This is a genomic window from Gordonia sp. NPDC003585 (genome assembly GCF_040610755.1).
GTDB lineage: Bacteria > Actinomycetota > Actinomycetes > Mycobacteriales > Mycobacteriaceae > Gordonia.
Genome location: NZ_JBEXMX010000028.1, coordinates 1 through 57,671 on the forward strand (window position 1 = coordinate 1; position 57,671 = coordinate 57,671).

The following is a 57,671-nucleotide window of genomic DNA, read 5'->3' on the forward strand; positions in this document are numbered from 1 at the left end:
GCCGGGCGTCCCGACGACGGGATCGCCTTCGGGGCGCTGCGCTGGAATCTGGCGGACTCGCCGTTGGCGCGGTTGCCGCTGCCGCCGATCGTGTTCAACTATCTCGGGGCGGGTGCGGCGTCGCGCCCCAGACCGCACACCGCTTCGGCAGCCGCGAATGCCGAGGACGTCGCCTACGCGCCGGTCGCCGACGCGCCACGCCTGCCTGGGTCGGTCCGCGGCGCGATGAACGCACCGGCGCTGACCGTGAACATCAACACCATCGGGAACATCAACACCGTCGGCGCCGGGACATCAGCAGCGGGCCGACGATTCGACATCGACCTCGCCGCGGCGCCGGCGGTGCTCGACACCGCGGCGCTGTCCGCCCTGGGCACCGAGATCGGCGATGTACTCGCGGAGGTGGCCGAGCACGTCCAAGCCGTCGGCGATCCGGGCCCGAGCCCGTCGGATATTCCGGGAACCGAGTTGTCGCAGAACGAGATCGACGCGGTGATCGCGCGATACCCGGGTGCGGGGCTGTGGGCTCTCTCGCCCCTGCAGCAGGGGTTGTTCTTCCAGACCGAGCTGATCGGACGACTCGCACCCGGCGCGGCCGCGCCCGACACGGCCACATCCGACGACGAGGTGATCGACCCGTATGTGATGCAGGCGGTGATCGAGCTCTCGGGTGACCTCGATGCGGAACGGATGCATGCCGCCGCCGCGGCGCTGGTGTCCGCGCACGGCGCGTTGCGCTCCGGCTTTCTGCGTACCGACGAGGGACACGGCCTCGCCGTCGTCGTTCCCGAGGCCGAACCAGGCTGGCGTACCGCGGATCTCGCCGATCTCCCGGTCGATCAGGCGCAGCGTCGTGCCGACGGGATCGCCGCGGCGGAGCAGCGCACGAGTTTCGATCTGTCCGCGCCGCCGCTGGTTCGATTCGTACTGGTCACGCTGCCCGGGGCCCGATATCGACTGGTGGTGACCAACCATCACCTCATCGCCGATGGATGGTCGTCACCGCTGCTGCTCGCGGGCCTCTTTGCGGCCTACCACGACAACGGACGACTTCCGGTTCCCGACCGTGACTACGGCGACTATCTGACGTGGGTGGCCGACCGCGACGTCGAGGCCGGCATCGCGGCGTGGCGCACTGTTCTCGCCGATGTCACGGGACCGACGCTGGTCGGGCGCGGTGAGATGCCGACGGCCGGGCAACCCGCGCTTGAGATCAGCCATCTCCTGGGGCCGACGACCGCGGTGGCCCTGGAGCGGTTCGTGCGGGAACACGAACTGACCGTGCCGACCATCATCCAATTCGCCTGGGGTGTGGTGCTTTCCCGCCTCACCGGCAGTGCAACCGTGGTGTTCGGTGAGACGGTGTCGGGACGACCCGCAGAGATAACCGGGGTCGAGCAGATGGTCGGCCTGTTCATCAACACCGTCCCGGTGGCACTCACTCTCGATGACGACGGCACCGTCCTCACGGCCGTCGCCGGCCTGGCCGCCGTCAAGACCGCCGTGCTCGATCACCAGCACCTGACGTTGCCCGCCATCGCATCGAGTGTCGGCCAACAGGAACTCTTCGACACGCTGACCGTGTACGAGTCCTATCCGGTCGATGCCGACGCGGTGTCCGGTACGGGAGCGGCCATCGGAGTCGACATCGCCGGAGTGCAGTTCTCGGACGCCACCCACTACCCGTTGACCCTGGTCGCCGCACCGGTTCGTTCGCCCGGTGATCCGTCGGCGGGCGAGGACGTCTCGCTGAATCTGAAGTACCTGCCGGCCGCCTTCGACGCGACGGTGGCCCGATCGATCCTCGAGACCGTCGCAGCCGTGCTGACCGCGGTCGTCGACGGTTCTGCCGGCACGGTCGGCGAACTCCCACCCGGCGGTGGGCGCGACGTCGGTGACCTGACCCCGGTGGGCCGGGAACCCGGGCACGCCCCGGTGCTGCTGCGTGAGATCTTCGCCGACTCGGCAACGAGATTCGGCGACGCGGTCGCTGTCGTCGCCGAAGGGTCGTCGCTGACCTATCGCGCACTCGACGCGGCGTCGAATCGACTGGCGCGGTACCTTCTCGACCGCGGAGTGGGGCCAGAGGTCCTTGTCGCCCTGGCATTGCCGCGGTCGATCGATCTCCTGACCGCGATCTGGGCGGTCGCCAAGACCGGCGCCGGTTACGTACCCATCGATCCGGAGTACCCCGCACAACGCGTCGCGCATATGATCGAGGACTCCGGGGCGAGCATCGGACTGACCCGGAGGTCGGCGGGCGAACTCCCCGATCGCGGATGGCAGTGGCTGCGTGTCGATTCGCCAGAGTTCCTCGACGAGGTCCGCGGCCACTCCGATACGGCCTTGTCCGCAACCGAACTGCCGACCACCCTGGTCGAGAACACCGCCTACATCATCTACACCTCCGGATCCACCGGGCGGCCCAAGGGTGTGGTTGTGTCCCACCGTGGCCTGCGCAACTTCGGGATCGAGGAAATGCGCCGTGCCGACCTGCAGGCCGGCTCCGGTGCGCACGTGCTGGGATTCGCGTCGCCGAGTTTCGATGCCTCCGTGCTCGAGTACCTGCTGGCCACCCTGTCCGGTGGACGACTCGTGTATCGGTCGTCGACGGCCGTCGGCGGAACCGAACTCGCCGAGTTGATCACGCGCGAGGCCATCACACACGGCTTCCTCACGCCCTCTGTGCTCGCGTCGCTGGAACCGGGCGCGTGGCCCTCGCTGAAGACCCTCTACGTCGGCGGTGAGGCGGTACCGGAGGTACTTCGCGATCAGTGGGTGGCCGCCGGACATCGCCTGCAGAACCTGTACGGCCCCACCGAGACCACCATCGGCATCACCATCAGCGGCCCGATGGTCCTCGGCGAGAAGATGACGACCGGCGGTCCGATCGACGGTGTCGACCTGCTCGTCCTCGACGACCGGCTGCGCCCGGTACCGTGGGGCTTCCGCGGCGAACTCTACGTCGCCGGACGCGGACTGTCGCGCGGCTACCTCGACCGGCCCGGTCTGACCGCCGATCGTTTCGTCGCGAATCCTTTTGGTGCACCCGGTGATCGGATGTACCGGACCGGCGACGTCGTGCGCTGGGTGCCGGCCGGTGACGGCCGTCCGGTGGTCTCCTACGCCGGCCGCAACGACGACCAGATCAAGATGCGTGGTCTGCGCATCGAGCTCGGCGAGATCGAAGCGGCGCTGGCCGACGACGTCGGTGTGGCAGCCGCAGTCGTGGTCGGACTCGACGCGGACGGCGAACTCGTGCCCACCGGTGTCGGGGTGGTCAGCGCATTGGCCGCATACGTGGTCCCGGTGGGCTACGGGCACACGACGGACGATTTCGACGCCGCCGCCATGGCGGAACGACTCGCAACACGACTGCCGGGACACATGGTTCCCGCGAGCATCACCGCCATTGCCGAACTTCCGCTGACTCCGGTCGGCAAGCTCGATCGCGCTGCTCTGCCCGCACCGGCACCCATGCATACGGACGCCTACGTCGCTCCGTCCTCCGCCGCGGAGGAAACAGCCGCGGCGGTGTTCGCCGAGGTCCTCGGTGTCGACCGGGTCGGCGTCACCGAGTCCTTCTTCCTACTCGGCGGCACCTCGCTGTCGGCGACGCGGGCGGTGGCCCGGTTGTCGTCGGCGCTGGACACCGAGGTCAGCGTCCGCGACCTGTTCGACGCGCCGACAGTGCGGTCGCTGGTTGCGCGGATCGGTGAATCCGACTCTGCCGCAGTGCCTCCGGTGGTGCCGGTACGGCCACGGCCGACCCCGATACCGCTGACCTTCGCCCAGCAGCGCATGTGGTTCATCAACCGCTTCGATCCCGATTCGCCCGCCTACAACCTGCCGCTCGCGTTGCGCCTGGTCGGGCCCGTCGATTCCGACGCACTGCGCGCCGCCGTGGGCGACGTGATGGCTCGGCACGAGGTGCTGCGCACCGTCTTCCCCGAGGTGAACGGTGTGCCGCAGCAGCAGGTCACCGCGGTAGAGGCGGCGCGCGCCGCACTGAACTGGGCCGTCGTCGACAGCGCGGAAGCTCTTTACGCTGCCGCCACCGCGGGCTTCGACGTCACCGCGGACCTGCCCATCCGGGTCCGGTTGTGGTCCCCGGACGCCGATTCGACGGTGGTGCTGGTGGCCCTGCACCACATTGCCGCAGACGGAGAGTCGTTGCGTCCCTTGGTCGGTGACCTGATCGCGGCCTACCGCGCCCGGGTCGCCGGTGGGCAACCAGACTTTCCCGACCTGCCCGTTCAGGTCGCGGACTACGCACTGTGGCAGCAACAGCACCTGGGCTCGATCGACGCGGTGAACTCGACGGTCGCCGGTCAATTGGATTACTGGCGTGGACAACTCGCCGGCCTGCCCGACATCGTCGAGGTGCCGACCGACCGCCCACGCCCTCCGGTCGCGTCCGGCGCCGGGGCCGACCTCGGATTCACGATCCCCGCCGACATCACCACCGCCGTCGCGGAATTGGCGCGGGCGCGCGCCATGACACCGTTCATGATCGCTCACGCCGCGCTGGCCGCCGCACTGGCCACCGTGTCGGGGGAGAGCGACATCGCTATCGGCACACCCATCGCCGGGCGTGGACGGGCCGAGATCGACGATCTGATCGGCATGTTCGTCAACACCCTGGTGCTGCGTACCGACGTTGCGGGCGACGAACGGTTCGCGACCCTGCTCGACACGGTGCGCACCACCGATCTCGACGCCTTCGCTCACGCCGATGTACCCTTCGAATCGGTTGTGGAGGCGCTGAATCCGCCCCGGACCGAGGCCGCCGCACCGCTCACCCAGATCCTGCTGTCCTTCGGTGAGGTGTCGGACACCGCGGCCGTCGCCGCACTCGACGACGCCGGCGTGGTGGTGGAATCCTACGATGTGGGCGTCTCGGTGTCCCGCGTCGATCTTGCGGTCACCCTCGATGCCGCCGACCTCTCCACGGATGTGCGGGGCCGGATCACCTACGCGACCGATCTGTACGAACCGGAGACCATCGGCCGATTCGCCGACCTCTACGTCCGGATGCTCGGCGCGCTGGTCCGTCACCCGGACATGGCGATCGGCTCCGTCGAGGTCCTCGACCCGGTCGCGCGCGCCGAACTCGTACCGGCCACCACCGGCCCGGGAGCGGGGGCGGGCACGATCGCCGGCTCGATGAGCACGGTCGCCGGCATTCGGGGCGATGCCATCGCGATCGAATCGGGCGAGCGTCGCATCACCTATCGCGAACTCGACCAACGAGCATCGCAGTTGGCACGGTTCCTGATGTCGCAGGGCGCCGGACCGGACACCTTGGTGGCGATCGGCATGCCGCGCAGCATCGAGGAGGTCACCGCGATGATCGCGGTGATCAAGTCCGGGGCCGGATACGTCCCGGTCGATCCCGCCTATCCGCAGGACCGCATCGTGCACATCGTGACCGATTCGCGGGCGCTGATCGGTCTCACCACCTCCGCCGCCCCCGACCTACCCGCGGCGGGTGCGATGAGGTGGCTGACGATCGACGACCCGGACACCGAGAACCTCTGGCAGGCATTCGCTTCCGGCCCCATCCAGAACGCCGAACGGGTGCGGCCCATCCTGGGCAAGGACATCGCCTACGTCATCTACACCTCGGGCACCACGGGCCTGCCCAAGGGCGTCGCCGTGACCCATCGCGGTGTGCGCAACTACGGCGTGGCGGCCTTCGCGCGGGCCGGCGCCGACGAGCACAGTCGCGTATTGCACTTCGCCTCACCGAGTTTCGACGCGTCTGTGCTGGAACTGCTGCTCGGCCTCCTCGGCGGCGGCACCGTGGTGATCCGCCCGGAGGAGATGATCGGCGGGCCGGAGCTGCGGGAGTTCCTGCTGCGCTCACGACTCACGCACGTCTTCCTGACCCCGAGTGTCCTGGCCACCATGGACCCGGTGCCCGCCGGGACATGGCGCGCGTTGCTGACCGGCGGCGAGGCGCTCTCGGCGTCGCTGCGCGACGAATGGGCCTCGCGCGTACCGATGTTCAACGGATACGGGCCGACCGAGGCGTCGGTGGCGGTGACGATCAGCGAACCCCTGAAGGTCGGAGAACCGGTGCGGCTCGGCACGCCGCTGCCGGGAGTCCAACTGCTGGTGCTCAACGCGCGGCTCAACCCGGTGGCCGTCGGTGCCGTCGGTGAACTGTATGCGGCGGGCCCGGCGCTGGCCCGCGGATACGTGCGTCGGATGGCGCTGACCTCCGAACGGTTCGTCGCCAACCCGTTCGGTTCGCCGGGCGAGCGAATGTACCGCACCGGGGACCTGGTGCGCTGGCGGTCCACCGAGTCCGACGGATACGTCCTCGAATACGCCGGGCGTGCCGACGACCAGGTGAAGCTTCGTGGTCTGCGTATCGAGCTGGGGGAGATCGAATCGGCGCTCGGCGGCATCGACGGGGTCGATGCCGCGGTGGTCGTCGGCGTCGGCGGTTCGGTCGCGACGTCGCTGGCCGCCTACTACTCGGGTGCAAGCGAGATCGACACCGCGGATCTGCGGGCCGCGCTGCGCCGCACGATGCCCGACTACATGGTGCCGGCGAGCTTCACCCATCTGCAGCGACTGCCGCTGCTGCCGTCGGGGAAGGTGAACAAGCGGGCGTTGCCCGCACCGGTCCTCGTCGCCGACGGTCCGCGCGCCGAACCCGTGGGTGAGATGGAAGCCGTTGTCGCCGAGGTCTTCTCGAACGAGCTGTCGGTACCTGCGGTGGATGTCACCACATCGTACTTCGAACTGGGTGGCAGTTCGTTGTCGGCGACCAAGGTCGCCGCACAGTTGCGCGACCGCCTCCGACGACAGCTGTCGGTCCGCGACATCTTCGACGCGCCGTCGGTCCGCGAACTCGCCGCGCTGCTCGACGACGCTGCCGCGGTGTCGAGTTCGCCGCTGACCGCTCGGCCGCGGCCGGCTCGGATCCCGCTGTCGGCGACCCAGCGTCGCATGTGGTTCCTGAACCAGTTCGACGTGTCGTCGAGTGCCTACAACATCCCGCTGCCGGTGCGGCTTCGTGGTGAGGTCGACCTCGACATCCTGCGCATGGCAGTGGGCGATGTCGTCGCCCGTCACGAGGTGCTGCGCACCCGCTACCCGTCCGACGACTCCGGTCCCTACCAGGACATCCTCGACGCCGACGATGCGCGGGCACAGCTCGATTGGGTCCAGGTTGGCTCACGTCAGGCCCTTCTCGACGCGGCGACCGGCGGGTTCGACGTGGCATCCGAGCTCCCGCTACGGGTCCGGGTACACGCGGCCGACGATGTGCAGGCAGGCGTGGACGATCACCTCGACGTGCTCATCGTGCTGCACCACATCGCCTTCGACGGCCAATCGACCGGGGTTTTCCTACGCGATCTCCTCACCGCCTACGCAGCTCGTGTCGCCGACCCCGACCGCAGCGGGCCGGTGCTGCCGGAATTGGACGTGCAGTACGCGGATTACGCGTTGTGGCAGCTGACCGAGCTGGGCGACGTCACCGACCCGCACAGCGAACTCGGGCGGCAACTCGCCTACTGGACAGACCATCTCGCCGGGCTTCCGGCCGTGACCGATCTGCCGATGGACCGACCGCGTCCTGCCGTCCTCGATCCGGCGGCGGGCCGTTTGCGGATCACGGTGGACCCCGAACTCGTCACCGGCCTGCGGGAGGTGGTGACACGTGAAGGTGCGACCGCCTTCATGGGATGGCATGCGGCACTGGCGGTGACCGTCGCCCGACTCGCGGCGACCACCGATGTGGTGATCGGTGCTCCCATCGCCGGCCGCGACGACGTCGCCCTCGCCGATCTCGTCGGGATGTTCGTCAACACCCTGATCCTGCGGACCGAGATCGACCCGGGTATGCCCGTCGCCGAGCTGCTCGCCGGGATACGCTCGATCGACGTCGATGCGTTCGCCCACGCCGACGTCCACTTCGAGCAGCTCGTGGAAAGGCTTGCGCCGCAGCGATCGACCGCACACGCACCGCTGTTCCAGATCGCGCTGACACATACCGTCGGCGACCTCGACACGGGCGGCCCCATCGACCTCGCGGCCGCCGGTGTGGTGGTGGAGCCGGTGGACCTCGATGTCGCGGAGGAGAAGGTCGACCTCACCGTCAGCGTGCACGAGGGTGAGACGGTCGACGTCGAATTCTCCTACGCGACGGCACTGTTCGACGAGCCGACGATCCGGCGCCTCGCCGACGTGTGGTTGCGGGTGATCGTCGCGATGGTCACCGACCCGGCGATCGCGGTGGGCGACATCGACATCGTCGGCTCCGCCGGTCCGGCAACGGTGCGCCCGAGCGATGAGCGCCGCGTCACCGCCCGCGGCGGTACGTCGGAAGCCGGCACCCTGGTCTCGATCCTGGCCGAACGCGACCTCGACCCCACCCATCCGGCGCTCATCTGCGCCGGCGACACCATCGACTACGCGGAGTTCGAAGCCCGCACCAATCGGGTTGCCCGCGCACTGATCGCGCGCGGCGTCTCGCCCGACGACGTGGTCGCGGTCGGGCTCGAACGCTCCATCGTCTCGGTGGTTGCGGTGTGGGGCGTCATCAAGTCCGGCGCCGCCTACCTCCCGATCGACCCGGCCTACCCCGACGACCGCATCGCCTACATGCTTTCCGATTCCGGTGCGCGAGTCGGGATCACCGATGCCGGTACGCGAGAACGGCTGGGCGACTCGGGTTGTGAGTGGCTCGCCCTCGACGATCTGCTCGATGCCGAGCACGACGGCGCGCAACTGCGAGCGGAGGAGCGTCGTGGGTCGGTCCGACTCGCCAACCTCGCCTACCTGATCTACACGTCGGGCTCCACCGGCCGGCCCAAGGCGGTGGGTGTGGCCAACGCGGGCATCGCCGATCTCGTGGCTGCTCACCGCGCGGTCACCGGCGCGCGCGACGACGATCCGGACACCCGCATCCTGCACGTCGCGTCACCGAGTTTCGACGCCGCGTTCTTCGAGATGATCTGGGCCATCGCGGCCGGGCACACCCTGGTCATCGCACCGCAATCCGATTATGCGGGCGACGCTCTGGCGGAGATCCTCGAACGCGACGAGGTGACCGACCTCGTCATCACACCGTCGGTGCTGGCCACTGTCGATCCCGACCGCGCGCCTGCGGTGCGGACGCTGGCCACCGCCGGTGAGGCCTGCCCGCCCGAACTGGTGTCCCGATGGGTTGCCCGCGGTCGCCGGCTCTTCAACTTCTACGGGCCGTCGGAGACCACGGTCTGGGCGACGCGGGCGCGGATGCTGCCCGACAAGCCGATCTCCATCGGACGGCCGATCGGCGGCTTTGCCGCGTACGTGCTCGACGCCCGTTTGCACGAGGTGCCCCACGGTGTGGTCGGCGAACTCTACCTCGCCGCGGACGGCCTGGCGCGTGGCTACCTCGGCAAGCCCGGGCTGACCGCGACGAGCTTCGTGGCCAATCCGTTCGGGGCCGACGGGTCCCGGTTGTACGCGACGGGTGACCTCGTCCGCCGTACCGCGGCCGGCGATCTGGAGTTCGCCGGCCGGTCCGATCATCAGGTCAAGATCAACGGTCAGCGTGTGGAACTCGGCGAGATCGAGGCCGTCCTCGCCGAGCAGCCCGGCGTCACCCAAGCGGTGGTGCTCGGTGACGAGGGTGCGGGTGGACGTACCCGCCTGATCGCTTATCTCGTTGTCCCTCACGGTGATGTGGATACCGGCGAGGTGAGTGCCGCCGCCTCGACACGGCTCGCCGCGCACATGGTGCCCGCAGCGCTGATCACGATCGCCGAACTGCCGCTGACACCGTCGGGCAAGCTCGACCGCGACGCACTGCCCGCACCGGATGGCGAGGTGGAGGCAGAGTTCGTCGCGCCCGACACCGAAACCGAACGCCAACTCGCCGAGATCGTCGCCGGACTCCTCGGCGCTGAACAGGTCAGCGTCACCGAGTCGTTCTTCGCGCTCGGCGGCGACTCGATCATGTCGATCCAGCTGTCGTCGGCGGCCAAGACGATCGGTCTGACCCTCTCGCCGAAGGACATCTTCGCCTACCGAACCGTCCGAGCGATGGCGCAGGCGGCGGCATCCGGCGACTCGACGCCACTGCTCGCCGAACCGGAGGGCGGAGCGAGCGGTGCAGTGCCGCTGCCGCCGATCGTCGGCTGGATGCTGGAGAAGTCCACGACACCAGACGATTACGCCGACTTCTCGCAGTCGATCGTGCTGGCCGCGCCCAGCGGCGTGAACGCCGAGAGCCTCGGTGCCGTGCTCACCGCGGTCGCGGACCGGCATCCCGCGCTCCGCGCGACGCTGTCCCCCGGAGATCCGGCCACCTACACCACCGGTGCCGTGCCGGCCGCCGCCGCGGTCCGGGTGTCGGTGGCACCGACCCCCAGCGCTCCCGGCACGCCCGAGTTCGACGACGCGATCCGGGCAACGCATGCAGAAGCTTTGGCGTGGCTGAATCCCGCTGCCGGGCAGCTGATCTCCGCTGCCCTCGTCGAAGGGCAGGAGTCCGCGGGTACCGCCGCCGGACGCATCGTCCTGGCCGTTCACCACCTCGGCGTCGACGTGGTGTCCTGGCCCATCCTCATCGAAGACCTCGCCACCGCATGGGCCCAGCACACGGCGGGCCGGCCGATCGAACTGCGTGCCGAGACCACTTCCGTCCGTGCGTGGTACACGGACCTGTCGGCGCAGGCGGCGTCGCGCGCCCGCGCCGAGGCCGAGTACTGGCGCGAGCGGCTGCCGGTGGCACCGGATTTCGGGGCACTCGATCCGATCCGAGACCGATTGCGCGAGAACGGTTCCACGTCGGTGGTGGTGCCGACAGAGCTGACCGACGCGATCCTCGGACCGGTGGCCGCGGCCTTCGGTACCGGCGTCACCGAGGTCATGCTCGCCGCGCTGGCACGCGCGGTGCGGGGTGGTTCGGACAACACTGCGCGCCTCGCCGTGCTGCTCGAGGGTCACGGGCGCGACGACGACATCGTGAGTGACCGCGCCGACCTCACCCGCACCATCGGATGGTTCACCACCATCGCGCCGGTCGTCCTCGACCCGGCGGCCGACATGGTCCACGCGGTCAAGGCGGCCAAGGAAGAACTCCGCGCACAACCCGACGGCGGGGCCGGATTCGGCATCCTGCGCTACTCGGCCGAATCCCCAGACCGTGACCTCGCCAACCGGCCGCTGCCGTCGATCGGTTTCAACTTCCTCGGTGCCGGGCGAACCGGATCCCCGGGCGAGACACCGCCTTCCGACGCACTGCTACCCGTCGCCGACGGCCCGACGCTGCCCGCCACCATATCCGGCGCGATGACCGCCGCCAATGTTCTTGCCGTCAACGTCAGTACCGTTCCGGTCGACGGCGGCCGGGAGCTGCGGGCGGACTTCGCCAACGCTCGCGCCCTGCTCGACGATGACGCCACCGCCGGCATCGCGCAGCGGTGGCTCGCCGAACTCGCCGCGGTGGCCGCGCAGGTCGCTGCCGACGGCGACGTGGGGCTCAGCCCGTCGGATGTGCCGGGTTCGACGGTGACGCAGGCCGACCTCGACGACCTCGCCGGCACCCACCCGGGCGCCGACATCTGGGCGCTGTCACCGCTGCAGCAGGGCTTCTACTTCCAGCACGAGATCGCCGAATCCGACGTCGATGTGTACACGACGCAGACCGTCCTGCGATTCGAGTCGACCGTCGACGCCGGACGACTGCGCACCGCGGTCGGCGAACTCTTCGGCGCGCGTCGCGTGCTGCGCACCGGCTACGTCCGCACCGACAGCGGTGCGGTGGTCGCGGTGGTACCGCCGAGCGTGGCCGTGCCGTGGCGGGTCGTCGAAGATGCCGACGTCGACGCCATCGCTGCCGCCGAGCGGGCGCAACCATTCGATCTCGGTGCGCCGCCGCTGGTCCGGTTCGTCCTGGTACGCACACCCGATTCCGACAGTCTGGTGGTCACCAACCACCACATCCTCTACGACGGCTGGTCGGGCCCGATCGTGCTCGCCGAACTGCTGGCGCGGTACACCGGTACGCCGGTGGCGGATTCGGCCACCGACTACGCGGCGTATCTCGCGCGCATCTCCGAGGTCGATCGCGACGAGAGCCTCGCTGCGTGGCGGTCGGTGCTCGCGCAGCTCGACGGACCGACCCTCGTGGGCACCGGAACCGGTGTGGCACAACCGGATGCGATGCCGACACAGCTGGCCACCCGGTTGGGTCCGGAGCTGACCGGCCGCATGGGCACGTTCGCGCGCACGCAGCAGGTCACCGTCAGCACCATTCTGCAGGCCGCGTGGGCGGTGTTCCTGTCGCGACTGACCGGCAACCGGGTGGTGTGCTTCGGCGAGACGGTGGCGGGCCGTCCCGCTGATCTCGACGGCGTGGAATCCATGGTGGGTCTGTTCATCAACACCCTGCCGGTCGCGGTAGACGTCGACCCGGTGGCCACGGTGGGTGAGGTGCTGGCCAGGATGCAGGCCGACAAGGTCACGGTGCTCGACCACCAGCACGTCAGTCTCGCCGAGATCGGACAGATCCTCGGCCACGGGACGCTGTTCGACACTCTGACCCTTCACGAGTCGTACCCGATCGATGCCGAGGGCCTGGCCGGTGCGGATGCCGGTGGCGGCGCACTGCGCATTTGTGACGTCGGCATGTACGACGCCACGCACTACCCGCTGAATCTCTACACCGCGCCGACCGGCGACGACATCACGGTCACGCTGAAGTATCTGCCGTCGGAATTCGGTGCGGCACAGATCGATGAGTTCGCGGCCACCTACGAACGCATCGTCGGTGAACTCATCGCCGATCCCGACCGGGCACTGGGCGACATCGACATCCTCACCCCGGCCGCGCGTGACGCGGTACTCACCGTCGCACGCGGTGCGGATCGGACCGACTCGGCCTGGGTCGCCGAGAATCTTGCGGATGCGGTTGCGGCGCAAGTTCTCCGAACCCCGGACGCCATCGCACTACGTTTCGGCGACCGCCAGGTCACCTACCGCGAGTTCGGCGATCGTGTTGCCGCACTTGCTCATACCCTGATTGCCGAGGGCGTGGGTCCGGACGTTCCCGTCGCGCTCTGCCTGCCCCGGTCGGTGGAGATGCTCGTCGCCATCCACGCGGTCGTCGCCGCGGGTGGCCAGTACGTCCCGGTCGACACCGAGACCCCGGCGGACCGGACGCAGTACATGTTCGACACCGCGGGCGTCGAACTGGCCCTGGTGATGGCCGACGAACCGGCGCTGCGGTCCACGTCCGCGCGGACACTGACGATCGACGCGAGTGCCCCGCTCGAGGTGACGGCCACGAGTGTGACCGACGCGCAACGACACTCGCCGCTAGACCTGTCGAATGCGGCCTACACCCTGTTCACCTCGGGATCCACCGGACGCCCCAAGGGTGTGACGCTGCCGCACGATGCCGTGGTGAACCGCCTGCGCTGGGGTCTGTCCGAACTGCGCTGGGGCCACGCAGATGTGGTGATCCAGAAGACCCCGTACACCTTCGACTGTTCGGTCACCGAGTTGTTCGCGCCGCTGATGGTGGGCGCCACCCTGGTGATCGCTCGGCCCGGCGGGCATGCCGACCCGATCTATCTGGCCGAGCTGGTCGCCGAGACCCGGGCCACCTCGGTGCATTTCGTGCCGTCGATGCTGGCGGTGTTCAACGACGTCGTCGGTGGTGTGCCGGGGCTCGTCGACGGGCTGGACACACTGCGGTATGTGTCGACCACCGGTGAGGCACTGCCGCCGGCTGTTGCGGCCCGTACGCACGAGTTGATCCCGGGAGCGGAGTTCTACAACCTGTACGGTCCCACCGAGGCGGCTGTCGAGATCACCTACGCCAAGCTGGCCGGTGACGAGTCCGTGGTCCCGATCGGTGTGCCGGTGTGGAATTCGACCGCCTACGTGCTCGACGAGCGATTGCGCCTCGTCGGCCCGGGTATGCCCGGCGAGTTGTATGTCGGCGGTGTGCAGTTGGCGCGAGGCTATGCGGCGCGCCCCGATCTGAGTGCCGAGCGATTTGTCGCCAACCCGTTCGGTGAACCGGGCGGACGGCTCTACCGCACCGGCGATCTCGTCCGGTGGTTGCCGGGGCCCGATCCGACGCTGGAGTATCTGGGCCGCACCGACTTCCAGGTGAAGCTGCGCGGTCAGCGGATCGAACTCGGGGAGATCGAATCGGCGATCGCCGCCAGTCCCGGAGTCGTGCATGCGGCGGCGACCGTGGTGGCCGGCCCCGGTGGGACGGAGCATCTCGTCGGCTACTTCGCGCCGTCCGGTGTGGCGACGGATGTCGTGAAACAGACGGTGGCCCAGGCGCTCCCTGAGTACATGCGGCCGTCGCTGTGGGTGCCGCTGGCCGACGTGACACTCAACACCGCGGGCAAGCTCGATCGAAAGGCATTGCCCGATCCGGAGTTCGGCGCGCAGGACGAGTACCGTGCGCCCGCGCCCGGTGCCGAGACCGCGGTCGCCGAGCTTTTCGCGGAACTGCTCGGGGTGACCCGCGTCGGGGCCGACGACGACTTCTTTGCCCTCGGTGGCAACTCGCTGTCGGCGACCCAACTGTCCGGGCGATTGAGCGCCCTCACCGGCAGTCGGGTGGGGGTCCGAACCCTGTTCGAGGCACCGTCACCCGCCGCACTGGCCGCGGTTCTGCCCGTCCTCACAGCTCCGCACGACGCTGCGAGAGAGGTGATGTCCGATTCCGTGCAACCTCGCCCCGACATTCTTCCACTGTCGCTTGCGCAGCAGCGGATGTGGTTCCTCAACCAGTTCGACCGTGGCTCGGCGGCCTTCAACCTTCCGTTCGCGTTGCGTCTCGTCGGGCCACTCGACGTCGAGGCGATGCGCGCCGCGGTCGGCGATGTGCTCGAACGGCACGAGGTGCTGCGGACCCGGTATCCGTCGACCGACGGGCGTCCGCGCCAGGAGGTCGTTCCCGCCGAGACAGCTCTCGCCGACGCCGGCATGCAGGTCACCGACGTCGCGCCCGATGAACTCGCGGCAACCATCGGCACTTTCGTCGCCCAGCCGTTCGACGTGGCCACCCAGATACCGGTGCGCAGCGCGCTGTTCCGCACCTCGGGTGACACCGGCGCGACCGAGCACATCCTGGGCGTCGTCATGCATCACATCGCGTCGGACGGAGCGTCGTTCGCGCCGCTCGCCGCCGATCTGGTCGCTGCCTACACCGCTCGCGTCGATGGCGCCGCACCCGACTGGGCGCCGTTGCCACGACAGTTCGCCGACGTCGCGGTGGCGCAGCGCGAACGCTTCGGCGAGCTCGACGACCCGTCGTCGGAGCTGGCCACCCAGCAGAAGTACTGGCTGGACCGACTGGCCGGACTGCCCGATGTTCTCGATCTGCCCACCGATCGTCCGCGCCCGCCGGTCGCCACCATGCGCGGCGCCACCCGCACCTTCGACGTCGGCGCCGACCTCGTCGAACGCGTCCGCGCACAGGCCCAGGCCGCCGGTGTCACGGACTTCCAGTTCGCCCACGCGGCACTGGCGCTCCTCCTGTCGCGGGTGTCCGGGTCCACCGACATCGCGATCGGCACGCCCACCGCCGGACGCGCCGACCCGGTCACTGCCGGGATGGTCGGCATGTTCGTCAACACCCTCGTCCTGCGCACCGAGGTCGAGCCGACCACCACGGTCCGCGAACTACTCGGCGCGGTGCGGAAAGTCGACACCGAGGCGCTCGATCACGCCGATGTGCCGTTCGAGTATCTGGTGCAGGCACTGGCCCCGGTGCGGTCGGAGGCACACACGCCGCTGTTCTGTGTGCAGCTCGCCTTCCAGAACTTCGAGCGGGCCACCGCGGAACTGCCCGGCGGCCTCGTCGTCGAGCAACTCGAGTCGGATACCGCCACCGTCCAGACCGATCTCACCTTCGTCCTCGGCCCCGATCCGACCGGACACCACGGCTGGACCGGCCAGTTGTCTTATGCGACAGACCTGTTCGACGATCCCACCGCGGGTGAGCTGATCGAGCGTTACCTGCGGGTCCTCGACGCCATGACCACCGGATTCGACACGCTCGCCGGAGATCTCGACATTCTGTCGACAACAGAACGAGACCGCCTGGGCGCCGAGTCGCAGGGACCCGACGTGACACTTGTCGCCGGCACCCTCGCCGATCACATCACTGCGCCGGTGCACGCCGACGGTGTTGCCGTGGTCTTCGGCTACCGGGAACTGAGTCACCGTGAGTTCGGGGTCCGAGTCGCCGGCGTCGCCCGTGACCTCGTCGCCGCCGGCGTGGGGCCCGACATGGCTGTCGGAGTGTGCATCCCACGCTCGGTCGAGATGATGATCGCGATCCACGCCATCGTCGTGGCGGGCGGACAGTACGTGCCCATCGACCTGTCCACACCGGCCGAACGCGCCGAATACATGATCACCACTGCGGGTGCGCGGCTCGTCCTCATTTCCGCCGACGGGTCGGCGACACCCGAGATCCACGATGCCATTCGCGCGGCGGGTGCCACGGAGTACGTCGTCGACGCCAATGGCGAGGCCGACCTGAACACCGCGCCGTTCGAACCCGAGGAGCGGACCGCGCGCCTGCACCCCGACCACGCGGCGTACACGCTGTTCACGTCCGGGTCCACCGGACGACCCAAGGGCGTGACCCTCAGTCACCGTGCGGTGCTGAACCGCCTGTGGTGGGGGCTACGGGAATTCGGCTGGGCTCCCGACGACGTCATCCTGCAGAAGACGCCGTACACCTTCGACTGCTCGGTACCGGAGCTGTTCGGCCCGTTCATGATCGGCGCGCAGATGGTCCTCGCGCGCCCGGGCGGTCACGCCGAACCGCGATACCTCGCGTCGCTGGTGGCGCAGCGGCAGGTCACCTCGATCCACTTCGTGCCGTCGATGCTGTCGGTGTTCGCCGAGGTGCTCGGTGAAGCGGGGATGAGCCGGCTGACCACGCTGCGTTACCTGTACACCACCGGCGAGGCGCTGCCACCGGCTCTTGCCCGCGAGGTGGACTCCGCGCTCGATGTGGCCTTCTACAACCTGTACGGCCCCACCGAGGCGGCGGTCGAGATCACCTATCAGCGCGTCGAGCGCGACGCCGACACGGTTCCGATCGGCATCCCGATGTGGAATTCGTCTGCACTGGTGCTGGATTCGCGGCTGCACCCGGTGCCCGACGGTGTGCCCGGCGAGCTGTACCTCGGCGGGGTGCAGCTGGCCCGGGGCTATGCCGCGCGTCCCGACCTGACCTCCGACCGGTTTGTCGCCAACCCGTTCGGGCCGGCGGGGGAGCGGATGTACCGGACCGGAGACCTGGTGCGCCGGCGCCGCGACGGTGTCCTGGAATACCTGGGCCGCACCGATTTCCAGGTGAAGTTGCGCGGGCAGCGCGTCGAGTTGGGCGAGATCGAGTCGGTGCTCGCGTCGGCGCCGGGCGTGGTGCATGCCGCCGCCACCGTGATGACGGCGCCGGGCGGAGCCGAACACCTCGTCGCCTACCTGGCCGGCGCGACCCCAGACGCCGACATCGATCTCGACGCAGTCAAGAACACCGTCTCGGCGGCGCTGCCGTCGTACATGCATCCGACCGCGTGGATGGTTCTGGACGACATCGCCCTCAACACCGCGGGCAAACTCGACCGTAAGTCGCTGCCCGCACCGGTTTTCGCGGCCGAAGCCGAGTATGTGGCACCCGCCGACTCCGTCGAGGAAGCGGTCGCCGAGATCTTCGCGGACGTCCTCGGCGCCGAGCAGGTCAGTGTCACCGAATCGTTCTTCGACCTCGGGGGCACGTCGCTGTCGGCGGCGCGGCTCGCTGCGCGGGTGGGGGAGGCCTTCGACACCGACCTCCCGGTCCGGGCCGTCTTCGACGCCGAGACCGTGCGAGACCTGGCGCGCAGCATCAACGCCGGCAGTGGAGCCCGCACGCCGATCGTCGCGGGCGAGCGTCCGGAAGCGGTGCCCCTTTCGCTTGCCCAGCAACGCATGTGGTTCATCAACCGGTTCGAACCCGCGTCGCCCGCCTACAACATCCCGGTGGCGCTGCGCCTGACCGGACCGCTCGACGTCGACGCTCTGCGCGCCGGCTTCGACACCGTCTTGGCGCGACACGAAGTGCTGCGCACCGTCTTCCCCGATCGGGACGGTGTCGGGTACCAGGAGATACTCGGGCCGCAAGAGGCCTCGGCTCGGCTCGACTGGCGTGTCGTCGACTCCGCCGACGAGGCGATGGCCGCGGCCACTCGCGGATTCGACGTCACCTCGGAGCTGCCGCTGCGAGTGCGAGTCTCGTCGACCACGGTCGGCGGGGTCGCAGAGCATCTGCTGGTGATCGTGCTGCATCACATCGCCGGCGACGGCCAGTCCGGCCCGGTCCTGGCGCGTGACCTGCTCACCGCCTACGCGGCGTCGGGGCGCGGCGAAGAACCGGATCTCGCACCGCTGGAGGTGCAGTTCGCCGACTTCGCGATCTGGCAGCAGCGGGAACTCGGCTCGGTGGACGATGCGGACTCCGTTCTCGGTCAACAGATCTCCTACTGGCGTGACCAACTCGACGGTGTGCCCGAAGCGCTCGACCTGCCGTCGGACCGGGCCCGCCCGGCGGTGGCGACCCTGCGCGGTGCTGCGGCAACATTCGACATCGGCGAGGACACCGTCCGTGGAATCACCGAACTGGCCCGCGCACACGGGGTCACGCCGTTCATGGTGTGCCATGCCGCGTTGGCAGTGCTGCTGAGCAGGGTGTCGGGGTCGGCGGACATCGTGATCGGCAGTCCCATTGCCGGACGCGGTCAACGGGTGCTCGACGACCTGGTGGGCATGTTCGTCAACACCCTCGTGCTGCGGACTCCGCTGCAGCCGGGGAGCGGGTTCGACCAGCTCCTCGAGCAGGTACGACGCACCGACCTCGACGCTTTCGCGCATGCCGATGTGCCGTTCGAGTCCCTGGTGGATCTGCTCGATCCCGTTCGGTCGGAAGCCTTCGCGCCGCTCGCGCAGGTGCTGCTGACCGTCGAGGACACGGCGCCGACAGCACTGAAGCTCGACGACCTGCACGTCGAGGTCGTCGCGACCGAGAACGCCTCGGCCAAGGTGGATCTGACGGTGGGGGTGGCGCTGGGTGCGGCCCCAGGTGGCACGCAATCCGGCGGCACGCTGTCGGTCGTGTATGCCACCGACCTGTTCGATGCGCCGACGATCGAGACGTTCGCCACCCGGTATCTGAGGGTCCTCGACGCGATGATCGCCGACCCCGCCGCCGCTCACGACGGCGTCGACCTGCTCCTGCCGCAGGAACGGGCGTTGGTGTTGCCCGCATCGGACCGGGTGGATGCCACGCCGTTCCTGCTGCCCGAGTTCCTCGCCGAGGCGGCCGCCGCTGTTCCCGCCGCGGTTGCGGTGGTCGACGCGGAGATGCAGTTCACCTACCGCGAACTCGATGAGCAGAGCAATGCGCTCGCGCGCGAACTGATGTCGCGCGGCGTCGGGCCCGACACGGTGATCGTCAGCGGCCTGGCGAGATCGGCAGTCCAGCAGTTGGTGCTGTGGGCGGTGGCCAAGACCGGAGCCTGCTACGTGCCGGTGGATCCGCGCTACCCCGTCGAGCGGGTGGCCGGCATCGTCGCCGACAGCGGCGCACGGATCGGTATCACCGAACCGTCGAGCGTCGGATCGATGCCGACGCTGCTGGATTGGCTCGTCCTCGATCGGGAGACCAGACGCCGTATCACGGCCGTGCATTCGACCTCGCCGATCACCGACGCCGAACGCGGACGCGCTATCGCCACCGACGACGCCGTGTACATGATCTTCACCTCCGGCTCCACCGGCCGGCCCAAGGGCGTGACCGTCAGTCATCGCGGCCTCGCGAATGTGGCTGTTACGCTTCGCGATCACCACCACTCGATCGGTGGTGCGCGCTGGCTGGGGGTGAGTTCCCCGGCCTTCGACGCCGCGATGATGGAACTGCTCGGCACCTTCTGTGCGGGTGGCACTCTCGTGGTGGCACCACCGCACGTGTTCGGTGGACGGGAACTGGCCGACTGGATTCTGCGCCACGAGGTGACCCACGGCTTCATCGTGCCCAGTGTCGCCGCGTCCATCCCGGCGCCGGACACGCTGCCGTTGCGTCACCTGCTGTTGGGTGGGGAGGCACTGTCGGCCACCGAACTGGCCCGGTGGGCCACTCCTGGCCGGTCGGTCTACGACGTCTACGGTCCGACGGAAGCCACCATCATCTGTCTGACCACCGCGGCACTGGCATCCGGCGATCCGATCACCTTGGGCCGCACCATGATCGGCACCCGGGCACTGATCCTCGACGATCGTCTGCAGCCGGTACCGCCGGGCGTCGACGGCGAGCTCTACCTGACCGGTGCCAGCTTGGCCCGCGGATATCACGACCGTCCGGGGCTGACCGCCGAACGGTTCGTCGCCAACCCGTACGCACCGGGCCGGATGTATCGCACCGGTGACGTGGTGCGCTGGACGTCCACCGGCGACGTCGAGTACGTGGGCCGGTCGGACTTCCAGGTCAAGTTGCGCGGGCAGCGGATCGAACTCGGCGACATCGAAGCGGCACTGACCACGCACGATGCCGTCGAGAAGGCCGTGGTGATCGGAGTCGGCGAACCGGTGGTCACCGCACTCGCCGCCTACGTGGTCACCGCGGCCGATCCGAAGGACCTGCGTGACCATCTGGTGGATACGCTTCCCGCGCACATGGTTCCGTCGTCGATCACCGTGCTCGACGACCTGCCGCTGACCCCGGTCGGCAAGCTGGACCGGCGCGCCTTGCCCGCGCCCGACCTCACCGCCCTCGTCACCGAATCCGTCGCACCGGTGGGTGCGGTGGAGATCGCGATCGCGGGCGTGTTCGCGGAAGTCCTCGGCGTGAGCGAGGTCGGTGCCACGGAGTCGTTCTTCGACCTCGGCGGCAACTCGCTGTCCGCGACACGGGTGACTGCACGCGTATCGGAGACCCTGGGCGTGGACGTCGCGGTGCGCGATCTGTTTGCCGCCCCCACCGTCCGCGGGCTCGCCGCAGTGGTCGGCGACGCGCGGGCCTCCGACGTCGAACCCCTTGCCCCACAGGCGCGTCCGGAGCATATACCGCTGTCGTTCGCGCAGCAGCGGATGTGGTTCATCAACCAGTTCTCGCAGGCGTCGGTGGTGGCCTACAACGTGCCGTTCGCGTTGCGGCTCACCGGAGAGGCAATCGACGATGTCGCCCTGCGGGCCGCGTTCGGCGATGTACTGGCGCGTCACGAAGCGTTGCGGACGATCTTCCCGGCCGACACCGATGGTGTTGCGTATCAGCGCATCCTGCGGGCGGACGAGGCGATCGCGGCGTTGCACTGGAGTCAGCTCCACGCGGGTGGCGCGGTCGAGAACGCGATCAACGAACTGACGCTGGCGCCCTTCGACGTCACCGTCGACCTGCCGCTGCGTGTTCGGCTCATCACGGTGGCGCCGGAGGACGCCGTCCTGGTGGTCGTGGCGCATCACATCGCGGCCGACGGCGAGTCGCTCCTGCCGTTGGTTCGGGACGTGCTGACCGCCTATGCGGCGCGTCGGTTCGGTGTCGCCCCGGACTACCCGCCGCTGCCCCTGCAGTACGCCGACTACGCGATCTGGCAGCGTCGGGCGCTCGGGGCCCTGGACGACCCGGAGTCGATTGCCGCCCAGCAGGTTTCCGAATGGGCAGATCGGCTGTCCGGCCTGCCCGATGTGCTCGACCTCCCCATCGACCGCCCCCGACCACGGGCCGCGTCGATGCGCGGCGACGCGGTGGCCTTCGCGGTCGGTGCCGATGTTCGCGCCATGGTCACCGAGGTCGCGCGCCGGCACGGGGCGACCGAATTCGTGGTGGTCCATGCCGCCCTGGCCGTGTTGCTGGCGCGGATGACCGGCTCCGACGACATCGCCATCGGCACCCCGACCGCGGGCCGCGGCCGAGCCGACCTCGACAATCTGGTCGGCATGTTCGTGAACACCCTGGTGTTGCGCACCCAGGTGGAGCCCGACGTGCCCTTCGACGACCTGGTGGCGCAGGCCAAGGACGTCGACGTGGCCGCGTTCTCGGCGGCCGATGTGCCGTTCGAGCATGTCGTGGAGGCGGTCAACCCGGTGCGCTCGGAAGCGTTCGCGCCGTTGACGCAGGTGATGCTGACCTTCGATGACAAGCAGCGACGCGACGCCACCACCGGGCCACTGCGGATCGAGCCGCTCGAGCCCGGTGCCCCGTCGGCCAAGGTGGACCTGCAGTTCGTGATCAGCGCCGCACCGGACAGTCACGACGCCATCAGCGGTTATGACGGTCACATCGTGTACGCGACCGACCTGTTCGAGCGGGCGACGATCGAGGCCCTGGCGTGGCGTTTCGAAGTCTTGCTGCACGCTCTGCTCGAGGAACCGCAGCGTGCGATCGGCGACCATCCGATACTGACCACCACCGAGATCGACCGCCTGCAGGCGACTCCCGAACCGGTGACCTCGACCGTCAATGCCGCTGCGACCCTGGTGGATCTGTTCGCCTGGACTCACCACCAGCACGCGGCACGGCCCGCCGTGACCGCAGGCGCCCACACCGTCGACTATGCCGCGCTGGATGCCCGACGCCGACGACTCGCCGCGAGCCTGCAACAACGCGGGGTGCGTCCGGGCGATCTCGTCGGCATCGCGATGTCGCGCGACACCGACCTGATCGCCACCATTCTGGCCGTATTGAGCTGTGGCGCAGCGTATCTGCCGCTGGACACCGGTAATCCGGCGCAGCGGCTGCAGTTCATCGTGTCCGACGCCGCACCCGTCTGCGTGGTCACCGACGATTCCACCGCATCGGCCATCGGTGCTCTCGGTGTCGATCTGGACGTGGTGCACGTCGACGAGCTGGCGGTACCGGGATTCCTGCGTCGCGTCGACATCCGCCCCGACGACCGCGCGTATGTGATCTACACGTCCGGGTCGACGGGAACCCCCAAGGGCGTGGAGATCACGCATCTCGACGTCGTGACTCTCATGGATGCGGCGCGCAGCGAGTACGACTTCCGGGCCGACGACGTCTGGACGATGTTCCACTCCTACGCCTTCGACTTCTCCGTGTGGGAGATGTGGGGTCCGCTGCTGTCGGGTGCGCGGTTGGTGGTGGTCGACCGTGACGTCGCGCGATCGCCGGACGAGTTCCTGACGTTGGCCGCCGAACAGGGCGTGACCGTGCTGAACCTCACGCCGTCGGCCTTCTATCAGTTCGCCGACGCACGTCGTCGACGCCCGGGCCCACTCTCGTTGCGGTACCTCATCTTCGGCGGCGAAGCCCTCAGCTTCGACCAAGTGGGCCGCTGGTTCGACGACCACCCGGACGAGCCGACGCGCCTGGTGAACATGTACGGCATCACCGAGACCACGGTGCACGTCAGCTTCCGCGAGCTGACTCGCGCCACCACCGACGCGCGCGGCCCGAGCTTCATCGGACGCCCACTCTCGTCGTTGAACCTCCGGATCCTCGACCGCCGGCTTCGTCCGGTACCCGATGGTGTTCCCGGCGAGATCTACGTCGCCGGTGGGCAACTGGCGCAGGGTTACCTCAACCGTGCCGCGCTGAGCGCCACCCGATTCGTCGCCGATCCATCGGGTGTGCCCGGCGAACGCCTCTACCGCACAGGCGATCTGGGCCGGCGGGTTCGCGGCGACATCGAATACCTCGGACGCGGAGACACCCAGGTGCAGCTGCGCGGCTTCCGCGTCGAGTTGGGTGAGATCGAATCTGCAGTGACCCGCCACGACGGTGTCGCCGCCGCTGCGGTCACGGTGATGACGGCACCGGGCCGCGGGCAGCAGCTGGTGGCGCATGTGGTTGCCGATCCGGGCACCGACCTCGATACCGATGCCCTGCGGGCAGCCCTCGGGAAGAGCCTGCCCGGCTACATGATCCCCGACGCGGTGGTCGCGATCGACGCGCTGCCGCTCACGGCGAACGGCAAGCTCGACCAGCGTGCGCTGCCCCTACCGGATTTCGCGTTCTCGGCGGTCGGCGAGGTGGCCGACGGCCCGATCGAGGAAAGCGTCGCATCGATCGTCGCCGACGTCCTCGGACTCGACGAGGTGGGCGCCACCGCGGTGTTCTTCGACATCGGCGGCAACTCGCTGTCGGCGACCCGGGTGGCGGCCCGGGTGAGCGAGGCGTTCGGCGTGTCCGTCACCGTGCGTGATCTGTTCGAGGCGCCCACGGTCCGAGGTCTCGCCGCGCGCGTCGTGAGCGCGGGCGACGGCGTCTCCGGCAGTGCTGCGGGCCCGGCCCCGCTGACCGCACGCTCACGGCCCGAACACATCCCACTGTCCTTCGCGCAGCGGCGCATGTGGTTCGTCAACCAGTTCGACACCGCGTCACCGGCCTACAACATCCCGATCGCGTTGCGGCTGACCGGTCCTCTCGATCCGGCCGCTCTGCGTGCCGCGATCTCCGACACCATCACCCGGCACGAGTCGCTGCGTACGCGTTACCCGGCGATCGACGGTGTCCCGGAGCAGGTGATCGTCGACGTGCCGACCGCGCTGGACGAACTCGTCTGGCACCAGAGTGCCGATGCCGACGAGGCGATTGCGCTCGCGGGCAGCGGATTCGACGTCACCGGTGACCTGCCGATCCGGGTGGCCCTGGCCACCGACGGCGCCGACGAGCACGTTCTCGTCATTGTCCTGCACCACATCGCCGGTGACGCCGAGTCGATGCCGATCCTCGCGCGCGACGTGATCACCGCCTACGCCGCGCGCACCTCCGGTGGCGTCGCCGACGACTCGCCGGTGCTGCCCGCACTCACCGTGCAGTACGCCGACTACTCGCTGTGGCAGCGGGAGACGCTCGGTGCGGCCGACGATCCGTCGTCGGTGCTCGGGGCGCAGTTGGCCTACTGGACGACGCGTCTCGCCGGGCTGCCCGACGTGACCGAACTCCCCGCCGACCGTGGCCGACCCGCGGTGGCCGACCCCACCCCCGGCGTCCTGACCTTCGATCTGGGCATCGATCGCAGCGCGCGCGTCACCGCGGTCGCCCAACGTGATTCGGCCACCCCGTTCATGGTGTGTCACGCCGCGCTCGCCGCGACCGTGTCCCGGCTGGCCCGCACCGACGACGTCGCCATCGGAGCGGCGATCGCCGGCCGCGGCCAATCCGGCACCGACGACCTGATCGGTATGTTCGTCAACACCCTCGTCCTGCGCACACACCATCGGGCCGGTGACACCGCAGGGGAACTGATGCGTCAGGTGCGCGCAACGGATCTCGACGCGTTCGCCCATGCCGACATCCCGTTCGAGGCGCTTGTCGACGAACTCGCGCCGCAGCGCTCCACGTCGCACGCACCGCTCTTCCAGATCGGCATGAACTATCTGAGCGGCTCCGCGTCGACCGCCGATACGGTTGCGGGTCTGACGATCACACCCGTCGAGCAGGGGCCGGCGTCGTCGAAGGTCGACCTGACGGTGGCCTTCAGCGAGGTGCGCGAGCCCGGCGGTGCGCGGATCGGCGCCGAGATCACCTACGCCGCAGCCCTGTTCGACGAGTCGACCGTCGCCCGCCTGCGTGACGTGTTGCTCGCGGTGCTCGACGCGATGCTCGCCGACCCCGATGCCGTGATCGGCGATCTGGACATTCTCACCTCCGCCGAACGCGCCGATCTGGTGCCGGTGGCCGGACCGGGCGCGCTCGTCGAACCCCGGACCCTGCCCGACCTTCTCGCCCAGCGCGCGCCGGTGCCCGCGGATCTGCCGGCCGTCATCGAGGGCGGACAGTCGATGTCATATCGAATGTTCGAATCGGTGACCAACAGCCTGGCGCGTGCGTTCATCGCCCGCGGTGCCGGCCCGGAGCGGGTGATCGCGGTCGGTATGCGGCGCAGTCTCGATGCGGCAGTGGTGATCTGGGCGGTCCTCAAGTCCGGCTCCGCGTACCTCCCGGTGGATCCGGGGCTGCCTGCCGAGCGCATCGAGCACATGATCGCCGATTCGGGCGCGATCTTCGGTGTCACCACCGAGCAGGCACAACCCACCGTCGCGCACGCGCAACTCGGGTGGCTGGTGGCCGGCGGATTCGCCGAAGTCGGCGCGACGATCCCCATCCCGGTGGGACCCGGCGCGATCACCCCGGACATGCTTGCCGCGCAAGACAACACGCCGGTTCCGTCGGCTCGCGACCTCTCCGTCGACAGCCTGGCCTACCTGGTCTACACCTCGGGTTCGACGGGCGTGCCGAAGGCTGTGTCGGTGACGCACCGCGGCCTCGCGAACCTTCTCGAGGCGCAGCGGGCGTGGACCGGCGACCTCCCCGACACTCGAGTCCTCAACGTTGCGGTCCTCAGCTTCGACGGTGCGTTCTTCGAGTTCCTCGCCGCCTTCGGGCTCGGCAAGACCCTGGTGGTCGCGCCGAGCGACGTGTATGCAGGTGCCGACCTCGTCGACGTCATCGAGCGGCACCAGGTCACCGACGCCACCATCACTCCCGCGGTGCTGGCCACCATGGACCCCGCACGAGCGGTGAGCCTGCGGCACCTCGGCACGGTCGGCGAGGCCTGCCCGCCCGAGGTGGTCGCGGCGTGGGCGCCGTCGCGCACCATGTTCAACGGGTACGGTCCCACCGAGACCACGGTCTGGGCAACGCAATCCGCGCTCACCGCGGGCGCCCCGATAACCGTCGGACGACCGATCCGCGGCATGTCCGCGGTGGTGCTCGACGACCGGCTGCGCCCGGTGCCGATCGGCGTGGTGGGCGAGCTGTACCTGTCCGCCGATTCCCTGGCGCGCGGGTACCACAACCGATTCGACCTCACCGCAACACGTTTCGTCGCCAACCCGTTCGGCCCGGCCGGCTCCCGGATGTACCGGACGGGAGATCTGGTGCGCTGGAGCGCCGACGGCGGGTCGCGGGCGCGTCTCGAGTTCGCCGGGCGCGCCGACTTCCAGGTCAAGATCAACGGCCAGCGTGTCGAACTCGGGGAGATCGACGCCGCGCTGACCGCCCATCCCGGGGTGGTCTCGGCGTCGACCATCGGTACGACCGGTCCGGGCGGCAACGCCGCACTCGTGAGCTACGTCGTACCTTCGGAGGGGACCGTCAGTCCGGACTCATTCGGCCCGCTCGCTTCGCTCCCGGCGCCGGAACAACTTCGCGAGGCCCTGCGCGCGCGACTGCCCGCGTACATGGTGCCTGCCGCAATCGTCGTCATCGACGAGATGCCCCTGACGCCGGTCGGCAAGCTCGATCGTGGCAGGCTGCCCGTGCCGGACTTCGGTGAGACCGACGACTACGTGCCCGCGGCAACCGAATTGGAGGCCACGGTCGCGGAAGCGTTCGGCGAGGTCGTGGGTGCGCAACAGGTGAGCGTGACCCAGAGCTTCTTCGAGCTCGGGGGCAACTCGCTCTCGGCGACGCAGGTCGTCTCCCGGCTGCGCGCGTCCACCGGCCGCGAGATTCAATTGTCGTGGGTGTTCGCCGAACCCACCGCGCGTGGTCTCGCGGGCCGCATTGCGGGCAACGCTGGTGTCGCGGACGACGTGCTCATCACGCTTCGTGCCGACGGTGCGCGGGCACCCCTGTTCTGTGTGCACCCGGCGGGCGGGCTGGCCTGGTTCTACGGCGGACTGGCGCCCTATGTCGCCGACCGCCCGATCTACGGCCTGCAGGATCCGCATGTGGTGACCGGAGCGGAGAGCGCGTCGTCGGTGCAGGAACTCGCGGACCGCTACGTCGCCGAGATTCGACGGGTGCAGCCGCACGGTCCCTATCACCTGCTCGGGTGGTCGATCGGCGGCTACATCGCGCACGCCATCGCGGTCGCGCTCAGCGCGGCAGGGGAGCGGGTGGCGTTCCTGGGCGTGATGGACTCGCAAGCCGGCGCCGAGTTGCCGGTGGCGGAGACCGGTGCCGCCACGGTTGACCCTGACGCGTCGACAACCGCGAGCGACCTGCTCGGCGGCTGGCGCGATCTCTTCGATCTCGGTGACGACGTCACGGCGTCGACCGCCGACGAGGTGGCTGCTGTGGTCCGCGACCAGATCGCCTCGCTCGGCCTCCTCGACGCGGCGCAGGTCGACCGCATCATGGACAGCTTCGCCTCGGCCGCCGACATCGGCTTCGCCTACCGGCCGGAGGTGTTCGACGGGTCCATGCTCGTGTTCACCGCGACCCGCGATCGCGACGATCCGACGACGGTCGCCGCCAGTTGGCGCCCCCACGTGCGCGGGACGATCACCAACGTCGACGTCGACACCCACCATCTCGGGATGGCGGACGCCGAATCACTCGCGATCATCGGACCGGTGCTCGAAGCCGAGCTCGCACACGCCCCCGACGAATCCACTGCGGGCAAATCGACTGTGGAAGCATCACAAGAAGGCCCTGCTAAGGAAGGAACACCATGACCAACCCCTTCGACGACGAGAACGGCCGTTTCTACGTCCTTGTCAACGACGAGAACCAGCACTCGCTGTGGCCGACGTTCGCCGACATCCCGGCCGGCTGGACCAAGGTGTTCGGTGAGGATTCGCGGGCGGCGTGCCTGGAGTATGTGGAGCAGAACTGGACCGATCTGCGGCCCAAGAGCCTCATCGATGCGATGGAGGCCGACAAAGCGGCGCCGAATCAGGACCAGCCCTGACGGGTTGAGCCGGATCGGCGGGAGGACACGACACGGTCACAAATTCACATCAGTCACATCTGCCACTGCAGTAACGGCAGTCGCGTCGGTAGCATATTAGATGTGGCGGAGGTCGAATTTCACTGTGAAATAGGCAACAATTGCCACGAGAGCGATCGCAACATCCGAATGAATGACAGACTGGTGCGTCAACAGGCTCACATGCAGCAAGGGCCGGGGCGAGGGAAATTATGAGACATTCTGCCTACTCGTGGGAGCAACAGCGCACACGGGCCATCATCGACCAGGTGTTCGCCAAGGCTGACCTGACCCCGAGTCTCACTGCGGTGCGACACAGCGGACAGGCCGCGACCTATGGCGCGCTCGCCGAGGCGCTGACCCGCTACGAACAGGTCGCGTCGAAACACTCCATCAACGCCGAAGCCGCTCTGCCGGCGTCCGTGCTGCACTGCCTGCCCAACGTCGGCAAGCTGGGTTCGCCGGATGCGGTTGCCGGAGCCCTCGGTGAGATCCTCAGCTGGCTCGGCCGCGACGTTCCGCGCGGCGACGAGGGACGCGGTCACCTGCGCGCCGTCGGCTGACGAAGAACCACAGACCAACAAGAAGCGGGGCCCGATGTCGATCGGGCCCCGCTTCTTTGCTGTTGAATCTCAGCCGCCGTGCTGCGCGCCCTGGGCGGCGAGAGCGTTGACCGCCTCGGTGGACAGCTTCCACGTGCCGTCGACCTTGACGTAGGTCAGCGTCATCGGCGCGCCGTCGGGCATCGGGATGTGCGGGCTCTTCACCGCGATGTCGACCTTGGCCTGGTTGTCGCCGTCCTTCGAGACGTTCTTCACGGTGAAGGTGTAACCGGCGGCCGAGGCGCTCTTGGCGAAGGCCTGCATCGTGGGGACGTTCGCCGGGTTGCTGGTGTCGACGACGGTCGCGAGGTCGGCAGCCGACGTATTCGGGTTGGTGGCCTTGTCGAGGATGTTCTGGGCGTCGCTGACGCGCAGGCCGATGACGGCGTCGGCGACCTGGCTGCTCACCGACTGCGCGACGCTGGTGACCTTGCTGCCCGCCTGGTCCACCGCGCTGCTGGCGGCGTTCTTGGCGGCCTGCTGGTCTTCCTCCGTGCAGCCCACGACGACGAACAGGGCGGTGCCGGCCAGTGTTGCGGCGGCGATGGACTTGCGAAGCTTCATTGCGACTCCTGTGGTTCGGGTAAGCCAACACTAACGCGTCGTCGGTGCCGGACTCACACGCGGGAATCAAACGGACCACGGTCCGGTTAGGTAGGGTGACAGCCACAAATTCAGGAGGCGCGAGATGCAATTCGGACTGTTCAGCGTCAGCGACATCACCGTCGATCCCACCACCGGCATCGAGCCGACCGAGTACGAGCGGATCAAGGCGATCGTCGCCATCGCCAAGAAGGCCGAGGACATCGGCCTGGACGTCTTCGCCATCGGCGAGCACCACAACCGGCCGTTCTTCTCGTCGTCACCGACGACGACCCTGGCCTACATCGCGGCGCACACCTCGACCCTGCAGCTGAGCACCGCCACGACGTTGATCACCACCAATGACCCGGTGAAGATCGCCGAGGACTTCGCGATGCTGCAGCACCTGGCCGACGGTCGCGTCGACCTGATGCTCGGCCGCGGCAACACCGGACCGGTCTACCCGTGGTTCGGGCAGGACATCCGGCAGGGCATCCCACTGGCGATCGAGAACTACCACCTGCTGCATCGTCTGTGGACGGAGGACGTGGTCGACTGGAAGGGACAGTTCCGTACCCCGCTGACCTCGTTCACCTCGACCCCGCGTCCGCTCGACGACGTGGCGCCGTTCGTGTGGCACGGATCGATTCGGAGTCCGGAGATCGCCGAGCAGGCCGCCTACTACGGCGACGGCTTCTTCGCGAACAACATCTTCTGGCCCAAGGAGCACTTCCAGCGCCTCATCGGGTTCTACCGCGAACGCTACGAGCACTACGGCCACGGCCAGGCCGATCAGGCCATCGTCGGACTCGGTGGTCAGTTCTTCATGCGTAAGAACTCGCAGGACGCGGTCCGCGAGTTCCGGCCGTACTTCGACAACGCACCGGTGTACGGACACGGTCCGTCGCTGGAGGAGTTCACCGACGAGACCCCGCTGACAGTCGGCAGCCCGCAGGAGTTCCTGGACAAGACCCTGAGCTTCCGCGAGAGCTTCGGCGACTACCAGCGTCAGCTGTTCCTCGTCGACCATGCCGGGTTGCCGCTCAAGACGGTGCTCGAGCAGTTGGATCTGCTCGGCGAGGTGCTGCCCGACCTGCGGGCCGGCTTCGAGGCGGGCCGCCCGGCGCACGTGCCGGACGCCCCGACCCACGCATCGCTGGTCGCGGCGCGCGACGCCAAGGCTGCTGCCGCGGATGTCGCCCAGGATGCCGAGGAGGTCGACGCATGACTCGGGTTGTCGCAGTCAACGGCGGTCTCGGTGATCCGTCGTCGACCAGGTTGCTGGTGGACCGGATCGCAGAGGCGGTCGGGGCGCGACTCGGTGGCGGGGCGAAGGTCGAGATCATCGACCTGCGCGAGGCCGCCGTCGACATCGCGCGGTCGATGACGACGGGGTTCGCGTCGGGCGCCGCACGCGACGGCGTCGACGCGGTGGAATCGGCCGACGCGCTGATCGTCGCGTCGCCGGTCTTCAACGCGTCCTACAGCGGTCTGTTCAAGTCTTTCTTCGACCTGGTCGACGTCGAGGCGATGGCCGGCAAACCCGTCCTCATCGGGGCCACCGGCGGTAGCCCCCGACATTCGATGGTGCTCGACCACGCGATGCGCCCGCTGTTCTCGTATCTGCGCAGCGTCGTCGTGCCGACGGCCATCTACGCGGCCGCCGAGGACTGGGCCCCGACCTCCGGTGACACCGCCACGCTGTCGGGTCGAATCGACCGCGCCGCAGGCGAACTCGTCGCACTCCTGGGCGTACCCGCGCCGGAGTCGCCGGCACCGGTCGTCGACAAGGTCGAGCGTCGCCAGATGGCCACCGAGGCCGCCGGTATCGCGAATTTCGCTCGGCTGCTGGGTAATTCGACTCCCGCGGGCTAGGTCACGCTCGGCCGGGGGTGTTCTGGCGCGGCTTGAGGTGCGAGTGCGGGAGTGCTGGTGCCGGCAGGTGCTGGATGTCGCCGTCGTACCCGTGGACCTGGCCGAAGCGTTCGCTGTGCGCCATCCACTCGTCGCGGTAACCGACAATGTCGTCGTGGGTGCGACCGATGAAGTTCCACCACATGATGATGTCCTCGCCGAGTGGCTCTCCGCCCAGGAGGATCACCCGGCCCGGTTTCTCCGATCGGTTGGTCAGGGAGATTCTCGACGCCCCGAGTCCCACGTACCCCATCTCCGTGCGCTCCAGCGTCGTGTCGCCGGCTTCATTGATCGCGAATGTGCCCGTGTCCACGAGGATTCCGTGTTCGAATTCGGTCTTCACCGCGATGTCGAGCGACGCGCCCGGCTCGAAGACGAGTTCGGCCCCGAGGAGTGGAGTGAAGGTGTGTACCGGTGAGACAGACCCGAACAGGTCGCCGAGAAACACCTTGACGTCGACGCCGTCGCGTCGCAGTGTCTCCGGCGCGTAGTGGGCGAAATCGCGTGCGGTGTCCATGCTTTCGGCGGGCAGTGCGACCCACAGCTGGACTCCGTGCAGCACAGTGGTCTCCGGCGTCGACACCTCGGTGTGCGCGATCCCGTGCCCGGCGGTCATCAGATTGATCTCGCCCGGCCGGACCATCGCGTGATTCCCCATGGTGTCGCGATGTTCGATCTCGCCGGTGAAAAGCCAACTCACCGTTTGCAATCCGGTGTGCGGGTGAGGTGGGACGTCCATCCCGCCGGTCACCGATACATCGTCGGGTCCATAGTGATCGGCAAAGCACCATGCGCCCACGAGGGAGCGACGTCGTTGGGGGAGAGTTCGATGAACGGTCATCGCGCGTGGACCACCGAGCGGCACGTCACGTGCCGTGAGTACCTCGACCGTGATGGCCCCGTCCGCCGTCGACGCCTGAGGGTCCTCGTCGGAGTGGCAGTCGATCTCGGCCGGGCTGGTCTCGAGGTTGCTCATCGCGCTCCCTTGTGCTGTGGCAGCAGGGCTGCGCTGCCACAGCCGAGTCTAGGCCGTCACGACTGCCTCACGCTCCGACGACGGCCGCGTCCTCGAAGGTCATGGTGATCTTGCCGACCGACGAACTCATCAGCGCGCGACGCCCGAGATCGAGCGACCGCAGTTCGTCGGCGATCGCGCCGTCGCCGAGGACGAGGCGCGCGCCGCCGAGGCGGGTGCGGGTGCCCGTCGTCGACGTCAGCCGCCAGGGCGTCACCCGAAGAACGTCGTCGAGCTGGGAGTATGCGTTGAGTACGGTGTCGGCGGCCGAACTCGGGACCGGAAGGCCGCGTCGAACCCGGAGATCGACCTCGAGTTTTCCGTCGGTGCTCACCCGTCCGTGTTTGGTTGCGGAGTCGTGGTCGACGTCGAAGTCCGCGAGTGTCTTGGGGAATCCCCAGATGCCGCGACCGGCAGCGAGGGTGAACTCGCCGTCGACGGGGAGTCGGTGGATCAGGGCCCGCGCGTCGCCGCGCATGAGCTTGCGCAGCGCGTCGAGGCGGGATGCGGGAGGTGTGGTGGGGTCCTCGACCAGGAAGCACACGCCGAACTCGTTGTAGGGGCCCAGATCGCCGTCGATGTAGTCGACGAAGACGAGCATGCACAGCGCCCGGTTGGCGCGGATCCGCAGCGGCCGGAGCGAGCCCGGTGACGGGGCGGCCGAATCGATGGCACGTTGCACCGCGTCGGCATCCGCGGTGTACCCGGCGACGAAGCATCGCGCGTTGCGAATGTCGACCGGCATCGTCACAGGGGTGCCCAGGACGTCATGAGTGGGCGGTGCGGTCACACGTTTCTCCTCGCCGGCGCAGGCCGTTGTCGAAGGAATGAGAACGTGTTCTAGTTTGGCACATCCGAGGTCTGGCCGGTGGCCGAACCTGCCGTTCTCATCGAGACCCGACCCCGCCCGCGAGCCGTGTCCACAAAAGTGTGGACACCCGACGGCACCCCTCTTGAACTGCGGAAATGCGCCTGAAACGGTCAACGGTGTCGGTTGTTCAGCCGACGTCTCACACGTCGGCTAACGTACCTGAGAGTTTGGCGTATTCAACATGTGAATGCGGTGAGCGTTACCGCGTCGGGTGAGCGATATGCCGGATTTGAGAAAGGGGTCGTCGGTGACAGACGAAGACACGCTGACGCCATTGCGCGTCGGCATGGTCGACGACCATCGATCGCCGATCTGGGGGATCGAACGAGTCCTCGATTCCGTCCCCGACATCGATCTGGTGCGCGCAGCGCCGACCGTGGCCGACGTCCTGAACGAGAAGCCGTTGGACGTCGTCCTGCTCGATCTGCGGCTCGACGACGGCACCACGCCGCGTGAGAACGTCACCACGCTGACCGAACACGGCATCGCCACGGTCGTCTACACCTCCGGTGAGGATCCGTCGCTGCTCCGGTCGGCGGCACGGGCGGGGGTCCTCGGCATCGTCCTCAAATCGGCCGACGAATCGGTGATCGTCGACGCCATCCGCGCCGCATCGCAGGGCCGGGAGGTGCTCACCACCGAGTGGGCTGCCGCCATCGACGGCGATCCCGAGTTGGCCGCGGTGGACCTGTCACCCCAGCTGCAGAATGTCCTCGCCCTGTACGCATCCGGCGAGACCTCGGTGCGGGTCGGGGAGATGCTGGGGGTCTCCGCCGAGACCGTCAACGAATACCTCAAACGCATCCGGCAGAAGTACGCCGACGCGGGCCGGCCCACCAAGACCAAGATCGACATGTTCAAACGCGCCATCGAAGACGGCTGGCTGCCCGTCCCGCAACGCAGACGCCCCCGACAACCGGCCCGGGAGAAGTGACACATGCCCACCGCACCGGCCAGTGGTCCCCCTTTCTGGGTCTACCACCACGCGAACCGGACACCTAGCGTAGTCAGCACATCGCTTGTGATGCGAGAGATGTGCCCCCCGGAGAAGTTCCGACCGCAGCCCGCTGCGCTCGGATCGACTCGCAACTCTCGTATGAAGAAAGGGATCAACCAGTGACGGCGAGTACGGAATTGCCTCACGACGGCGCGGAACCGATCCGACCCGTCGTCTCCACCGGAGGAAGTGCTTCGCCGGTTCGCACCCCGGTGATCCGGCACAACGGGGTGACCCGTCTCGCCGACTATCGGCACCCGGGTGAAGCGGTGCCTGCGCCGCTGCCGCGGCCGAATCTCTCCGACCGCGAGGTCGAGGTGCTGCTTGCCTGGCTCGCGGCAGAGTCGAAGGAGGAGGCCGCCGGCCGACTCTTCATCTCGGCGTCGACGGTGAGTACCCACCTCGCCCGGATTCGCGCCAAATACACCGGCGTCGGACGGACGGCGCCCACCAAGACCCACCTGTTCGCGCGGGCACTCCAAGACGGTTACACCAGCCTCGACCGCTGGTGATCTCTCAGGCGAGATCGCGTGCGAGCTTGGGCCAGGTGTTGTGCAGGTCGTCCTCCCAGTAGCCCCACGAGTGGGTTCCGTTCGGGCGGAAGTTGACCTGGAACGGGATGTTCAACTGACGCAGACGCTGCGCCATCTGCCGCGTGCAGATGTCGATCGCAACCTCGATGCCGCCACCGAGCAAGGCCTGATTGGCGAGCGTGAACGGGTCGCCCTGGATCGACTTGTCGGAGAGTTGCTCATGTTGACCCGGGAGTCCGTTGCCGGTGGTCATGTACACCTTGGTGCCGCGTAGGCGCTCGGCGTTCAGGTACGGGTCGTTGGCGCGCCAGCCGGGCCCGTTGAGCGGGCCCCACATGTTGACCATGTTGCCGCCGCCGCGGTCGGACACGACCATGCGGATGTACTGCTGCCCGACGGGGTCGCTGGTCCGGGCGCAGCCGCTGAACCCGGCCACCGAGCGGTAGAGCTTCGGCGCGGAGATGGCCAGGTTGAGCACCGAGGTGCCGGCCATCGAGATGCCGGCGAGTGCGTTGACCCGCGTGGTCGGGAACCGCTTGTCGATCAGCGGCGGCAGTTCCTTGGTCAGGAAGGTCGTCCACTTGTTGCGGCCGAGGACCGGGTCGTCGCGGAACCAGTCGGTGTAGTACGAGAAGGCGCCGCCGATGGGCGTCACCACATACACGTTCTTGTCGGCGAAGTAGCGCTTGTAGTTGGTGCGTGCGTCCCAGGTGGCCGAGTCCTCGCCGCCGCCGGCGCCGTTGAGCAGGTACAGCACCGGCCGCGGGCGGGAGCGATCACGCGGCATGAGGACAGTGACGGGGATCGATCGGCCCATCGACGCCGAGTACACGATCAGCGTCACCTGCTGCCGGTCGTCGTTGTAGGTGGCCGTGATGCGCGACGAGGGCGCCGCGTCCGCCTGAGCAAGGCCGATGGTGCCGGCACCGAAGGCGGCCATCGCCACGACGATCGACAGCAGTGCTGTCCATCGCAGCGTCAGCCGCGACCCGATCTCATTCCGCACCGTCATCTCACACGCACCGTCATCTCACAAACCTGGAACCACACGAGCTTCCGACCACCCGTACCCGGGCACTTCCCGCCAGTGTATGCACGCCGATCGGTCACAACGGGATCTGGGCGAGGATAGGGGTCGTGGGCTGCGGCGATCCGCCACCGGGTTCGATGGTGACCGCCAAGACCTTCGACGATCCGAGTTCGTTGACGACCACCGGGGCCTGCGGACCGGTTCCGGGAATCAGGCCGGCCGAGACCGGGTTCTCGGTCTTGCCGACGAGCCACAACTGGAAGGTCTGGTCGGACGCGATCGGGTTGGTGGTGTCACGCAGCAGGGTCACCGCGCGATTCTGCGACTTCGAGTACACCACCGAGATCCGGCCCCGATCGTCGGCCAGATCGGTGAACGACACCGTCGCGTCCGGCGCGCTCAGCACCTCGGAGATCTGCTGCTGGGCCTCCGTCGAAGCGACCGGCGGCGCCGGCTCCGGTGCAGTGGTGCGGCCGATGAGGACGCCCGCGCCCAGCGCCACCGCGACGACGACCGCTGCCGCCGCGAGCGCGGCCGCGATCCGGCCCCGGTTCGGCGACCGCAAGGGAGTGACGTTCTCAGGGAGCGAGGTGACCGGCTCCTCGGCGGGCGTCGCGTTGTCCGGGGCCGGGCCGGCGAAGACGCGGTCGAGAACCCGGGACCGCAGGTCCTCGGGTGCGGTGAGAGCGTAGGAGCTCGCCATTCCGGCGATGGCCTGCTGGGTTTCGGTGATCCGGCCGTCGTAGATGGCCCTCTGCACGCCAGGAAGTGCGTCGAGGTCCTGCTCCACCCGAGCCGTCTCGTCGCGCGTCAGCACATCCACGGCGTACAACTCGATGTGGTCGTCGAGCCAATCGGTGTCCGGGGAATCCGGTGCGTCGTTGTCACTCATCGGCTTCGCTCCGGAGGCAGTTCTTCAACCGTCGCAATCCGTCACGGATGCGTGACTTGATGGTCGGCAGCGGAGTCGAGGTCTCCTGGGCCACCTCGGGGTAGCTCAGGCCGTTGAAATACGACATCTCGATGCTGCGGCGTTGCAGGTCGGTGAGCTCGTCGAGGCAGGTCCGCAGTGAGGCGGCCTCATCCCGATCGACCACGATCTCCAGCGGAACCGCTTGCGGCGGAGCCACATTCGACGCGCCGTAGTCGGCGATCTTGCGATGCTGGAGTTCCTCGGACCGCACTCGGTCCACGGCCCGCCGATGCGCGATGGTCATCATCCAGGTGATCACCGAGCCGCGCGCGGGATGGTACTCGGGGGCCTTCTGCCAGTACTGCAGGTAGGCCTCCTGCACGATCTCCTCGGCGTAGTGCCGGTCCCGCACGATCCGGAACGCGAGGCCGTAGATGCGCGAACTCGTGCGGTCGTAGAGGGTGGCGAAGGCGGCGCGGTCGCCACCGGCCGCGCCCGACAGCAATGTCGCCAGGTCATCGGCATCCCTGTCCGACCGGGAACCCGAATGGGCTGATCCTCGGCTGGATGTCACGCCCCCACGGTAGCCAACCCGTGCGGGTTCTATCGACGGTTCCGGCGTCATGGCAGAAGTCCCCTCGATCAACGGTGCGCGGCTCGCCGGTAGAGGACCAGCGAGACGGGCACGCAGATCGCCAGGATCGCGAGACTGCAGCCGATCGAATAGCCGATCGCATGGTCGGCGACCCATCCGGTGGCGGGCGGGAAATCGGGTGGCGCGGTGTTGCCGAACAACTGCCGGCTCGCAGTGGCCACCGCGGTCACCGGATTCCACTCGGCGATGGTGCGCAGCGGTCCCGGCAGGCTCTGCGCCGAGATGAACGCGCTCGACAGGAACGTCACCGGGAACATCCACAGGAACCCGATACTCTGCGCGGCTTCGACGTTGGGTGCGACCAGACCGGTCACCGCGCCGACCCAGGCCATCGCCAGTGCGAACAACACGATCACGCCGAAGGCCGCAGCGGCATCGGCGGCACTGCCCTGTATCCGCCAGCCGATCGCCAGACCGCACACCACCATGACTCCGAGTCCGATGATGCCGAGCAGCATGTCCGACGACACCCGGGCCGCGATCACCCCCAGTCGCGACATCGGCAGTGACCGCAGGCGGTCGATGATGCCGTCGGAGGTGTCGGTGGCCAGCCCGACGGTGGTGAACGCCGCGTTGAACACCACGGTCTGCGTGAAGATCCCGGCCATCAGGAACTCTCGGTAGGTCCCACCGCCGAATGTCGCACCGAAGACGTAGGCGAACAGGAACACGAACATCAGCGGCTGGATGGTCGCACCGATGAGCAGAGTGGGAATTCGTTTGACGGTGAGAAGATTTCGTTCGACGAGGACGGCAGTGTCAGCGAACATGTGCCTGCTCCGTTTCTGTGGTGCGTGTCGAGGCCGACGACGGCGTGTCGTGATCGCGGCCCGTCAGCGCCAGGAAGACGTCGTCGAGGGTGGGTGAGGTCACGGTGGCATCGACAACGTCGACGTCGAGCGCTCCGAGGGCCTTGACCGCTTCGACCGCACTGCGCGAGCCGTCGGAGACCGGAACCGACCAACGCGTCTCGTCCACGTGCTCGGGCATACCCAAGCCGATCTCGGCCAGCGTCGTCGCGATGCGACCGGCCTTGCGCTCGTCCGATACCGCCTCGGAGATCTCCACCGTGAGAATCGACTCGACGGTGCTGGCCTTGAGTTGCTCGGCCGAACCCTGGGCGCGGATCGTGCCGTGGTCGATCACGGTGATCTCGTCGGCGAGTTCGTCGGCCTCCTCGAGATATTGGGTGGTCAACAGGACCGTGGTGCCCGAGGCCACCTGGTCGGCGATCACCTCCCAGATCTGTCGTCGGCCACGCGGATCCAGGCCGGTCGTCGGCTCGTCCAGGATCAGCAGTCGGGGGCGGTTGATCAGCGCGCCCGCCAGGTCGAGGCGCCGGCGCATGCCGCCCGAGTAGGTGCGCATGGGGCGGTCCGCGGCGTCGGTGAGATCGAGGTCGGAGATGAGTTCGCTTGCTCGAGAACGTGCCTCGGCGCGCGAGTGGCCATAGAGCTGAGCCACCATCCGAAGGTTCTCGAATCCGGTGAGGTTACCGTCGACCGCGGCGTACTGGCCGGAGACACCGATGATCTCGCGGGCGCGCTCCGGGTCGGCGAGGGCGTCGACGCCGTCGATCACCACCGACCCTTCGTCGGGTGTCATCAGCGTGGCGACCGCCCGCACGGTGGTGGTCTTACCCGCGCCGTTGGGGCCGAGCAGCGCGCACACGGTGCCCTTGGGAACGGTGAGGTCGAGTCCGTCGAGCGCATGGACGCGGGGGCCGCGGCCGAGGAAGCCCGAACGGAACGTCTTGCGCAGACCCCGGATACGCAGTGCGGCTGCCGGTTCAGTCATGCTGTGCCGTCCCATGTGTCTCCTCCTCGTTCTTTCCTGCGGCAGTCTGCCTCGCGGCGCCGGCCTGATCCATCGCGCGGATCAGGCTGGCGGGCCGCATGTCTCGCCAGTTCTCCTCGACGTAGGCGAGGCACTCGTCGTGACCCTCCGGTCCGAACACGGTGCGCCAGCCGTCCGGGACCGGGGCGAAATCGGGCCACAGCGAATGCTGGTTCTCGTCGTTGACAAGGACCCGGAAGACTCCGTCGGTGTTGTCGAACGGGTTGGTCATCGTTGTTCCTCCTGTTGTTCGGTGGGTGCCTGTTGGGCGTCTGCTCCGTCGATTGCGTGGATGTAGTCGACGACGTTCTCGGGCAGCAGCATTCGCGCATGCGTGCACGACGTCTTCACTTCGGTGACCTGGCCGGCGATGGCGGTGTGCCAGTCGTCCACCGCGCGCTGCCCCGCCGGCGGGTCGATGGTCGCCGAAACGAAGGTCGCGTCGCCGTCGTACGTGCGGGGCCGCCAGTCGGCGGCCAGCGGTGTTGCGTGCCGGAAGGCCCGATGCACCGCATCGAAGTCCTGCTCGCACATGGCGCCCAGAATGCCGCCGGCAGCCGCAACCGCCGTGCGCACCTCCTGCACGGTCGGCTCGACATCGACATCCGTTGTGGTGATGCCGAATTCCTTCATCAGCTCGGCCAGCGACGGCTCGGTCTGGTACTCGGGGCGGTCCGCGATGACGAACGAGTCGAGCAGGATCAGCTGTCCCACCTCGTCGCCCGCCTCCTGCAGCTGTACCGCCATCTCCTGCGCGATCAGGCCGCCGAGCGACCAGCCGAGAAGGTGATACGGCCCGTCGGGGACGATCGCCCGGATCCGGTCGACGTAGTCGGCGGCGAGATCGCCGATCGTGTCGGAGGCCGGTCGGCCCGACAGCATCGGATTCTGCAGTCCGTACACCGCACGGTCGGCGGGCAGGTGCGGCAGCAACGACGCGAAACTCCAGGACAGACCGATCGCCGGATGGACGACGAACAGCGGAGCCGGACCGTCGGGTGCGCCGCGCCGCAACGGCAGCACCGGGGCCAGGGAATCGGCATGCGGTGCACCGTCCGGGTCGTCGGTCAGAGCGGCGGCCAACTCGGCGGGAGTCGGTGCCGTGAACAGGATCTGGGCTGCGACGTCGTATCCGGTCGCCTCGGTGAGCCGCGCGGTGACCGAGGTGGCCATCAGCGAGTTGCCGCCGAGATCGAAGAACCCGTCGTCGGCCCCGACCGCATCCTCGTCGATCCCGAGTACCTCGGCAAAGGCCTGGGCCACGGTGGTTTCCAGCCCCGGACGCGGCGTTCGGCGTTCGGCGATCACCGGCGCCGGGAGTGCGCTGCGGTCGAGTTTGCCGACCGGTGTCATCGGGATCTCATCGAGCACCGTGATCGTGGCCGGCACCATGTGGCGGGGCAGCGCGCGGGCCAGGTGGCGACGCAACGTGTCTGGTTCGGGCGAGTTCGCCTGGGCAGCAGTCACATAACTCCGCAGGGTCGGTGCGCTGCCGGCGTCGTCGACGACGGTGACCGCGAAGTCGACGTCGCGATGAGCGGCGAGGGCATCGTCGATCTCGCCGAGTTCGATGCGGAATCCGCGTACCTGAACCTGCGTGTCGCTACGTCCGACGTAGGCGATGCGTCCGTCGTCGGTCCACTGCACGAGATCGCCCGTCCGGTACATGCGGCGTCCCGCGTAGCGGGGTCCGGTGACCATGGGCGCCGGTACGAATCGCACCGACGTCAGGTCGGGGCGGCGATGGTAGCCGCGGGTGACCTGCGCGCCGATCAGGTACAGCTCGCCGGTGACACCGGCGGGAACCGGGTGCAGGCGCTCGTCGAGAACCACCGCGCCCACCCCGTTGTTGGGTGTGCCGATCGTCAATTCGCTACGCGCGGTGAGCGGTTGGCTGCCGGTGGTGATGATCGTGGTCTCGGTGGGTCCGTAGACGTTGACCATGGTGCGTCCGGGTGCCCAGCGTCGGACCAGTTCGGTGCCGAAGTCCTCGCCGCCGACGGCGAGCGAGCGCAGCGACGGCACCTCCTTCGGGTCCATGCTGGCCACGGCGGCCGGGGTGATGAACGCGTGCGTCACGCCGTGCCGGTCGATGAAGTCTTCCAGTCCGCGACCACCGTAGACGTCGGTCGGTGCGATCACCAGCGTCGCCGAACCGCATGCGGCCAACAGGAACTCGAGAACCGAGGCGTCGAAACTGGGCGACGCGAAATGCAGGACCCGTGAGGTGGGTCCCGGCCCCAGCCGCTGCGCCAGCTCGTCGTGGACGGCCCGCAGCCCCGAATGCGGGACGAGCACTCCCTTCGGGGTGCCGGTCGAACCCGACGTGTAGATCACATAGGCCAACTGATCGGGGTGAACCCGGCGCGACCGTTCGGCGTCGGTGATCGCGGCCGGCGACGAATGACCGATCCGGGTGCGAACCGCTCGGTCGTCGAGCCGCAGGGTGGGCAGATCGGTGTCGAGGCGCTGCGCACCCGAGGAGGTGGTGATCACCAGGCGCGCGCCGCTGTCGGCGAGCATGTGCGCCACGCGGTCGGACGGGTAGGTCGGGTCCACCGGGACGTAGGCGGCACCGGACTTCACGATCGCCCAGATGGCCACCAGCGCATCGATGGAACGCTCGACGGCCATCGCGACCACCGGTTCGGTGTGATCGGCGACCCCGCGACCGAGAAGTACCCGCGCCAACCGGTTGGACCGGGCGTCGAGCTCGGCGTAGGTGATCGACTCGGTGTCGGTGATGGCGGCGAAGCCATCGGGATTACGCCGAACCGCGTCGTCGAGCAGCGCCCCGAAGGTCTTCGGCATCCCCGGGTCGGGCCCCACCGCCGGGGTGAGGGCGGCGACCTCGAGTGGATCGGTGATGCGGACGTCGCCCACTGCGCGGCCCGGATCGCAGACCATCGCCCGCACCACCCGCAGCAGGCGAGTGATCAGCAGATCGGCGTCGTCGTGACGGTAGCGGTCGGTGTCGTAGGTGAGGGTGACCCGCGGCCGCTGCGCGTCGGCATGGACACCGGTGACGGTGAACTGGAGATCGAATTTCGCGGTCGGAGCGTCGATCTCGGACGCCGACAACCTCAGATCGTCATCCATCGAGAGATCGTCGCCGGTCATCCCGGAGGCGAAATCGTGCACCGACAGCGCAATCTGGAACAGCGGATGCCGGCCTTGCTCGCGTTCCGGATTGAGTGCTGCGACGACGTCGTCGAACGGTGTGGACCGACGGTCGAGCGCGGCCAGGTCGTCGTCGCGCGTGCGTGCGATCAACTCCGACACCGATTCACCCGGTGCGACGACGGTGCGCAACGCCAGGGTGTTGACGAACATGCCGATCACGCCGGAGTAGTCGCGCGCGGATCCCGCCGGGGCCTCCCGATTGGCCACCGGGGTGCCGATGACCACGTCGCGTCCCACGCCCAGTCGGTTGAGCAGGATTGCCAGGCCGGTGTGCAGCAGCGAGAACGGCGTGGTCGAGCGCGAACGGGCGAGCCGGAGCAGCCCGGCATGCAGTTCGGCGTCGATCGGGGCGCTGACCGACCCGGCGGTTCCGGGACCGTGAGGGCTCCCATCCCGCGAGGTGCGACGGCCCGCGATGGTGGTCTCGGCCGGCGCATCGGCCAGCGCGTTGGTCCAGAACGGCAGATCCTGTTGTGCGTCTGCATCGTCGGCCATCTCGAGCGCGTAGTCGCGGTAGTCGATGGCTGCCGCGTCCCAGCGCTGCGATCGACCGGCTCGCCGGCTGCGATACGCCTCGATCAGATCGCCGACCAGGGTTGGTAGCGACGCGCCGTCGGCCGCGATGTGATGCACGACGAGCACAAGCAAGTGTTCGTCGTCGTCGCCGCGGTCGGAAATGTCCCGCCACAGCGATGCCCGCAGGGAAGCATCCTCGGCAAGGTCGAAGGGGCGACCGGCGATTCGGGCCATCGCGGCACTCGGATCATAGGTTTCGCGCGGGGCGAGGTCGCCGATGACCGCGGCGGGATCGTCGAGAACCCGGGCCACCGGACCGCCGTCGCCCATCGGATACACCGTCCGCAGACTCGTGTGCCGCGCAACGAGATCGGTCAGTGCTGCCCGCAACGCCTCCCGGTCCAGTTCGCCACGCAGGCGCAGCGCGAACGGCATCACGTATTCGGTGGAATCCGGTGCGGCCGTGGCCACCGACCACAGGCGGCGCTGCATCGGTGCGAGGGGAACATCAACCGGCCGTTCGGTCGGCAGGTCTTGGGTTTCGGGCATGTCGGCCAGGTGGAGATCATCCGGGAACGACACCAGCGGGGCCAACTTCTCCGCGGTGGGATGGTCGAACAGATCGCGCACCCGGATACGCTCCCCGAGGTGATGACGGTTGATTCGGCTGACGACGGCGGTCGCCTGCAACGAGGTGCCGCCCACGTCGAAGAAGTCGTCGTCGGCGCCGACCTCTTCCGTGTTGCGACCCAGGACCTCCGCGAGGATCTCGACGAGCGCTGACTCGGTGCGCGAGGTGGGAGCGCGTCCCGCGGTGTCGGTGACGGCAGGACCCGGCTCCGGGAGAGCGCGTTGGTCGAGTTTTCCGTTACCGGTCAACGGAATCCGGTCCAGGATGACCACGGCGGCGGGCACCATGTGGCGCGGGAGCCGGCCGCGGACGGCGGATAGGATCGTGCGCTCGTCCGGCGCCGGACCGTCGGCATCGTGCGTCACGTACCCGACGAGCGTGGCGTCCGCGCCGCGGCCACGGACGACGGTGGTGGCGAAGTCGACGCCGTCGACCGCAGACAGGGCTGCCGACACCTCGTCGAGCTCGATCCGGAAACCGCGGACCTTGACCTGATTGTCGCTGCGGCCGTGATAGATCAGCGATCCGTCGAACGCGCGGTGCACGATGTCGCCGGTGCGGTACATGACGGCACCGGGTACCTCAGGATCGGCGACGAAACGGGTCGCGGTGAGGCCGCGGCGATTCAGATAGCCACGCGCAACACCCGGACCGGACAGGTACAGGTCGCCGGGCACGTGATCGGGCACGGGCCGCAGATGCCGGTCGAGAACGTGTACACCGCAGCCGTCGACCGGGGAGCCGATCGTGATCGCGTCTCCCGCCGCCAGCGGCTGCGACATGGTGGCGACGATGGTGGTCTCGGTGGGGCCGTAGCAGTTGATGTACCGGCGTCCGGGAGCCCAGCGCGCCAACAGCTCTGGGGTGGACGCCTCCCCGCCGACGCCGAGGGTGCGCAGGTCGGGCAGCGGATGTGCGCGTGCCGCGGCGAGCGCTGCGGGCGTGATGAAGGCGTGCGTCACCGCCTGTTCGGCGAGGAACTCGACGAGTTCGTCGCCACCGTAGATGGTCGACGGCGCGATCACCATCGTCGCCCCGGTGGAGAAGGCCAGCAAGAACTCGAGCATCGTGGCGTCGAAGGCCGGCGAGGCGAAGTGCAGGCTGCGGTCCCCGACACCGATGTCGTAGCGCTGTTGCTGCGCCACGGCGAAAGTGGCGAGTCCACGATGGGTGACGCTGACGCCCTTGGGCTTTCCGGTGGAACCAGACGTGTAGACGATGTAGGCCAGGCTGTCGGTGTGCCGGGCCGGCGGCCACCCGGTGGGCGGTGCGTCGGGTCCGGACTGGGAGAGCGATTCCGTCGAGAGCCACCAGATCCCGCGCGGCACCGTGTCGAAGCGATCGCTCGACGTGATGCCGAGAACGGCGCCGGAATCGGCGATCATGTGCTCAACGCGCTGCGCCGGGTACCGGGAGTCGATCGGCAGGACGGTCGCGCCGGCCTTGGCGATCGCCCACACGGCAACCACGAGATCCAGTGAGCGGTCGAGGGCGACGGCGATGACGTCGTCGGCGCCGATGTCCAGGGCGTGCAGTCGAAACGCCCACTCGTCGGACGCGGCGTCGAGGTCGGCGTAGGTCATCGTGGCCACGCCGTCATCGATTGCGACGGCGTCGGCGTGCTCGCGTGCCGTGCGTTCGAAGATGTCGGCGAGATGAACCGGCTCGGTCGGCGCCGGCACGGCGGAGGTTTCCCGATCGGTGAGGATCGGCAGACTGTCGATAGGTGCGTCGGGATCGTCCACGATCGCCCGGGCCAACCGGATGAAGGTATCCGCCAGCGCGGTGATCCGCTCATGGCCGAAGACATCGGTGGCGTAGGTGAATCGGGCGACGTCGCCGCGCATACGCAGTTCGAGGTCGAATCGCGCTGCTCCGGTGTCGATCTCGTCCGTGGTCACCTCGAGCCCGGCCAGGCTCGGCCCCGACGCGGAAGGCGCCGGGTTGTCGGACACCGAAGCGTCGACGGCCAGTGCGATCTGGAAGATCGGATGCGTCTGTGTGCGAGGCGGGTTGAGCATGGACACGATCTCCTCGAAGGGCATGTCGGCCTGCGACAGCGCTTCGAGATCGGTGGAGCGGATGGTGTCGAGCAGCGCCGAGAAGCCGGCGTCACCGTCGACCTTGGTGCGCAAGACCACCGAGTTGACGAACATGCCGACGAGGTCGGCGAGCCGGGGATCGGCGCGCCCCGCCACCGGGGTGCCGATGACGACATCGGAATCCGCACCGGCGAGGTGCACGTCCGGGTCGCCGTGCAGCCGGTGGAGCAGGGCCGCGAACACGGCATGAACGGTCATGAACTCGGTGGCCTTGCCGCCGGCCAGCGACACCAGCTTGCGGCGCAGGTCGGCGTCGAAGTCGACCTCCACGACGCCCGCGGTGCGGATGGCCGCGGCGTTCGAGTCAGGCACCAGGGTTCCGGTGGCGTCGAGGCCGTCGAGCTCTCGACGCCACCACCCGGCGAGGTCGGCCATACGCGAGCCGTCGGCTGCCGGACCGAGATTCTCGGCCTGCCAACGCAAGTAGTCGCGATAACCGACTCGAAGTGCAGCCTGAGCCGGTGATCGACCGGCGCTCAGGTCCGCGTAGGCGCCGGCGATGTCTCGCCCCAGCGGCGCCATCGACCATCCGTCGGCGGCAATGTGATGCACGACGATGGTCAGCTTGTGATGTGCCCGATCACCGTCGATGCGGTGAAGTCGGACGCGCAGCGGCACCTCCTGCGTGAGGTCGAACCGTGACCTTGCGAGGTGCTGCGCCTGTTCTTTCCAGTCGGCGTCGGAGACGTCGACGGGTGTGAGCGTGAGGTCGACGTCGTCGGCGGGCCGGATGTCCATGACGGGAAGTCCGTCGTGGTCGGGAAACACGGTGCGCAGTGGCTCATGCCGATCGACCGCGTGGCGCAGCGCGCCGGCGAGCGCGTCGATGTCGAGGTCACCGCGCAGGTCGAGAGCAAACGCGATCGAGTATGCGGCCGAACCGGATTCGGTGTCGTCGGAACCGTCGAGCTGGTTCAGGAACCACAGCTGCCGCTGTGCCGGACCGACCGGCACATCCGCATCGGGGTCATGGTGCAGGGTGGCGAGCGGCCGTGGGTCGGCCGGTCCGGTGAGTCGGGCGAGTTCGGCGACGGTGGAGTGTTCGAACACCTCGCGCACCGTGATCCGGCGCCCGGCGAGCTGTTCGAGGGCGCCGACGATCTGGGTGGCGAGCAGGGAGTTGCCGCCGAGATCGAAGAAGTCGTGGTTGCGTCCGACGCTGCCCGGGTCGAGCTGCAGGCGTTCGGCGATCAGGTCCGCGATCCGGCGCTCGGCCTCGGAGTCGGGTGCCACATAGGCGATGTCACCTTCCGGGCCGACAAGTGCGTCGGGCTCGGGCAGGGCGCGCAGATCGACCTTGCCGATCGGCGTCTTGGGGATCTCGTCGAGTTCGATGATCGCCGACGGGATCATGTGGCGGGGCAGACGATCCGCAAGACGACCGCGAATGTCCCCGACGGCGCCTGCGTCGGCGACGGTCGTCACGTAGGAGACGAGGCGCGTTTGCGCACCGGAGCCGTGGGTGGTGGTGACGGCCGCGACCACCGCGTCGTCGTCGGCGAGTGCGGCGTCGATCTCACCCAGCTCGATCCGGTGTCCCCGGATCTTGGTCTGATGATCGGCGCGGCCACGGAACTCGAGCTCGTGGTCGGAGGTCCAGCGCACCAGATCGCCGGTGCGGTACATGCGCTCGCCCGGATGTCCGTACGGGTTGGCGATGAATCGCTTGGACGTCAGAGGGCGCACACCGTGGTAGCCGCGGGCGAGATGGTCGCCGGCGATGTAGAGCTCGCCCACCGCGCCCGGCATGACGGGACGCAGGCGCTCGTCGAGCACCATCGCGGCGATACCGCGGATCGGACGCCCGATGGTCAGTGTCGAATAGTCGGGGCGGATCGCCGACGACACGGTGGCGACCACGGTGGTCTCGGTGGGGCCGTAGGCGTTGAACAGTGCCGGACCGGCCGACCATTGGCGCACCACAGCCGGATTCGGGTGCTCGCCGCCGATCACGAGCGCCTGCAGGTCGGGTACCTGCTCGGGCGACATCGTGGTCAGCACGGACGGGGTGAGGAAGGCGTGCGTGACGCGGCGATCGCGCATCAGGTCGGCGAGTTCGGATCCGCCGACCACGCCGGGCGGCACGATGTGCATCGTCGCCGCCGCGGAGACCGCCATCAGCACCTCGAGCACCGAGGCGTCGAAGCTGGGGGAGGCCATGTGCATCGTGTGGCTGTCGGGTGTGATGCCGAAATCGGTCACCTGCTGCGCCGCGAAGTCGGCGAGACCACGGTGTCCGACGACCACTCCCTTGGGTGTTCCGGTGGTTCCGGACGTATAGATCAGGTAGGCCGGATGGTCGACGTCTCGCGGGAGCGACAGTTCGGCATCACCAATGGGCCCGGCGGATTTCGCGTCGCGCGCGGTCCGCACCTCGGCGTCGTCGAGACGCAGTGTGTGAATGGCAGCGCCGGGATCGGATGCGGAGTCGGTGACGAGGAGCCGTGCCCCCGAGTCGGTCAGCATGTGTGTGATGCGCGCGGTCGGATAGTTGGGATCGATCGGCACCCATGCCGCACCGGTGCGGGCGATCGCCCACAGCGTGGTGATCCAGTCGATGCCACGCGGAAGAGCCACCGCGACATAGGTTTCCGGGCGCGCACCGTTGGCGATGAGCAGCCGCGCGAGCCGATTGGCCGCCGCGTCGAGTTCACGGTAGGTCAGCGTGGTGGCGGCGTCACTGATGGCGACGCGATGCGGTTGCGAATCGACCGCGGACGTGAGCAGCCGCGACAGGTGTTCCACCGGACGGCGTCCGGCACCCACGGCGGGTACCAGGTCGAGCCGCTCGTGCAGATCGAGCATCGGGATGTCGCCGATCGTGACCTGCGGGTCGGCGGTGACCGCGTCGACGGTCCGCGTCAGCCGGGAGGCGATGCCACGCACCGTGTCGTTCTCGAACAGGGCAGTGGCATAACCGATCTCGACGGAAACGCCGCTCAGCTCACCGGAGTTCGAGATGTTCTCGGTGAAGGTGAACTGGAGATCGAACTTCGTGTGTCCGGTGTCGATCCGGGCTGCGGTCGCCGTGAGGCCGGCGAAGTCGAGCGCGATCGCCGAGTTGTCGTCGAGTGCGACCGACACCTGGAAGAACGGGTGCAGGTTGGCCGATCGTTCGGGGTTGAGTCGCTCGACGATTCGGTCGAACGGCACGTCGGAGTTCTCGAAGGCACTCAGGTCGGTGTCGCGCACGTCGGCCAGCAGGTCGGTGAAGCAGGCATCCTTGTCCACTGCGGTGCGCAGGGCGAGGGTGTTCACGAACATGCCGACCATGCCGTCGACATCGGCGTCGCCACGACCGGACACCGGCGTGCCGACCACGATGTCAGAGGTCTGGGACATGGTGCGCAGCAACGAGGCGACAGCAGCGTGCAGCACCATGAACACCGTGACGTCATGCGCCTCCGCGATGGCTCGCACCGCGCGATGGGTCTGCGGCGAGAGCATCGCGTGGACGGTGTCGCCCGCCGGGTTCGCGTCGATCGTGCGCGATTGATCCAGCGGCAGTTCGGTTTCGGCAGGGGCGTCGTCGAGAGCTTTCGTCCAGAAGCTGAGTTCGTCATCGACGTCGATGCTTCGGGACGCACTGATCTGCGAGTAGGTGGTGGGCAGCGGCGCCCAGTCGGGCTCGTTCCCGTCGCGGCGGGCGCGGTACGCGGTCGCCAGGTCGACCGCCAGCGGGCCGAGCGACCAGCCGTCGGCGGCGATGTGGTGGATCACGATGGTGAGCCGATGATCGTCGGTGCCGGAGCGGACGAGGCGTGCTCGGATCGGCAGATCGGCGGACAAGTCGAAGGGTACGGATGCGAAGTCGCGCTCGCTGGCCAGGTCCGACGACGCGTCGTCGACGGGCAGGTCGAAGCGGACCGAGTCCGCATCGAGCGGCGCGATGTACGGTGTGCCGTCGCGCTCGTCGACCAGGCTGTGCAGCGGTTCGTGCCGGGTGACGACATCGGTGATCGCCCGCTGCAGCGCGTCGGTGTCGAGCTCGCCGACGAGCCGTACGGTGAACGGGATGTTGTATGCGGCAGCCGAATCGGGATCGAGGCGCGCCGCCAGCCACAGGCGTTGCTGTGCCGTGGACAGGGGGACCGGTCCGGTGGCCGTGTCTCGTGGTTCGGTGGTATCGGTTGTGAGCTCGACCCCCTGCTCCTCCAGGTGCGCTGCGAGGGAGGCGAGGTCGGTCGTGTCGAAGACCGCGCGCAGGCCGACCTTCGTTCCGGTCGCCCGGGACAAGCGGGCGGCCACCCGGGTCGCCGACAGCGAGTTGCCGCCGATTCCGAAGAAGTTGGCGGACATCGAGATCGGCGAGATCCCGAGTACGGCGGACACGGTGTCGGCGACGAGGCGTTGGAGCGGGCCGTCGGGCTCGACATGGCTCCCGGCGTCCGGCTGCGATGGCGCCGGCAGTGCGCGCCGGTCCAGTTTGCCGTTGCTGGTGGTCGGCAACTCGTCGAGCACCATCACGACGGTCGGCACCATGTGATCGGGCAGAGCGTCGGCCAGTTCTGCCCGCAGGTCACGATCGTCGAGACCGCTGCCCGCGACGTAACCGACCACCGTTGCCGCATCCGCGACCATGTCGTCGCGCAGCAGCACGCCGGCGGCCCGGACACCGTCGAGCCGGCTCAGTGCGGCCTCGATCTCGCCGAGTTCGACGCGCTGACCGCGGATCTTGACCTGAGAGTCGGTGCGGCCCAAGTACTCCAGCTCGCCGTCGGCGCGTCGGCGCACGAGGTCGCCGGTGCGGTAGAGGCGGTCGCCCGAGCCGCTCGGGTCCGCGATGAAGCGGGTGGCGGTCAGCTCGCCACGCGACCGGTAGCCACGCGCGAGTTGCATTCCGCCCAGGTACAGCTCGCCGATGGCGCCCGGAGGTTGCGGAACCAGGCGGTGATCGAGGACATGCACGCTGGTGTTCCACACCGGGCGTCCGATGGGCACAACGTCCGCGTCGGGTGAGCAATGGTCGTGATACGTGACGTCGATGGCGGCTTCGGTGGGGCCGTACAGATTGTGGACAGGTGCGGGTGTCAGTCGTGCGGTCGCCCCAACCGTCGCCGGTGTCAGTGCCTCGCCACTGGTGAAGATCTGGCGGAGCGACGCGAGCTGTGCCGCGGTGTCGGGATCGGCGTCCTCGCCGGCGCCGGGATCGAAGGTGGCGGCAAACGCGGCCAGCATGGAGGGCACGAAGTGCGTTGTGGTGACACCGAACTGGCCGATGGTGTCACGTAGATACCACGGATCGCGGTGACCGTCGGGAGTCGGCACGACGAGTGTGGCGCCGGTGGTGAACGGCCAGAAGAACTCCCAGACCGACACGTCGAAGGTCGCCGGGGTCTTCTGCAGGACTCGATCGGCGGTGGTGAGCGGGTAGCGCGACTGCATCCAGCGCAGCCGGTTGACGATGGCGCGGTGGGTGATCACCACCCCCTTGGGCTTACCCGTGGAGCCCGAGGTGAACAGCACATACGCCGCGTGGTCGGGGTGCGGGGCGCGCGGAGTGACGGTGCCGGTCTCGGCGACGAGTTCATCCAGAGCGACGGTGTCAATCTGATCGACTCCGTCGGTGTCAATTTGATCGACTCCGTCGGTGTCAATTTGATCGACTCCGTCGAGGTCGGGCAGTTCGTCGTCGGAGATCACGAGCGCCGGCGTCGCCGTGGTCAAGATGTGGCCGAGTCGTTCGGCGGGTTCGGCGGGGTCGATCGGCAGGAATGCCGCACCGGCACGTACCACCGCGTGCAGCGCGATGACCTGCTCGGCGCTGCGCGCAAGGCGCACCCCGACAACGCTTTCCGGTCCGACGCCGCGCTCGGCGAGGGCTGCTGCAGCGGCGTCGGCGCGGTCGGCGAGCTCGGCATGGGTGAGTGTGTGACCGCTCACCGCGTCGACGATGGCCGTCGCATCGGGGTGCAGGCGGGCGGCCTCGTCGAGCAGATCGACGAGCGAGCGCTCGCCGGTGACAACAGTCGGGCCATTCGTGTGCTCGGACAGGTCGTCGGTCTCGGCGGGCGTGAGCAGCCCCAACTCCACGACGTGGCGTTCGGGGTCGGCGAGGACAAAGCGCGTCAGGAAATCGATGATGCGCGTGTGGTGGGCCTCGATCTCCCACGGGGCGTAGACATTCGGGTTGGCTTCCAGGTCGAGCCGCATGCCGCCGGTGAAGCCGTCGTAGACATTGATCGAGGCGTCTTCGACGGGTCCGGTCGAGAGGACGTTCAGTTCGCCACGCAGGGAACCGAAGTCGATGTGTTCGAAGAACAGCATGACGTTGACCATCGGGCCGAAGAATCCTCGACGACCGCCCGGGCTCGCGAGGACCTCCGCGGTGATGTCCTCGTGGCGGTACTTCTGGTGGCGCACAGCCTGTTTGATCTCGGCGTTGGTGTCACGCAGTACCTGTGCAACAGTCGCGGTCTCCTCGTCGATCGCAACCCGCACGGGAACGACATTCGAGGTGAGGCCCGCCGATGTGCGCAGGATGTCTCGGTCACGGGCGGCGACCGGAAGGCTGAGCATCGACTCGGAACGGTCGTTGAGCCGGGCGAGGTAGGTGGCCACGGCGGCCGTGATCACCGATGCCGGCCGCACGCGGTGCTCCTTGGCCAGGGACCGGATGCGTTGCACCAGGTCGTCGTCGAGGTCGGCCGAACGCACCGTCGCGATCGGCGCGGCCGCCTCCGACCGTCCCGACAGCGACGTGGTTTCCGGGGTCGGGACCAGATGATCGGTCCAGTAGTCACGATCGCGGGTGAACTTTTCCGACGACCGGTAGTCGTGGTCGAGGTCGGCGATCTCGGCCATGGTCGCGGTGTCGGCGTCGGACGCGTCGTGGCCGGCGGAGATCGCTGTGTAGTGTGCGGCGACCCGCACCATCATGTACATCGCGGCGTATCCGTCGAAGGCGAGGTGGTGGCCCCAGCAGTACCAGATGACGTGCCGCGGGCCGACTCGCAGGAGGTAGGTCTCGAGCAGCGGGTCGGTGAACAGGTCGGTCGACTTCGAGCGGTGCTCGTCCATCCAGGCGAGGGCGGCGGCGCGCGGGTCGGCGGCGTCGGAGAAGTCGCGAGTGCCCAGCGCGATCGGTCGATCGTGGTCGACGAGTACGCGGGGTTCGTCGTCACCGTCGAGGTCGTCGACGAGCCGGAGCAGACCTGATTGGGTTTCGGTGCTCGTCGCGGCCACCGCGGCCCGCATGATCTCGGCGTCGACATCGTCGCGGAATTCGGCGTAGGCCACCACGGACATCGGCACGTCGGGGTCGATCTGCTGGGCGTAATAGATGCCGCGCTGAGCTGCGGTCATCGGGATCGACTGGTCGGCGATGATGGGCTGGATCGTGCTTTCTGCGGTCACCGGTGTGCCTCCCTGCCTCGCGAGCAATGCCGGTTGGGCGGTTGTCTCCACCCGGATGGCTTATGTGAGTGCTTCGCGCGAGGGGTGGCCGCAGATGGGTGCTGTTTTGATCGGATGACCCAACTGGCGAGTAGGCCGCCGACCGGATTTGGCTCCGACCTGCGGGTTCGCCTACACTTGTGGGGTTGCCTGCGGCATGAACGTGCCGCGAATCGGCGCACGAACCCACTGGGGAGGTCCGTTTCGGCGGAAAAGCCCAGGCAGGCGTGTGTCCGGTGGTGACAGACCGTGTGCGTCGGGTCGGAAATCCGGCGGACAGAAATACCAGGTCAAGGAGACCAACGAGTGATTCAGCAGGAATCTCGCCTGCGGGTCGCCGACAACACCGGAGCCAAGGAAATCTTGTGCATCCGCGTGCTCGGCGGTTCCTCGCGGCGCTACGCCGGCATTGGTGACGTGATCGTCGCCACTGTCAAGGACGCCATCCCGGGCGGCAACGTCAAGAAGGGCGAGGTCGTCAAGGCAGTCATCGTGCGCACCACCAAGGAGCGCCGTCGTCAGGACGGAAGCTACATCCGTTTCGACGAGAACGCCGCCGTCATCCTCAAGGGTGAGAGCGACCCCCGCGGTACCCGCATCTTCGGCCCGGTCGGCCGCGAGCTGCGTGAGAAGAAGTTCATGAAGATCGTGTCGCTGGCACCGGAGGTGATCTGACATGAAGGTGCACAAGGGTGACACCGTGATCGTCATCTCGGGCAAGGACAAGGGCGCCAAGGGCAAAGTCATCCAGGCCTTCCCGAAGGAGCAGCGTGTTCTCGTCGAGGGCGTCAACCGAATCAAGAAGCACACCGCCGCGTCGGCGAACGAGCGCGGTGCCTCCTCCGGCGGCATCGTGACCCAGGAAGCCTCGATCCACGTCTCGAACGTGATGGTCGTGGACTCCGACGGCAACCCGACTCGCGTCGGCTACCGCGTCGACGAAGAGTCCGGCAAGAAGGTCCGGATCTCGCGCAAGAGCGGGAAGGACATCTGACATGACTTCAACCGAAACCAAGATTCAGCCGCGCCTGAAGACTCGCTACCGCGAGGAGATCAAGGACGCGCTCAACAAAGAGTTCGACTACGCCAACGTGATGCAGATCCCGGGCGTCGTGAAGGTCGTCGTGAACATGGGTGTCGGTGACGCCGCCCGCGACGCCAAGCTCATCAACGGCGCTGTCGAGGATCTCGCGAAGATCACCGGTCAGCGTCCGGAGATCCGCCGGGCCCGCAAGTCCATCGCGCAGTTCAAGCTGCGTGAGGGTATGCCGATCGGTGCCCGCGCCACGCTGCGCGGCGACCGTATGTGGGAGTTCCTGGATCGCCTCGTGTCCATCGCCCTCCCGCGTATCCGCGACTTCCGCGGTCTGTCCGACCGCCAGTTCGACGGCAATGGCAATTACACGTTCGGCCTGAACGAGCAGTCGATGTTCCACGAGATCAACATCGACAACATCGACCGGCCGCGCGGTATGGACATCACCGTCGTCACGTCGGCCACCACGGACGAGGAAGGCCGCGCGCTGCTTCGCGCCCTGGGCTTCCCGTTCAAGGACAACAACGTTAAGGACAACTGACATGGCAAAGAAGGCTCTGGTCAACAAGGCCAACAAGAAGCCCAAGTTCGCCGTGCGGGCCTACACCCGGTGCAACAAGTGCGGTCGTCCGCACTCGGTGTTCCGCAAGTTCGGCCTGTGCCGTGTGTGCCTGCGCGAAATGGCGCACGCCGGTGAGCTTCCGGGCGTGCAGAAGTCCAGCTGGTGACTTCGCGCTAACCAGATAGCACGTTCAGCCCCACCTCCCACGTCGGGAGGTGGGGCTGAACGCATTTCACCCGCGGCGTGGCTGGGTTCGCTATGGAGTTCTCAAAGGGCGTGCGCGGTCCCGACGGGTCGGGTGCGCGAAAGGTGCTGCGCGGTGAAGTCGGTGAAATGCCTTCCCCGGCAGGGGGTCAGGCGGCGATGCGGTCGTCGAGGGTCATGGTGCGTCGGTTGTAGGCGGGCAGTGGGGTTCGTCGGGGGTCGATAGTGGCGGGTGGTACGAGCCAGGGGTGGCGGTCGGCGCCCATGATGATGTCCCAGTCGCTGGCATGGATGTAGGCGTGGCAGGACGGGCAGAGTAGGCATCCGTTGTCGAGGTCGGTGGGGCCGCCGTGGCTCCAGAACGCGATGTGGTGGACGTGGGTGCGCCCAGCGGGGGCGCCGCATTTGATGCAGCAGTGGTCGCGGATGATGATGGCTCGCCGTAGGTGTGCGGGGAACAGTCGTTTGCTGGTGCCCATCTGGAGGGGGACGGTTTCTCCGTCGATGACGACGTCGGTGACGGTGGAGTCACACGCCAACAGTGATGCGGTGGTGGGGCTGATGGGGCCCAGCCACAGCAGGCTGGCTTTGTCGGGGGCGGTGGCCGGAAGCAGCACGGAGACCTGTGTTTTGGGTGGTGTGGCCAGGGTGGTGTCGGCGACGGCGGCGGCGTCGAGGATCAGTTCGAGGGCATCGGCGTTGCGGGCACCTTGGGCGCGGGCATCGTCGGAGCCGTCGGGTTCGGGTCGGGGTGTGTTCAAGGATTCGATGGCGGCGGTGAGTTTTTCGCCGGTGACGGTGTCGAGGTCGCCGCGCACGGCGACGCGGCCGCCGTTGGTGGGTGTGACGGTGAACTCGTTGATGGTGCGGTCCTCTCCGGGTGGGACTCCTGCGGCGGTGATGGCGTAGGTGTTGCCCAGTTCTCGTGCTTTCGTGGCGATCTCGGCGGGGGTGGCGCCGGACATGGCCTGCGCGATCAACGTGTGTTCGATGTCTGCTCGCTCCTCGTCACAGATTCCGTCGGGCGCGCGTCGGCCGATGTGGGCGATACCGCCGATGATGGCGTCGGCGTGTTCCCCAGATATTGCGCCGTCGGCGGTGTAGCCGGGTAGCCGCGACGTCGGTGTCTGTGCTGCACCGATGCGTAACCAGCGGTGCGCTACTGCCGGGGCGACACCCATGGCGATGAGCAGGGCCGATGTTTTGCTGGTGGTGTGGCGGGCGACGCCGAGGCGGTCGAGGGTGGCGGCGATGGTGGCGGCGTGGTGGTCGAGGATGGCGCGCAGTTCGATGAGCAGGGTCATCGCGGTGTGTGCTTGGCGGCCGCTGGGTGTGGTGCCGCCGGGTGGGAGGTCCCAGAGTGCTGCGCGGATCGCGGTGAGCACGCCGAGGTAGCCCTCAGGGTCGAGAAGCTGGGCGTCGACGACTTGTGGGCTGTCGACGCTTGGGGCGGGGGCGGTTGTTGTGGGCATGACGGAACCTTCCACATCAAAAGGGTGGGTTTGTCGTCATCGTTGGAAATACATCGGCGAAAACCGCTGCCGATGCGTGTCTTTCATCTGCTGAGAGCTACGGTAGCCGGGGGCACCGACAAGAATGGACGGTCATCATCTGGCTGTCGCCACGGAGGCATGCTGTCATCTGATCTCGAAACTGATCACACACTATCGCGGGGGTCCGACAAGAATCTGTCGTCGGCGCTTGATGCTGGCGGCGCTGTGGAAGAAGTGCACCTCGCCGATATGCGTGGCGACGGCACTTGGGGCGGGGGCGGTTGTTGTGGGCATGACGGAACCTTCCACATCTGAGGGTGGGCTTGTCGTCATCATTTGTGGTGCATCGGCGAAACCTACTGTCGATGCCTGTCATTCATCTGCTGAAAACCACTGTAGCCGGGGGCACCGACAATACTGTGCGCCGTTCATCCTCGACGCCAGTTCCGTGCGGCCCGGCGTCGTTGCGCTCGGTTCATCCCCTCGTACGCGGAGATGACACGCGGGCCGTCGACCTGCAACGCGTTCGCGTCGTGCACGCCCTTCACGTACTGATGCTCGGGCCGAAGGCTGTAGCCCACCTCCCACGGGTAGGTGCCGAGGTCGTCGGGCCAGACCGCCTGCAGGACAGGCGCATCGGGGTAGATCTCGTTGGTGATGAGCAGATCGCACTTGTCGAGCATCTCGATCACTATGACGGGCACCTCAAGCGATTCGAGTTGCACGGGAACCGAATTCGCAACTGCTTGACGCCAGTCGTAACGGTGGAACACGTTGCCGAGCTCGTTCAGCACGTGGCCGCTGGTGCGTGCATCGAGCCCGTAGACCGCCATTTCCGGCAACTCATGCAGGCGCAGGCCGGTGGTGTAGGCGAACGAGCACTCCGGTGCCGTGCATTCGGTCGATGCGCACGAGCACTGGTCACTGATGGCGGTCACCGCCCACCCGCAGC

The 57,671-nt window shown here is 68.2% G+C and carries 24 protein-coding genes (1 of these 24 running past the window's edge); 11 read left to right on the top strand and 13 right to left on the bottom strand.

What is annotated here, in order from left to right; all coding sequences use genetic code 11:
* Positions 1–63: 63 nt before the first annotated feature.
* From ABZW74_RS09880 to ABZW74_RS09890, 3 genes are all read left to right on the top strand, one after another.
* Positions 64–28,395: a non-ribosomal peptide synthase/polyketide synthase gene (locus ABZW74_RS09880; RefSeq protein ID WP_355275936.1), complete on the top strand. Its 28,332-nt coding sequence runs from the start codon at positions 64–66 to the stop codon at positions 28,393–28,395.
* Complete coding sequence (locus ABZW74_RS09885; protein WP_355275938.1) at positions 28,392–28,631, top strand: MbtH family protein; 240 nt, start codon at positions 28,392–28,394, stop codon at positions 28,629–28,631. Before ABZW74_RS09880 ends, ABZW74_RS09885 begins: the two co-directional genes overlap by 4 nt.
* A 230-nt stretch (positions 28,632–28,861) precedes the next feature.
* Positions 28,862–29,212, top strand: coding sequence for a hypothetical protein (locus tag ABZW74_RS09890; RefSeq protein ID WP_355275940.1), 351 nt, complete (start codon positions 28,862–28,864; stop codon positions 29,210–29,212).
* 69 nt (positions 29,213–29,281) lie between these two features.
* On the opposite strand, the gene ABZW74_RS09895 is transcribed toward ABZW74_RS09890, so the two are convergent.
* Positions 29,282–29,815 carry a DUF4878 domain-containing protein gene (locus tag ABZW74_RS09895; protein ID WP_355275942.1) on the bottom strand — a complete coding sequence of 178 codons (534 nt, stop codon included), beginning with the start codon at positions 29,813–29,815 and terminating at the stop codon, positions 29,282–29,284.
* A 124-nt stretch (positions 29,816–29,939) separates the two neighbouring features.
* Here ABZW74_RS09895 and ABZW74_RS09900 point away from each other — a divergent pair, with 124 nt between their 5' ends.
* Both ABZW74_RS09900 and ABZW74_RS09905 read left to right on the top strand, forming a co-directional pair.
* On the top strand, positions 29,940–31,061 hold the full coding sequence (locus ABZW74_RS09900; protein ID WP_355275944.1) for an LLM class flavin-dependent oxidoreductase: 1,122 nt from the start codon (positions 29,940–29,942) through the stop codon (positions 31,059–31,061).
* Positions 31,058–31,708: an FMN reductase gene (locus ABZW74_RS09905; RefSeq protein ID WP_355275946.1), complete on the top strand. Its 651-nt coding sequence runs from the start codon at positions 31,058–31,060 to the stop codon at positions 31,706–31,708. Before ABZW74_RS09900 ends, ABZW74_RS09905 begins: the two co-directional genes overlap by 4 nt.
* Before the next feature lies 1 nt (position 31,709).
* Here ABZW74_RS09905 and ABZW74_RS09910 read toward each other — a convergent pair whose 3' ends face one another.
* Together ABZW74_RS09910 and ABZW74_RS09915 are read right to left on the bottom strand one after the other, a co-directional pair.
* Positions 31,710–32,723 (bottom strand): pirin family protein, encoded by a 1,014-nt coding sequence (locus ABZW74_RS09910; protein ID WP_355275948.1) that lies wholly within the window; start codon positions 32,721–32,723, stop codon positions 31,710–31,712.
* A gap of 67 nt (positions 32,724–32,790) precedes the next feature.
* Positions 32,791–33,552 (bottom strand): acetoacetate decarboxylase family protein, encoded by a 762-nt coding sequence (locus ABZW74_RS09915; protein ID WP_355275950.1) that lies wholly within the window; start codon positions 33,550–33,552, stop codon positions 32,791–32,793.
* A 367-nt stretch (positions 33,553–33,919) separates the two neighbouring features.
* On the opposite strand from ABZW74_RS09915, the gene ABZW74_RS09920 reads away from it, so the two are divergent.
* Positions 33,920–34,567 carry a LuxR C-terminal-related transcriptional regulator gene (locus tag ABZW74_RS09920; protein ID WP_355275974.1) on the top strand — a complete coding sequence of 216 codons (648 nt, stop codon included), beginning with the start codon at positions 33,920–33,922 and terminating at the stop codon, positions 34,565–34,567.
* Positions 34,568–34,842: 275 nt separating this feature from the next.
* Complete coding sequence (locus ABZW74_RS09925; protein WP_355275976.1) at positions 34,843–35,142, top strand: helix-turn-helix transcriptional regulator; 300 nt, start codon at positions 34,843–34,845, stop codon at positions 35,140–35,142.
* A gap of 4 nt (positions 35,143–35,146) precedes the next feature.
* Here the strand turns inward: ABZW74_RS09925 and ABZW74_RS09930 are convergent, their stop codons facing one another.
* The 7 genes from ABZW74_RS09930 to ABZW74_RS09960 form a co-directional block, all read right to left on the bottom strand.
* Positions 35,147–36,103: an alpha/beta hydrolase family protein gene (locus ABZW74_RS09930; protein WP_355275978.1), complete on the bottom strand. Its 957-nt coding sequence runs from the start codon at positions 36,101–36,103 to the stop codon at positions 35,147–35,149.
* Between the two features lie 166 nt (positions 36,104–36,269).
* A complete protein-coding gene (locus ABZW74_RS09935) occupies positions 36,270–37,085 on the bottom strand; it encodes an anti-sigma factor (protein WP_355275952.1) in 816 nt (271 codons plus the stop codon).
* Positions 37,078–37,680: an ECF RNA polymerase sigma factor SigK gene (sigK, locus tag ABZW74_RS09940; protein ID WP_355275954.1), complete on the bottom strand. Its 603-nt coding sequence runs from the start codon at positions 37,678–37,680 to the stop codon at positions 37,078–37,080. The genes ABZW74_RS09935 and sigK overlap by 8 nt, the downstream gene beginning before the upstream one ends.
* Positions 37,681–37,748: 68 nt before the next feature.
* Positions 37,749–38,531 carry an ABC transporter permease gene (locus tag ABZW74_RS09945; protein WP_355275956.1) on the bottom strand — a complete coding sequence of 261 codons (783 nt, stop codon included), beginning with the start codon at positions 38,529–38,531 and terminating at the stop codon, positions 37,749–37,751.
* On the bottom strand, positions 38,521–39,573 hold the full coding sequence (locus ABZW74_RS09950) for an ATP-binding cassette domain-containing protein (protein WP_355275958.1): 1,053 nt from the start codon (positions 39,571–39,573) through the stop codon (positions 38,521–38,523). The genes ABZW74_RS09945 and ABZW74_RS09950 overlap by 11 nt, the downstream gene beginning before the upstream one ends.
* Entirely contained in the window at positions 39,551–39,829 is a 279-nt protein-coding gene (locus ABZW74_RS09955) for an MbtH family protein (protein WP_355275960.1), read from the bottom strand. The genes ABZW74_RS09950 and ABZW74_RS09955 overlap by 23 nt, the downstream gene beginning before the upstream one ends.
* Complete coding sequence (locus ABZW74_RS09960; RefSeq protein ID WP_355275980.1) at positions 39,826–53,334, bottom strand: amino acid adenylation domain-containing protein; 13,509 nt, start codon at positions 53,332–53,334, stop codon at positions 39,826–39,828. Before ABZW74_RS09960 ends, ABZW74_RS09955 begins: the two co-directional genes overlap by 4 nt.
* A gap of 396 nt (positions 53,335–53,730) precedes the next feature.
* Between ABZW74_RS09960 and rplN the strand changes: the two genes are divergently transcribed.
* From rplN to ABZW74_RS09980, 4 genes are read left to right on the top strand one after another with little or no spacing between them, the layout of a single operon-like run.
* On the top strand, positions 53,731–54,099 hold the full coding sequence (gene rplN, locus ABZW74_RS09965) for a 50S ribosomal protein L14 (RefSeq protein WP_348809172.1): 369 nt from the start codon (positions 53,731–53,733) through the stop codon (positions 54,097–54,099).
* A 1-nt stretch (position 54,100) separates the two neighbouring features.
* Positions 54,101–54,418 (top strand): 50S ribosomal protein L24, encoded by a 318-nt coding sequence (rplX, locus tag ABZW74_RS09970; protein WP_355275962.1) that lies wholly within the window; start codon positions 54,101–54,103, stop codon positions 54,416–54,418.
* Position 54,419: 1 nt separating this feature from the next.
* The gene (gene rplE / locus ABZW74_RS09975; RefSeq protein WP_355275964.1) at positions 54,420–55,001 is read left to right on the top strand and encodes a 50S ribosomal protein L5; all 582 of its coding nucleotides are present in this window, start codon (positions 54,420–54,422) and stop codon (positions 54,999–55,001) included.
* Position 55,002: 1 nt separating this feature from the next.
* On the top strand, positions 55,003–55,188 hold the full coding sequence (locus ABZW74_RS09980) for a type Z 30S ribosomal protein S14 (RefSeq protein ID WP_012835401.1): 186 nt from the start codon (positions 55,003–55,005) through the stop codon (positions 55,186–55,188).
* A 187-nt stretch (positions 55,189–55,375) separates the two neighbouring features.
* Here the strand turns inward: ABZW74_RS09980 and ABZW74_RS09985 are convergent, their stop codons facing one another.
* The 3 genes from ABZW74_RS09985 to ABZW74_RS09995 all read right to left on the bottom strand — a co-directional run.
* Positions 55,376–56,698 (bottom strand): DUF222 domain-containing protein, encoded by a 1,323-nt coding sequence (locus ABZW74_RS09985; protein WP_355275967.1) that lies wholly within the window; start codon positions 56,696–56,698, stop codon positions 55,376–55,378.
* 192 nt (positions 56,699–56,890) lie between these two features.
* Complete coding sequence (locus tag ABZW74_RS09990) at positions 56,891–57,013, bottom strand: hypothetical protein (protein WP_355275968.1); 123 nt, start codon at positions 57,011–57,013, stop codon at positions 56,891–56,893.
* A gap of 134 nt (positions 57,014–57,147) precedes the next feature.
* Positions 57,148–57,671, bottom strand: partial view of a DUF4262 domain-containing protein gene (locus ABZW74_RS09995; protein WP_355275970.1) — the 3' portion only. It continues 85 nt past the right edge of the window; 524 of the gene's 609 nt are visible here — the last part of the coding sequence; its start codon lies beyond the right edge, outside the window — the gene reads right to left on this strand; it ends in the stop codon at positions 57,148–57,150.

Bases quoted from the DNA above. Each gene is read 5' to 3' on its own strand.
- ABZW74_RS09885 (WP_355275938.1), top strand. From the start codon at position 28,392: ATGACCAACCCCTTCGACGACGAGAACGGCCGTTTCTACGTCCTTGTC.
- ABZW74_RS09890 (WP_355275940.1), top strand. From the start codon at position 28,862: ATGAGACATTCTGCCTACTCGTGGGAGCAACAGCGCACACGGGCCATC.
- ABZW74_RS09895 (WP_355275942.1), bottom strand. From the start codon at position 29,815: ATGAAGCTTCGCAAGTCCATCGCCGCCGCAACACTGGCCGGCACCGCC.
- ABZW74_RS09900 (WP_355275944.1), top strand. From the start codon at position 29,940: ATGCAATTCGGACTGTTCAGCGTCAGCGACATCACCGTCGATCCCACC.
- ABZW74_RS09905 (WP_355275946.1), top strand. From the start codon at position 31,058: ATGACTCGGGTTGTCGCAGTCAACGGCGGTCTCGGTGATCCGTCGTCG.
- ABZW74_RS09910 (WP_355275948.1), bottom strand. From the start codon at position 32,723: ATGAGCAACCTCGAGACCAGCCCGGCCGAGATCGACTGCCACTCCGAC.
- ABZW74_RS09920 (WP_355275974.1), top strand. From the start codon at position 33,920: ATGGTCGACGACCATCGATCGCCGATCTGGGGGATCGAACGAGTCCTC.
- ABZW74_RS09930 (WP_355275978.1), bottom strand. From the start codon at position 36,103: ATGGCCGCCTTCGGTGCCGGCACCATCGGCCTTGCTCAGGCGGACGCG.
- ABZW74_RS09935 (WP_355275952.1), bottom strand. From the start codon at position 37,085: ATGAGTGACAACGACGCACCGGATTCCCCGGACACCGATTGGCTCGAC.
- ABZW74_RS09945 (WP_355275956.1), bottom strand. From the start codon at position 38,531: ATGTTCGCTGACACTGCCGTCCTCGTCGAACGAAATCTTCTCACCGTC.
- ABZW74_RS09950 (WP_355275958.1), bottom strand. From the start codon at position 39,573: ATGGGACGGCACAGCATGACTGAACCGGCAGCCGCACTGCGTATCCGG.
- ABZW74_RS09955 (WP_355275960.1), bottom strand. From the start codon at position 39,829: ATGACCAACCCGTTCGACAACACCGACGGAGTCTTCCGGGTCCTTGTC.
- ABZW74_RS09960 (WP_355275980.1), bottom strand. From the start codon at position 53,334: ATGACCGCAGCTCAGCGCGGCATCTATTACGCCCAGCAGATCGACCCC.
- rplX (WP_355275962.1), top strand. From the start codon at position 54,101: ATGAAGGTGCACAAGGGTGACACCGTGATCGTCATCTCGGGCAAGGAC.
- rplE (WP_355275964.1), top strand. From the start codon at position 54,420: ATGACTTCAACCGAAACCAAGATTCAGCCGCGCCTGAAGACTCGCTAC.
- ABZW74_RS09980 (WP_012835401.1), top strand. From the start codon at position 55,003: ATGGCAAAGAAGGCTCTGGTCAACAAGGCCAACAAGAAGCCCAAGTTC.
- ABZW74_RS09985 (WP_355275967.1), bottom strand. From the start codon at position 56,698: ATGCCCACAACAACCGCCCCCGCCCCAAGCGTCGACAGCCCACAAGTC.
- ABZW74_RS09990 (WP_355275968.1), bottom strand. From the start codon at position 57,013: ATGCCCACAACAACCGCCCCCGCCCCAAGTGCCGTCGCCACGCATATC.